48 protein-coding genes and 1 pseudogene (1 of these 49 only partly in view) are annotated in these 57,671 nt (G+C 70.8%); 30 read left to right on the forward strand and 19 right to left on the reverse strand.

Annotated features, from left to right (window positions below; all coding sequences use genetic code 11):
• The first annotated feature begins 200 nt into the window (after positions 1–200).
• The 5 genes from rimO to ACFVH0_RS19130 all read left to right on the forward strand — a co-directional run bounded on the left by rimO (position 201) and on the right by ACFVH0_RS19130 (position 3,818).
• The gene (gene rimO / locus ACFVH0_RS19110) at positions 201–1,676 is read left to right on the forward strand and encodes a 30S ribosomal protein S12 methylthiotransferase RimO (protein WP_124720912.1); all 1,476 of its coding nucleotides are present in this window, start codon (positions 201–203) and stop codon (positions 1,674–1,676) included.
• Positions 1,673–2,398, forward strand: a complete 726-nt coding sequence (gene pgsA / locus ACFVH0_RS19115; protein ID WP_385821588.1) for a CDP-diacylglycerol--glycerol-3-phosphate 3-phosphatidyltransferase — start codon at positions 1,673–1,675, stop codon at positions 2,396–2,398. The genes rimO and pgsA overlap by 4 nt, the downstream gene beginning before the upstream one ends.
• Entirely contained in the window at positions 2,395–2,904 is a 510-nt protein-coding gene (locus ACFVH0_RS19120) for a CinA family protein (protein ID WP_385821590.1), read from the forward strand. Before pgsA ends, ACFVH0_RS19120 begins: the two co-directional genes overlap by 4 nt.
• A gap of 109 nt (positions 2,905–3,013) precedes the next feature.
• Positions 3,014–3,397, forward strand: a complete 384-nt coding sequence (locus ACFVH0_RS19125) for a helix-turn-helix domain-containing protein (RefSeq protein ID WP_018105285.1) — start codon at positions 3,014–3,016, stop codon at positions 3,395–3,397.
• A gap of 229 nt (positions 3,398–3,626) precedes the next feature.
• Positions 3,627–3,818, forward strand: a complete 192-nt coding sequence (locus tag ACFVH0_RS19130) for a CsbD family protein (RefSeq protein WP_385821592.1) — start codon at positions 3,627–3,629, stop codon at positions 3,816–3,818.
• Between the two features lie 705 nt (positions 3,819–4,523).
• Here ACFVH0_RS19130 and ACFVH0_RS19135 read toward each other — a convergent pair.
• From ACFVH0_RS19135 to ACFVH0_RS19145, 3 genes are read right to left on the reverse strand one after another with little or no spacing between them, the layout of a single operon-like run.
• Positions 4,524–5,288, reverse strand: a complete 765-nt coding sequence (locus tag ACFVH0_RS19135) for an SDR family NAD(P)-dependent oxidoreductase (protein ID WP_385821594.1) — start codon at positions 5,286–5,288, stop codon at positions 4,524–4,526.
• A 50-nt stretch (positions 5,289–5,338) separates the two neighbouring features.
• The gene (locus tag ACFVH0_RS19140) at positions 5,339–6,142 is read right to left on the reverse strand and encodes a DNA-formamidopyrimidine glycosylase family protein (RefSeq protein ID WP_385821596.1); all 804 of its coding nucleotides are present in this window, start codon (positions 6,140–6,142) and stop codon (positions 5,339–5,341) included.
• Positions 6,143–6,181: 39 nt separating this feature from the next.
• The gene (locus tag ACFVH0_RS19145) at positions 6,182–10,861 is read right to left on the reverse strand and encodes a DEAD/DEAH box helicase (protein WP_385821598.1); all 4,680 of its coding nucleotides are present in this window, start codon (positions 10,859–10,861) and stop codon (positions 6,182–6,184) included.
• Between the two features lie 149 nt (positions 10,862–11,010).
• Here ACFVH0_RS19145 and ACFVH0_RS19150 point away from each other — a divergent pair, with 149 nt between their 5' ends.
• Genes ACFVH0_RS19150 through ACFVH0_RS19160 form a run of 3 tightly spaced genes read left to right on the forward strand, consistent with a single transcriptional unit; the run spans position 11,011 to position 13,059 of the window.
• Positions 11,011–11,880: an AraC family transcriptional regulator gene (locus tag ACFVH0_RS19150; protein ID WP_385821600.1), complete on the forward strand. Its 870-nt coding sequence runs from the start codon at positions 11,011–11,013 to the stop codon at positions 11,878–11,880.
• A 10-nt stretch (positions 11,881–11,890) separates the two neighbouring features.
• Entirely contained in the window at positions 11,891–12,757 is an 867-nt protein-coding gene (locus ACFVH0_RS19155; RefSeq protein ID WP_385821602.1) for an AzlC family ABC transporter permease, read from the forward strand.
• Positions 12,754–13,059 (forward strand): AzlD domain-containing protein, encoded by a 306-nt coding sequence (locus ACFVH0_RS19160; RefSeq protein ID WP_385821604.1) that lies wholly within the window; start codon positions 12,754–12,756, stop codon positions 13,057–13,059. Before ACFVH0_RS19155 ends, ACFVH0_RS19160 begins: the two co-directional genes overlap by 4 nt.
• 117 nt (positions 13,060–13,176) lie before the next feature.
• Here the strand turns inward: ACFVH0_RS19160 and ACFVH0_RS19165 are convergent, their stop codons facing one another.
• On the reverse strand, positions 13,177–14,091 hold the full coding sequence (locus tag ACFVH0_RS19165) for a hypothetical protein (protein ID WP_385821606.1): 915 nt from the start codon (positions 14,089–14,091) through the stop codon (positions 13,177–13,179).
• A gap of 79 nt (positions 14,092–14,170) precedes the next feature.
• Between ACFVH0_RS19165 and ACFVH0_RS19170 the strand changes: the two genes are divergently transcribed.
• Together ACFVH0_RS19170 and ACFVH0_RS19175 are read left to right on the forward strand one after the other, a co-directional pair.
• Entirely contained in the window at positions 14,171–14,365 is a 195-nt protein-coding gene (locus ACFVH0_RS19170) for a DUF3046 domain-containing protein (RefSeq protein ID WP_114247022.1), read from the forward strand.
• 292 nt (positions 14,366–14,657) lie between these two features.
• Entirely contained in the window at positions 14,658–15,830 is a 1,173-nt protein-coding gene (locus tag ACFVH0_RS19175; RefSeq protein WP_385821775.1) for an AI-2E family transporter, read from the forward strand.
• A 30-nt stretch (positions 15,831–15,860) separates the two neighbouring features.
• Here ACFVH0_RS19175 and ACFVH0_RS19180 read toward each other — a convergent pair whose 3' ends face one another.
• Positions 15,861–16,745 (reverse strand): SDR family oxidoreductase, encoded by an 885-nt coding sequence (locus ACFVH0_RS19180; RefSeq protein WP_385821777.1) that lies wholly within the window; start codon positions 16,743–16,745, stop codon positions 15,861–15,863.
• Between the two features lie 291 nt (positions 16,746–17,036).
• On the opposite strand from ACFVH0_RS19180, the gene recA reads away from it, so the two are divergent.
• Together recA and recX are read left to right on the forward strand one after the other, a co-directional pair.
• Positions 17,037–18,164: a recombinase RecA gene (gene recA, locus ACFVH0_RS19185; protein ID WP_385821608.1), complete on the forward strand. Its 1,128-nt coding sequence runs from the start codon at positions 17,037–17,039 to the stop codon at positions 18,162–18,164.
• A 3-nt stretch (positions 18,165–18,167) separates the two neighbouring features.
• Entirely contained in the window at positions 18,168–18,899 is a 732-nt protein-coding gene (gene recX, locus ACFVH0_RS19190; RefSeq protein WP_385821610.1) for a recombination regulator RecX, read from the forward strand.
• A 116-nt stretch (positions 18,900–19,015) separates the two neighbouring features.
• Here recX and ACFVH0_RS19195 read toward each other — a convergent pair whose 3' ends face one another.
• The 9 genes from ACFVH0_RS19195 to ACFVH0_RS19235 all read right to left on the reverse strand — a co-directional run bounded on the left by ACFVH0_RS19195 (position 19,016) and on the right by ACFVH0_RS19235 (position 26,803).
• Entirely contained in the window at positions 19,016–19,681 is a 666-nt protein-coding gene (locus tag ACFVH0_RS19195; RefSeq protein ID WP_385821612.1) for a hypothetical protein, read from the reverse strand.
• A 680-nt stretch (positions 19,682–20,361) separates the two neighbouring features.
• Positions 20,362–20,727, reverse strand: coding sequence for a rhodanese-like domain-containing protein (locus tag ACFVH0_RS19200; protein WP_385821779.1), 366 nt, complete (start codon positions 20,725–20,727; stop codon positions 20,362–20,364).
• Between the two features lie 140 nt (positions 20,728–20,867).
• Positions 20,868–21,386 carry a cysteine dioxygenase gene (locus tag ACFVH0_RS19205; RefSeq protein ID WP_385821614.1) on the reverse strand — a complete coding sequence of 173 codons (519 nt, stop codon included), beginning with the start codon at positions 21,384–21,386 and terminating at the stop codon, positions 20,868–20,870.
• A gap of 103 nt (positions 21,387–21,489) precedes the next feature.
• Positions 21,490–21,537 carry a hypothetical protein gene (locus ACFVH0_RS19210; RefSeq protein WP_309506048.1) on the reverse strand — a complete coding sequence of 16 codons (48 nt, stop codon included), beginning with the start codon at positions 21,535–21,537 and terminating at the stop codon, positions 21,490–21,492.
• Positions 21,538–21,608: 71 nt separating this feature from the next.
• A complete protein-coding gene (locus ACFVH0_RS19215) occupies positions 21,609–23,222 on the reverse strand; it encodes an FAD-dependent monooxygenase (protein ID WP_385821616.1) in 1,614 nt (537 codons plus the stop codon).
• A gap of 221 nt (positions 23,223–23,443) precedes the next feature.
• Entirely contained in the window at positions 23,444–24,310 is an 867-nt protein-coding gene (locus ACFVH0_RS19220) for an amino acid ABC transporter permease (protein WP_385821618.1), read from the reverse strand.
• Complete coding sequence (locus ACFVH0_RS19225; protein ID WP_385821620.1) at positions 24,307–24,954, reverse strand: amino acid ABC transporter permease; 648 nt, start codon at positions 24,952–24,954, stop codon at positions 24,307–24,309. The genes ACFVH0_RS19220 and ACFVH0_RS19225 overlap by 4 nt, the downstream gene beginning before the upstream one ends.
• Before the next feature lie 107 nt (positions 24,955–25,061).
• The gene (locus tag ACFVH0_RS19230; RefSeq protein ID WP_385821622.1) at positions 25,062–25,985 is read right to left on the reverse strand and encodes a glutamate ABC transporter substrate-binding protein; all 924 of its coding nucleotides are present in this window, start codon (positions 25,983–25,985) and stop codon (positions 25,062–25,064) included.
• Positions 25,986–26,017: 32 nt separating this feature from the next.
• The gene (locus ACFVH0_RS19235) at positions 26,018–26,803 is read right to left on the reverse strand and encodes an amino acid ABC transporter ATP-binding protein (RefSeq protein ID WP_385821624.1); all 786 of its coding nucleotides are present in this window, start codon (positions 26,801–26,803) and stop codon (positions 26,018–26,020) included.
• A gap of 372 nt (positions 26,804–27,175) precedes the next feature.
• On the opposite strand from ACFVH0_RS19235, the gene ACFVH0_RS19240 reads away from it, so the two are divergent.
• The gene (locus ACFVH0_RS19240; protein ID WP_385821626.1) at positions 27,176–27,868 is read left to right on the forward strand and encodes a response regulator transcription factor; all 693 of its coding nucleotides are present in this window, start codon (positions 27,176–27,178) and stop codon (positions 27,866–27,868) included.
• A 15-nt stretch (positions 27,869–27,883) separates the two neighbouring features.
• Positions 27,884–29,278, forward strand: coding sequence for a sensor histidine kinase (locus ACFVH0_RS19245; RefSeq protein ID WP_385821628.1), 1,395 nt, complete (start codon positions 27,884–27,886; stop codon positions 29,276–29,278).
• Between the two features lie 24 nt (positions 29,279–29,302).
• On the opposite strand, the gene ACFVH0_RS19250 is transcribed toward ACFVH0_RS19245, so the two are convergent.
• Positions 29,303–30,301, reverse strand: a complete 999-nt coding sequence (locus ACFVH0_RS19250) for a TAXI family TRAP transporter solute-binding subunit (protein WP_385821630.1) — start codon at positions 30,299–30,301, stop codon at positions 29,303–29,305.
• 145 nt (positions 30,302–30,446) lie between these two features.
• Here ACFVH0_RS19250 and miaB point away from each other — a divergent pair, with 145 nt between their 5' ends.
• The gene (gene miaB, locus ACFVH0_RS19255; protein ID WP_385821632.1) at positions 30,447–31,940 is read left to right on the forward strand and encodes a tRNA (N6-isopentenyl adenosine(37)-C2)-methylthiotransferase MiaB; all 1,494 of its coding nucleotides are present in this window, start codon (positions 30,447–30,449) and stop codon (positions 31,938–31,940) included.
• Between the two features lie 378 nt (positions 31,941–32,318).
• Positions 32,319–33,032, forward strand: a complete 714-nt coding sequence (locus ACFVH0_RS19260; protein ID WP_385821634.1) for a class III extradiol dioxygenase subunit B-like domain-containing protein — start codon at positions 32,319–32,321, stop codon at positions 33,030–33,032.
• Positions 33,033–33,113: 81 nt separating this feature from the next.
• Here ACFVH0_RS19260 and ACFVH0_RS19265 read toward each other — a convergent pair whose 3' ends face one another.
• Positions 33,114–33,350: an antitoxin gene (locus ACFVH0_RS19265; protein ID WP_385821635.1), complete on the reverse strand. Its 237-nt coding sequence runs from the start codon at positions 33,348–33,350 to the stop codon at positions 33,114–33,116.
• Between the two features lie 228 nt (positions 33,351–33,578).
• On the opposite strand from ACFVH0_RS19265, the gene miaA reads away from it, so the two are divergent.
• The 6 genes from miaA (at position 33,579) to hflX (ending at position 41,558) form a co-directional block, all read left to right on the forward strand.
• The gene (gene miaA, locus ACFVH0_RS19270; RefSeq protein ID WP_385821637.1) at positions 33,579–34,517 is read left to right on the forward strand and encodes a tRNA (adenosine(37)-N6)-dimethylallyltransferase MiaA; all 939 of its coding nucleotides are present in this window, start codon (positions 33,579–33,581) and stop codon (positions 34,515–34,517) included.
• A 107-nt stretch (positions 34,518–34,624) separates the two neighbouring features.
• Positions 34,625–35,062, forward strand: coding sequence for a hypothetical protein (locus ACFVH0_RS19275; RefSeq protein WP_124721527.1), 438 nt, complete (start codon positions 34,625–34,627; stop codon positions 35,060–35,062).
• A 99-nt stretch (positions 35,063–35,161) separates the two neighbouring features.
• A complete protein-coding gene (dapF, locus tag ACFVH0_RS19280; RefSeq protein WP_385821639.1) occupies positions 35,162–36,034 on the forward strand; it encodes a diaminopimelate epimerase in 873 nt (290 codons plus the stop codon).
• A 146-nt stretch (positions 36,035–36,180) separates the two neighbouring features.
• Entirely contained in the window at positions 36,181–38,346 is a 2,166-nt protein-coding gene (locus ACFVH0_RS19285; protein ID WP_385821641.1) for a RelA/SpoT family protein, read from the forward strand.
• A 95-nt stretch (positions 38,347–38,441) separates the two neighbouring features.
• On the forward strand, positions 38,442–39,896 hold the full coding sequence (locus ACFVH0_RS19290; protein ID WP_385821643.1) for a M1 family metallopeptidase: 1,455 nt from the start codon (positions 38,442–38,444) through the stop codon (positions 39,894–39,896).
• A 141-nt stretch (positions 39,897–40,037) separates the two neighbouring features.
• Entirely contained in the window at positions 40,038–41,558 is a 1,521-nt protein-coding gene (gene hflX / locus ACFVH0_RS19295) for a GTPase HflX (protein WP_385821645.1), read from the forward strand.
• Positions 41,559–41,643: 85 nt separating this feature from the next.
• Here hflX and ACFVH0_RS19300 read toward each other — a convergent pair whose 3' ends face one another.
• Positions 41,644–42,813 (reverse strand): trypsin-like serine peptidase, encoded by a 1,170-nt coding sequence (locus ACFVH0_RS19300; RefSeq protein WP_385821647.1) that lies wholly within the window; start codon positions 42,811–42,813, stop codon positions 41,644–41,646.
• Between the two features lie 297 nt (positions 42,814–43,110).
• Between ACFVH0_RS19300 and ACFVH0_RS19305 the strand changes: the two are divergent.
• Positions 43,111–44,775 (forward strand): annotated as a pseudogene (locus tag ACFVH0_RS19305) (IS1182 family transposase); the annotation flags it as partial.
• Between the two features lie 103 nt (positions 44,776–44,878).
• Here ACFVH0_RS19305 and ACFVH0_RS19310 read toward each other — a convergent pair.
• Positions 44,879–46,099 (reverse strand): trypsin-like serine peptidase, encoded by a 1,221-nt coding sequence (locus tag ACFVH0_RS19310; protein ID WP_385821649.1) that lies wholly within the window; start codon positions 46,097–46,099, stop codon positions 44,879–44,881.
• Positions 46,100–46,427: 328 nt separating this feature from the next.
• Here ACFVH0_RS19310 and ACFVH0_RS19315 point away from each other — a divergent pair, with 328 nt between their 5' ends.
• The 5 genes from ACFVH0_RS19315 to ACFVH0_RS19335 are packed head-to-tail and all read left to right on the forward strand — an operon-like array spanning position 46,428 to position 54,535.
• On the forward strand, positions 46,428–47,807 hold the full coding sequence (locus ACFVH0_RS19315) for a diaminobutyrate--2-oxoglutarate transaminase family protein (protein WP_385821651.1): 1,380 nt from the start codon (positions 46,428–46,430) through the stop codon (positions 47,805–47,807).
• Between the two features lie 29 nt (positions 47,808–47,836).
• Positions 47,837–49,726, forward strand: coding sequence for an IucA/IucC family protein (locus ACFVH0_RS19320; protein ID WP_385821653.1), 1,890 nt, complete (start codon positions 47,837–47,839; stop codon positions 49,724–49,726).
• Between the two features lie 44 nt (positions 49,727–49,770).
• Positions 49,771–50,577 carry a GNAT family N-acetyltransferase gene (locus ACFVH0_RS19325; RefSeq protein WP_385821655.1) on the forward strand — a complete coding sequence of 269 codons (807 nt, stop codon included), beginning with the start codon at positions 49,771–49,773 and terminating at the stop codon, positions 50,575–50,577.
• Positions 50,578–50,637: 60 nt separating this feature from the next.
• Positions 50,638–52,527, forward strand: a complete 1,890-nt coding sequence (locus tag ACFVH0_RS19330; protein ID WP_385821657.1) for an IucA/IucC family protein — start codon at positions 50,638–50,640, stop codon at positions 52,525–52,527.
• Positions 52,528–52,564: 37 nt separating this feature from the next.
• Positions 52,565–54,535 (forward strand): ATP-dependent DNA helicase, encoded by a 1,971-nt coding sequence (locus tag ACFVH0_RS19335; protein ID WP_385821659.1) that lies wholly within the window; start codon positions 52,565–52,567, stop codon positions 54,533–54,535.
• Between the two features lie 81 nt (positions 54,536–54,616).
• On the opposite strand, the gene lexA is transcribed toward ACFVH0_RS19335, so the two are convergent.
• Positions 54,617–55,411, reverse strand: coding sequence for a transcriptional repressor LexA (gene lexA / locus ACFVH0_RS19340; RefSeq protein WP_072488421.1), 795 nt, complete (start codon positions 55,409–55,411; stop codon positions 54,617–54,619).
• A 519-nt stretch (positions 55,412–55,930) separates the two neighbouring features.
• Here lexA and nrdR point away from each other — a divergent pair.
• Complete coding sequence (gene nrdR, locus ACFVH0_RS19345) at positions 55,931–56,443, forward strand: transcriptional regulator NrdR (RefSeq protein WP_385821662.1); 513 nt, start codon at positions 55,931–55,933, stop codon at positions 56,441–56,443.
• Positions 56,444–56,603: 160 nt separating this feature from the next.
• Positions 56,604–57,671 carry the 5' end (the start) of a vitamin B12-dependent ribonucleotide reductase gene (locus ACFVH0_RS19350; RefSeq protein ID WP_385821665.1) on the forward strand. The gene runs 1,827 nt beyond the window's last position, so 1,068 of the gene's 2,895 nt are visible here — the first part of the coding sequence; it begins with the start codon at positions 56,604–56,606; its stop codon lies off the right edge, out of view.

A 57,671-nucleotide genomic window follows, 5' to 3' on the forward strand; every position in this document is an offset into this window, starting at 1 on the left:
CCCGCCCGCTCTCCCGCCCCCCCCCCCCCCCCGCCCCGGGGGCGGCCCCCCACCCCCTTCCCTAGGTCCCGCGGGGGCGGCCCCCCTACTGGGCGCCCCCCCGGCCCCCCCGGGGGCCCCCTCGCCGCTTTTTGTCACTCGGTGTAACGGTGGAACCCTGCGCGGCAGGGCGAGTGCCGGGACAAAGTAGTCTTGAGCCCATGCCCGAACGCCGTACCGTCGCCCTTGTCACTCTTGGCTGCGCCCGTAACGAGGTGGACTCGGAGGAGCTCGCAGGCCGCTTGGCAGCGGACGGCTGGGAGCTCGTCCAGGACGCCTCCGACGCGGATGTAGCCGTCGTCAACACCTGTGGATTCGTCGAGGCCGCCAAGAAGGACTCCGTCGACGCCCTGCTCGAAGCCAATGATCTGAAGGACCACGGCCGCACCCAGGCCGTGGTCGCCGTCGGCTGCATGGCCGAGCGCTACGGCAAGGACCTCGCCGAGGCCCTGCCCGAGGCGGACGGCGTCCTCGGCTTCGACGACTACGCCGACATCTCCGACCGCCTCCAGACCATCCTCAACGGCGGCATCCACGCCTCGCACACCCCGCGCGACCGCCGCAAGCTGCTGCCGATCAGCCCGGCCGAACGGCAGGACGCGGCGGTGGCGCTTCCCGGGCACGCACAGGAGGCCGCACCGGCCCCCGCCCCGGAGGACCTCCCCGACGGCGTCGCGCCGGTCTCCGGGCCGCGGGCGCCCCTGCGCCGCCGGCTGGGCACCAGCCCCGTCGCCTCGGTGAAGCTCGCCTCCGGCTGCGACCGCCGCTGCTCCTTCTGCGCCATTCCGTCCTTCCGCGGCTCCTTCATCTCGCGGCGCCCCTCGGACGTGCTGCAGGAGACCCGCTGGCTGGCCGAGCAGGGCGTCAAGGAGGTCATGCTGGTCTCCGAGAACAACACCTCGTACGGCAAGGACCTCGGCGACATCCGGCTGCTGGAGACGCTGCTGCCGGAGCTCGCCGACGTCGAGGGCATCGAGCGGATCCGGGTCAGCTACCTCCAGCCGGCCGAGATGCGGCCCGGCCTCATCGATGTGCTGACCTCGACGCCGAAGGTCGCGCCGTACTTCGACCTGTCCTTCCAGCACTCGGCACCCGGTGTGCTGCGGGCGATGCGCCGCTTCGGTGACACCGACCGGTTCCTGGAGCTGCTGGACACCATTCGGAACAAGGCGCCGCAGGCCGGTGCCCGCTCCAACTTCATCGTGGGCTTCCCCGGTGAGACCGAGGCCGACCTGGCGGAGCTGGAACGCTTCCTCACGGGCGCCCGGCTCGACGCCATCGGCGTCTTCGGCTACTCCGACGAGGAGGGCACCGAGGCGGTCGGCTACGAGAACAAGCTGGACGCCGATGTCATCGCCGAGCGGCTCGCACACATCTCGCAGCTGGCCGAGGAGCTCACCTCGCAGCGTGCCGAGGAGCGCCTGGGCGAGTCGCTCCAGGTGCTGGTCGAGTCCGTGGACGACGAGGACGGTGCGGTGGGCCGCGCGGCGCACCAGGCACCCGAAACGGACGGCCAGGTGCTCTTCACCACACGCGACGGCCTCGTACCCGGCCTTATGGTCGAGGCAAAGGTCGTGGGCACCGAAGGAGTGGATCTGGTGGCCGAGTGTTCCGAACTCGTGGAGGCGGCCAGATGACGGGAGCCCCGGCATCCGCGGCAGGCGGCTCCGGCGCGAAGCCGGTCCGCGGCGGCAAGCTGGGCACTGCGGCCGTCAATCAGGCCAGCCTGTGGAACATCGCCAATCTGCTCACCATGCTGCGGCTGGTGCTGGTGCCCGGCTTCGTGCTGCTGCTGCTGCACAACGGCGGGTACGACCCGGCCTGGCGGTCGTTCGCCTGGGCGGCCTTCGCCATCGCCATGATCACGGACCTGTTCGACGGTCATCTGGCGCGTACGTACAACCTGGTCACGGACTTCGGGAAGATCGCCGATCCGATCGCGGACAAGGCGATCATGGGCGCGGCGCTGGTCTGTCTCTCGTATCTCGGTGATCTGCCCTGGTGGGTCACGGGCGTGATCCTCTTCCGCGAGCTGGGCATCACACTGATGCGCTTCTGGGTGATACGGCACGCGGTGATTCCGGCCAGTCGCGGCGGGAAGATGAAGACCCTGGCGCAGGGGACGGCCGTCGGGATGTACGTTCTGGTGCTCACCGGTCCACTCGCCACCCTGCGCTTCTGGGTGATGGCGTTGGCCGTCGTGCTGACGGTCGTCACCGGGCTCGACTATGTCCGCCAGGCCGTCGTGCTGCGCCGCAGGGGACTCGCGGCCGAGCGGGCCGCCGCGGCATCGGCGGAATCGGCGGCATCGGCCCAGGGGGCCTCGGAAAGCCGTGATTCGGCGGAGGCCGAGCGGTGACTGCCGCGGCCAGGGTGCTGGAGCTGCTCGTGGAGCGAGGTGAGACCCTTGCCGTCGCGGAGTCGCTGACCGGCGGTCTGGTCGCGGCGGAGCTGACGTCGGTGCCGGGTGCCTCGCAGTCCTTCCGGGGCTCGGTGACGGCGTACGCGACGCCCCTGAAGCGGGATGTCCTGGGGGTGGACGGCGTACTGCTCGCGGAGTGCGGGGCGGTCGACCCGGAGGTGGCGCGGCAGATGGCGGCCGGTGTGCGCCGCGTGCTCGGAGCGGACTGGGGCATGGCCACCACCGGGGTCGCGGGCCCCGAACCGCAGGACGGCAAGTCCGTGGGGACGGTTTATATCGCGGTGTCCGGGCCGGACGGCGTGGAGAATATGACCGAGCTGAGGTTGAACGGCGGACGGGCGGACATCCGTAAAGAGAGCGTACGGAGCGTGCTCGAGTTGCTCTCCGCCGAACTCGGCAAGAATGCAAGGGCACAGGATACGGAACAGAACGGGGGGAATTGATGTTTGCAGCCCTGAGTGAACACGACATCGCTCCCCGCACGGCCGCGGCGCGAGGCGGTACGGTGGGGCGTGAAGGATGCGGCTACGCGGTCCGAGGAGGGAGCCACCGATGATTCTGCTCCGTCGCCTGCTTGGTGACGTGCTGCGTCGGCAGCGCCAGCGCCAAGGCCGTACTCTGCGCGAAGTCTCCTCGTCCGCCCGAGTCTCGCTCGGCTATCTCTCCGAGGTGGAGCGGGGGCAGAAGGAGGCATCCTCCGAACTGCTCTCCGCCATTTGCGACGCGCTTGACGTACGGATGTCCGAGCTCATGCGTGAAGTGAGCGATGAGCTGTCGCTGGCCGAACTGGCCGAGTCGGCAGCAGCCAGCGATCCGGTGCCTGTGCCGGTGCGGCCAATGCTCAATTCCGTCTCCGTGACGTCGGTGGCGGGTGTGCCGACGGGACGGGTGACCATCAAGGCGCCCGCGGAAGCGGTGGATGTCGTCGCCGCCTGACCCGCGTGGTCCGGTGTGAAGCGGTGTGTGTGGCGGAGCCCCGGTCGTCCCCTTGAGGGGCGGCCGGGGGCTTCTGCGTGCTCGGTGCGGGCCCGGGGCCCGGGCCCGGGGATGGGAGTTCGGGGGCAGACGGGATCAGACGGTTCCCAAATGACCGATTTGTTTCACTTGTGTCATCGTGGGTGATGCCGAACGGCAGAGAGACATCCCCCTTCCCGAAGGAGTCGCAATGGTTGACGAAGGCGCCAAGGACAAGATCAAGGGCAAGGCGAAGGAAGCCATGGGGAAGATGACCGGCGACCGTCGCAAGGAGGCCGAAGGCAAGATGGACCAGGCCAAGGGCCGGGCCAAGGACGCCATGGGCGACGCCGAGGAGCGCGCGGAGGGCATGAAGGACTCCCTGCGCCGCGACGAGCGCTGACCACGTCCACCGGGCCCCCACTCGTCGAAACGGTGGGGGCTCGGTGGTGCCGGGCCGGCCCCCGTTCTGGATGCGGTCCGGGCACTGCCGGGCGAGACTGCGGAGAGCGGAACGCCGGGCGCTGCGATCGCGGAGCGATGTGACCGCGGTGCGGTGTTGTCGTTACGCGGTTCGGTTGCCGGGCGATGTGGTCGCAGTCCGGCGAGGGCGCAGCCCGGCAGGGGCGCGCGCTCCGGTGCTGTGCCGGAGGGCGTCCGGCCGTGGTGGGTCTCGATCCGGCGCGGCACGTCCCGGAGTTCCGGGAAAGAGCGTGCAACGGTCTGCGGCTGCGCGAAGCGCGCTGGTGGTGCGCCGATGCGCTCTCCCGCCGGGTGAGTGCGCCGCACTAGATTCGGCCGGAGGAGGCAGCCATGGTACGGCGATGGGTGCCGGCGCTCGTTCTCGGCGGGGTGTGGTGGTGGGCCGTGCTGCGGCTCGTGCTGGAACCGGCCCATGCGGGGCTTGTCGAGGGTGCGGTGGCGGCGGGTGGATGGGGGCTGAGTCTGCTGCCCGTACATGCGGCCGCGACCGCCGGAACGGTGGGTGCGGGCCGGAGGGGTACGGGGGCGGACGGCGCTTGGTGGTCGGTCCTCGGGGCCCGGTGGACGGGCCGTTGGTTCGCTGCCGGGGAGCAGTGCGCGGAGCGGGTCCGACGTGTCGAGAGGGTCACCAGGGCATGGCTACGCCGCCGTTCGGGCGGAGGATCTGGCCGGTCATGAAGGCCGACGCGTCGGAAGCGAGATGGAGCACGGTGTGGGCGACGTCCTCGGGCTCGCCCACCCGCCCCAGCGGGGAGATCCGGGCCATCGTCGCCTCCACCCGGTGCTGCCTGTCGGAGTCGTGGCGGGCGGTCATGGGTGTACGGATCCAGCCCGGGGCGACGGAGTTGACGCGGATCCCGTGCGGCCCCAGCTCCGTGGCCAGTGTCTTCGTCAACTGGACGACCGCCGCCTTGGCCGCGCTGTAGCAGAGAAGCCCCGGGCCGGCGGAGTCGACCGCTCCCGAGGCCATGGTGATCAGTGAACCGGGGGCGCCGCGCGCGATCATGCCGCGGGCCGCCTCCTGGCAGGCGTACAGCACGCCCTTGAAATTGACCGCGAGGACGCGGTCGAGATCTTCGTCCGAGGTCTCCAGGACGGTGCTCGTATGCATGATTCCGGCGACGGCCGCCAGGATGTCGAGGTTGCCCGCGGCGGCCACCGCGGCGCCGACCCGACTGCGGTCGGTGACATCGAGGACCTGGATGTGGGATGTGCCACCCGCTTCGGTGATCAGGTCCCGGGTTTCCAGCAGGCCCTTCTCGTCGAGGTCCGCGCAGTGCACCGTGGCGCCCGCGGCGGCGAGCAGGACGGCGCAGGCCCGGCCGATGCCGCCTGCGGCGCCGGTGATGAACGCGGAGCGGCCCGTGAGGTCGTACGCGGTGAGGGGCATGACCGGACGGTACGACTGGACCTGACGGGTCGTCAACTACTGGGTGGGCCTCAGCCGGTGGGGCCCGACTGGCAGCGCGGGCACCAGTAGGTGGGGCGGGAGTCCTGGTCCGCGGTACGGATCGGGGTGCCGCAGCGCAGACAGGGGCGGTCGGCCCTGCCGTAGACCCAGAGCCGTTCCTTCGGACCGGGGCCGCGCGGGGTGCGCGTGGTTGTGGTTGTGCGCATCGGGCGGTCGCGGTTGGCTTCGAGGAGCTGCTTGGCCGTGGTGACCAGGCGGGCGGCGGTGGTGGCGGGGAGGTCGCCGATGGCGAGCCAGGGGGTGGCGCGGGCGAGGAAGCAGAGCTCGGCCTTGTAGATGTTTCCGATCCCGGCCAGATTGCGCTGGTCCAGCAGGGCTTCGCCGAGCGGTCGGCCGGGGTCGGTGAGCAGATTGCGCAGAGCGGTGCCGGGATCCCAGTCGGGGCCCAGCAGATCGGGGCCGAGGTGGCCGACCGCCCTGTCCTCGTCGCGGGTGCGGAGCAGCTCCAGGACGGGCAGCCGGTAGCCGACGGCGGTGTGCTCCGCGTTGGCGAGGATCGCGCGGATCTGGTGGGCGGGACCGCCGCGCCAGCGCTCGCCCGCGGCGTAGACGCGCCAGACGCCGTCCATCCGGAGATGGCTGTGAAGGGTGAGGCCGCCCTCGACGCGGGTGAGGAGATGCTTGCCGCGCGAGACGACGTCCAGGACCGTCCGGCCGGTCAGGTCGGCGGTGGCGAAGCGGGGGACGCGCAGGTCGGAGCGGGTGAGGACCTGACCGGCGAGTGCGGTGCGCAGACGTCCGGCGGTCTGCAGGACGGTGTCTCCTTCGGGCATACCTCCATGATGCGGGGTGGGGAGCAGCACGACGGGGGATCAGGCGCGCAGGCGGAGCCCCCTCGGGGTCGCGAGGAAGCCGGCCGCCTCCAGCGTGCGGCCGAGCGGGGAGGTCAGGGACGCTGCGCCGTTGGTGCGCTCCACCGTGACCGTGCCGAGCGCGCCCGCCCGGGCGGCCGCCGCCAGCGCCCCGGCCGCCGCGAGGAGGGCCGGGTCGTCCGGGTCGGCGGGCCAGGCCAGGAGCGTCTTGCCGCCGCGCTCCATGTACATCGCCAGCTCACCGTCGACCAGCACCACCAGGGCACCCGCCTTGCGGCCGGGCTTGTGCCCGGCGCCGTCCGGCGGCTCGGGCCAGGGCAGGGCCGCGCCGTACGCGTTGGCCGGGTCCGCCGCGGCGAGGACCAAGGCGTGCGGCGCGGTGCCCGGCTCCGTACGGTCGCGGGCGGTGGATGTGGCGCGCAGCCGGTCCACCGCGCCGTCCATCGCGAACTGCGCCGCCCCCAGGCCCTCGACGACATACCCCCGCCGGGCCTGCCCGTTGTCCTCGAAGGCGGACAGGACGCGGTACGTCGCGGAGAAGCCGCCTTCGACACCCTCGGCCTGGACGGCGCCACGGGTCACCACCCCATGGCGGTCGAGAAGGGTGCGGGCCAGTGCGTGAGCACGGTGCGTGGGGTCGGGTTCGACGGCGGGCAGCAGGGACCAGCGGCCCGAGACGGTGGGCGGGCCGGTGCGGGACGCGGGCCGGGCGGCGGAGGTGAGCGAGCCGTAACGCCCACGCGGAACACTGCGTCTGGCGCGGTGCGCGGTCGACCCCGCCGTACGGCCGGAGCCCAGCAGCGAGCGCAGCGGGGCGAGCGTGTCATTGGTGAGCCGGCCCGACCAGGCCAGCTCCCATATGGCGTCGGCGAGTTGCGGATCGGTGCAGTCCGGATGGGTGGTGGCGCGGACCTGATCGGCGATCTGCCGGAAGAACAGTCCGTATCCGCCGCTCAGGGCGGTCAGGACGGACTCGTGCAACGCGCTGAGCTCCAGCGGGTGCGGCGGTGGGAGGAGCAGGGGCGCGCTGTCGGCGAGGTAGAGGGACAGCCAGCCGTCCTTGCCGGGGAGGGCACCCGCGCCGGCCCAGACGACCTCGCCGGTGGTGGTCAGCTCGTCGAGCATCGCGGGGGTGTAGCCCGTGACCCGGCCCGGCAGGATCAGCTTCTCCAGCGCCGACGCGGGGACGGGCGCACCCTGCAACTGCTCGATGGCGCGGGCCAGTCCGTCGATTCCGCGCAGACTGTTGCTGCCCAGGTGCTGCCACTGCGGCAGGAAGCCGGCGAGGGCTGCGGGCGGGACCGGTTCCAGCTCGTGGCGGAGCGCGGCGAGCGAACGGCGGCGCAACCTGCGCAACACGGTGGCGTCGCACCACTCCTGGCCGATGCCTGCGGGATGGAATTCGCCCTGGACGATCCGGCCGGACGCGGCGAGCCGCTGCAACGCCCCGTCCGTGACGGCGGTGCCGAGGCCGAAGCGGGTGGCGGCCCCGGTGGAGGTGAACGGGCCGTGCGTACGGGCGTACCGGCCGAGGAGATCGCCGAGGGGGTCCTTCACCGGTTCGGTGAACGCCTCGGGAACGCCGACCGGGAGTGCGGTGCCCAGCGCGTCCCGCAGACGGCCAGCGTCCTCGATCGCGGCCCAGTGAACGGCTCCACCGATCCGGACCCGGATGGCCCGGCGGGCCGCGGACAGCTCCGGAGCCCATGACGGGTGGGCGCCGCGCTCCGCCAACTCCTCGTCGGTGAGCGGACCGAGGACCCGCAGGAGATCGGCGACGCCTTCGACGTCCTTGATCCGGCGGTCCTCGGTCAGCCACTGGAGCTCCTGCTCCAGCTCGGTCAGGACATCCGCGTCGAGCAGCTCGCGCAGCTCCGCCTGGCCGAGGAGCTCCGCCAGGAGGTGGGAGTCGAGGGAGAGGGCGGCAGCCCGCCGTTCGGCCAGGGGGGAGTCGCCCTCGTACAGGAACTGGGCGACATAGCCGAACAGGAGCGAGCGCGCGAAGGGCGAGGGCTCCGGGGTGGTCACCTCGACCAGCCGGACCCGGCGCGCTTCGAGATCACCCATGAGCTCCGTGAGTCCGGGTACGTCGAAGACGTCCTGGAGGCATTCGCGGACCGCTTCCAGGACGATCGGGAAGGAGCCGAACTCGGAGGCCACCTGGAGGAGTTGCGCGGCGCGCTGGCGCTGCTGCCACAGCGGGGTGCGTTTGCCGGGGCTGCGGCGCGGCAGCAGCAGGGCGCGGGCCGCGCACTCGCGGAACCGGGAGGCGAACAGCGCCGAACCGCCGACCTGGTCGGTGACGATCTGTCCGATCTCGCCCTGCTCGAACGTCACGTCCGCCGCGCCGACGGGCGGTTGTTCGCTGTCGTACGAGAGGCCCGGCTGCGGCGCCGGATCCTTGGCCGGGCCGTGGGCAGGGTCCTGTGCCGGATCCTGCGCGGGGTCGAAGTCCAGGAGGTCCAGGCCCATCAGGTCGGCGTCCGGCAGCCGGAGCACGATGCCGTCGTCGGCGTGCATCACCTGGGCATCCATGCCGTACCGCTCGGAGAGACGGGCGCTCAGTGCCAGCGCCCACGGCGCGTGCACCTGCGCGCCGAACGGGGAATGGACCACGACCCGCCAGTCACCCAGCTCGTCACGGAACCGCTCGACGAGGATGGTCCGGTCGTCCGGCACATGGCCGCAGGCGCGGCGCTGTTCATCGATGTACGACAGGGTGTTGTCGGCGGCCCAGGGGTCCAGGCCGGCGGCGAGCAGCCGGCCGCGGGCGTCCTCCTGCGACAGGCCGCCGATCTCGCGGAGGAACGCCCCCAGCGCACGCCCCAGCTCCAGCGGGCGGCCCAGCTGGTCGCCCTTCCAGAACGGCAGCCGGCCGGGAACGCCGGGGGCCGGCGACACCAGGACCCGGTCACGGGTGATGTCCTCGATCCGCCAGGACGTGGTGCCCAGCGTGAAGACATCGCCGACCCGGGACTCGTACACCATCTCCTCGTCCAGCTCACCGACCCGGCCGCCGCCCTTCTTGGGGTCGGCGCCCGCGAGGAAGACCCCGAAGAGCCCCCGGTCGGGAATCGTTCCCCCGGAGGTGACGGCGAGCCGCTGTGCGCCGGGGCGGCCGGTGACCGTGCCGGCCACCCGGTCCCAGACCACGCGGGGGCGCAGCTCGGCGAAGGCGTCGGAGGGGTAGCGGCCGGCGAGCATGTCCAGCACGGCGGTGAACGCGGACTCGGGCAGCGCGGCGAAGGGGGCGGCGCGACGGACGGTCGCCAGCAGGTCATCCACCTGCCAGCTGTCCAGGGCGACCATGGCGACCAGCTGCTGGGCCAGCACGTCCAGCGGGTTGGAAGGAACTCGGAGCGCCTCGATGGAGCCCTCGCGCATCCGCTCGGTGACCACGGCCGCCTGCACCAGATCGCCCCGGTACTTCGGGAAGACCACTCCGGTGGAGACCGCCCCGACCTGGTGCCCGGCGCGGCCGACGCGTTGCAGACCGGAGGCGACCGAAGGCGGCGACTCCACCTGGATGACCAGGTCGACGGCGCCCATGTCGATGCCCAGCTCCAGACTGGAGGTGGCGACGACGGCCGGCAGCCTGCCCGCCTTGAGGTCCTCCTCGACCTGGGCGCGCTGTTCCTTGGAGACCGAACCGTGGTGGGCGCGGGCGAGCAGTGCGGGGGCGCCCTTCGCAGCACCGGACTCGGCCATGATCTCGGCGGGGGAGTGGGACTCGGCGATCGTCTCGCCGGTGAGCCGCTCGTACGCGATCTCGTTGAGCCGGTTGCACAGCCGCTCGGCGAGGCGACGGGAATTGGCGAAGACGATGGTGGAGCGATGCTGCTGGACCAGGTCGACGATCCGTTCCTCGACATGGGGCCAGATCGACGGCTTGTCCGCCTGGCCCGTCTGGTCGGGATCGGTGGCGGGGGAGCCGCCGAGCTCGCCCAGATCCTCGACCGGCACGACCACCGACAGGTCGAAGCGCTTGGTGGACGGCGGCTGGACGATCTCCACCTTGCGCCTGGGCGACAGGAAGCGGGCCACCTCGTCGACCGGACGGACCGTCGCCGACAGGCCGATCCGCCGGGCCGGGCGCGGCAGCAGCTCGTCGAGACGCTCCAGCGACACGGCGAGATGGGCGCCCCGCTTCGTGCCCGCCACGGCGTGCACCTCGTCGAGGATCACCGTCTCGACTCCGGACAGTGCCTCCCGGGCGGACGAGGTCAGCATCAGGAACAGTGATTCGGGGGTGGTGATCAGGATGTCCGGCGGCCGGGTCGCCATCGAGCGGCGCTCGGCGGGCGGGGTGTCGCCGGAACGGATCCCCACCCGGACCTCGGGCTCGGGCAGACCGAGGCGCGCCGACTCCTGACGGATGCCGGTCAGTGGCGAGCGGAGGTTGCGCTCCACGTCGACCGCGAGCGCCTTGAGCGGCGACACGTACAGCACTCGGCAGCGCTTCTTCGCCTCGGCGGGCGGCGGGACGGACGCCAGGGTGTCCAGCGCGGCGAGGAACGCGGCAAGGGTCTTGCCGGAGCCGGTCGGCGCGACGACCAGCACGTCCGAACCCTCTCCGATCGCGCGCCAGGCGCCCTCCTGCGCCGCGGTGGGTGCGCTGAAGGCGCCCGCGAACCAGCCGCGGGTCGCGGGTGAGAACGAATCGAGTGCGGAGCCAGCCATGTCCCCCATCGTGCACCCCACCACTGACAACGGCCCCGACGCCGTGCGCGCCGCCGCTCGCGGCGGCCCGGCGCCACGCACCCCGCCCGCCTGCGACGGCCGCCCCGCCGTCCTCGGCGGCCCTGCCCCGGAGCTGCGAGAATTCACGCATGGCGGCGATACCGGAGTCGGGATCGGGGGAGTGGGCGAGGTACTGGCAGTACGCGGAACTGCCCGACCTCGATCTCCTGCGTGCCCGGTACGTGCGCCACACCTTCCCGCGCCACAGCCACGAGGGCTATGTCTTCGGCACCATCACCCGCGGGGTCGAGGACGTCGGGCTGCCGGGCGGCACCGTCCACGCCGGCCCCGGCACCGTCGTCATGATCAACCCGGAGGTGCCGCACACGGCCCGCGCGGGTGTGCCGGAGGGCTGGGTGTACGCCACGCTCTATCCGTCCTCGCAGGTGATCAACGACATCGCGGCCGACACGACGAGCCTGCGCGGCACGGTCGGATTCACCGAGACCAGCGTCGTGGACCCGTACGCGGCCCGGCTGATCGGCGAGGTCCACCGGGCGGCCGAGGAGGGCAACGCACTCGCCGCCGACACGGTGCTGCGGGTCATGGTCACGCGGCTGCTCAACCGGTGCGGCAGCGCGCTGCCCGTCCGCGCGCCCCGCTCGGCGGGCGCCCGCGACGCGGCACGGGCCCGCGCGGTGCTGGAGGGCAGGATGGCGGCGCCACCCACCCTGGAGGCACTGGCGGCGGAGCTGGACACCAGTCCGTTCGCGCTGCTGAGAGCCTTCAAGAAGCAGTACGGGATGCCGCCGCACGCCTGGCTCACCGACGCCCGGGTGCGGGCGGCGCGGCGGATGCTCGACGCCGGGAGGGCGCCCGCGGAGGCGGCCGCCGAGGTCGGCTTCACCGATCAGCCGCATCTCAACCGTCACTTCACCCGGATCGTGGGGGTGCCACCGGGCGCGTACCAGCGCGAACGTGCAAGAACGTACAAGACCGGTCCTGATCTGCCCACGTAGCGTTCCGGGCGTGGCAGAACAGACAACACTCCCAGAGGGCGTCGGCGAATCGGCCGACGCGCCCCACGGCAACGCGACCGGCCCCGGCCGGCAGCCGGGCGCGGCCGGTGCGAGGCCGGACGGCGCGCAGCCGACCGGTGCGAAGCCGGACGCGGCCGTCGTACGCGATGCGCTCGGCGTCGGGATAGCCGTCGGGCTCTCCGGCTTCGCCTTCGGCGTGACCTCGGCCGGTTCCGGACTGAGCCTGCTGCAGACCTGCGCGCTCAGCCTCGCCGTGTTCACCGGCGCCTCGCAGTTCGCCCTCGTCGGTGCCCTCGCCGCGGGCGGCAACCCGTACACCGCCGCCGCCGGGGCGTTCTTCCTCGGCGTACGCAACTCGTTCTACGGCCTGCGGCTGTCGCAGCTGCTGGCGCTTCCCCGGGCGCTGCGCCCCTTCGCCGCCCAGTGGGTCATCGACGAGACGACCGCCGTGACCCTGCCGCAGCCCACCCGGCGGGCGGCACGGATCGGCTTCGCCGTCACCGGACTGACCCTGTATGTGCTGTGGAACCTGACCACGCTGCTGGGAGCCCTGGGCGCCGAGGCGCTCGGCGACACCGACGCCTGGGGGCTGGACGCGGCATCGCCCGCGGTCTTCCTCGCCCTGCTCGCACCGATGCTGAAGAGCACCACGGAACGCGTCACCGCCGCGCTCGCGGTCCTGCTCGCGCTCGGCCTGCTGCCCGTGCTCCCCGCAGGCGTCCCTGTCCTGCTGTCGGCGCTCGCCGCACCCGCCGTTCTGTTCCTGAGCGGACGCGGGAAGGGCGCGGGCCGGGAAACGGCCACCAAGAAGTGGCGCACGGAGAGCACGCGGAAGAGCGTGGAGGAGGACCGATGAACGTCTGGATCGCCATCGCGCTGACCGCCGTCGGCTGCTATCTCGCCAAGCTCCTCGGACTGCTGGTGCCCGCAGGCGTGCTGGAGCGCCCGCTCGCCCAGCGTCTGGCCGCACTCCTGCCCGTGGCGCTGCTGGCCGCCCTCACCGCACAGCAGACGTTCGGCGACGGGCAGCACCTGGCGCTGGACGCCAGGGGAGCCGGCCTGGCCGCAGCGGCGCTCGCGCTGGTGCTGCGCGCACCCTTCCTCGTGGTCGTGGGCGCCGCCGTGGTGGTCACCGCAGGGGTACGCGCTCTCGGTTAGACCCCCGCGTGGATGTGTGTGGATGTGTAAGGGGCCCGGTCCATGGGACGGGAACCCTTACACACGCCCCGTGGACGACCGGCGCACGCACTCCCGGAACCGGCCGGTGACCGGGGTTCAGTAGAGGTTGCGGCCATGGGCGCGCAGCGTCAGCAGCGCCTTGAGCGTCACGATGGGCCGCCCCTCCAGGGCCGTCCCCGGGGCCCACTGCCGCCAGTTGACCGGCCAGCCGCCGTCCGGCTGCTGCTCGGCCGCGAGATGGTCGAGCGAGCGGGAGAGCTCCTCGTCGGTGAACCAGCGGCGGGCGAGCGAATCGGGCGTACGCGCGTAGTCGTACGGAAAGTGCTGCTCCCCCGGCGCGTATCCGGCCGCGACCGGGTACTCGGCCCGCCGCTCCGGATCGAGTACGGCGAGACGCTGATCCCGCACCAGCCGCCCGAGCCGGTCGGCCGCCGCCTCCGCCCGCGACCGGTCCGGAGCGCCGTCCAGGAAGGCGAGCGCCGCCTCGATCTCGTACGGATGCGACCGGTCCAGCGCGTCCACCGCGGCCCAGCAGAAGTCCGTGGCCCGGAACAGCCAGGCGTGCCACACCGAGTTGCGGTGCAGGAGCCCGACTACGGGTCCGGTGGCCAACAGTTCAGCGGGGGGATCGTCGACGATCGGGATGAACGGCGCGGCGGGATAGCCGCGCTGCGTCGGCAGCAGAGCGGGCAGCGCGCCCTCCTTGGTCGACACCTCGGTGAGGAAGCGGCAGATGCGCTCCACCCGCAGCCCGTCGCAGCGCCCGATGGAGTCCAGCACATTGAGCGCATGCGCGGTGTGCAGTGGCTGACTGACGGGGCCGCGCAGATCGGGTTCGAGCGCGTGCCCGTAGCCGCCGTCCTCGTTCAGATAGGCGGCGAGTGCGGTTTCCACGGCGTCCGCACTTCCTTCCAGGAAGTGATGAGCGAACCGCCGTTGTTCCAGGACACGGGCCGTGAGCCAAATGAACTGCTCGGCACGGTTGAGGGGACTTGTTCCGGTTCCAGCCATGGACCGACCGTAGGGCGGTAAGCGCTCTCGGCAAGACGTAGCGGCCCGGCTGCACTCTCAGGAGCGGGATACTGAGGTCATGCGGTTGACGATTTTCTGGGAACGGATGGCGGACCACTTCGGAGCCGGGTACGCCGACTCCTTCGCACGCGATCATGTGATGGCCGAACTCGGCGGGCAGACGGTGCACCAGGCGCTGGCCGCTGGCTGGGAGACCAAGGACGTCTGGCGCGGCGTCTGCACCGCGGTCGGCATCCCGGCGGACAAGCGCTGACCCGAGGCCCATGGCCGTACCGCTGACGCCGAAGGCGTCGCATCGGTGACGCTTCCGGCCGCGCCGCGGCCCGGTGCCGGCTTCCGGTATCTCTCGGACACACGCCGATTTCCGGTTCGTCAGCGGCCGGACCTGTGCTGTTGTCCGGGGCGGGCGGTTGCTTGTCGCAGCCGTAGGCGAGACTGGAACCGTGGCACCGACAGACGAGACAGCACAGACCCAGCCGCCCTCCACACCGCCCGTCCCGCCGGCCGCGCCACCCGCCGCGCCCGCCGGCAGCGGGCCGGTGCGCATGCCCGCGTGGCTGCCGCGCGCCATGGTGCTCGCCCTGGCGCTCTACGCCTGCTTCCGGCTGGGCAGCTGGGCGTTCGACCAGCTCATCGGGCTGCTGATCAATGTGCTGATCGCGTTCTTCCTGGCGCTCGCCATCGAGCCGGCGGTGAGCCGGATGTCGTCGCGCGGCATGCGCCGGGGCCTGGCCACCTTCCTGGTCTTCCTGGTGGTGCTGATCGCCGGGGTGGGCTTCGTCGTGCTGCTCGGCTCGATGCTGGCGGGCCAGATCGTCGACATGGTCGAGGAGTTCCCGAAGTATCTGGACTCGGTGATCAACTGGGTCAACCAGAGCTTCCACACCGACCTCTCCAGGGTCGAGGTCCAGGACAGCCTGCTCCACTCCGACTGGTTGCAGAAGTACGTCCAGAACAGCGCGACCGGAGTGCTCGACATCTCCACCACCGTGCTGGGCGGTCTGTTCCGTCTTCTGACGATCTTCCTGTTCTCGTTCTACTTCGCGGCCGACGGCCCCAGGCTGCGGCGCGCGCTGTGCTCCGTGCTGCCGCCCGCCAGGCAGGCGGAGGTCCTGCGGGCCTGGGAGATCGCGGTCGACAAGACCGGCGGTTACCTCTACTCGCGCGGTCTGATGGCCCTCATCTCCGGGATCGCGCACTACATCCTGCTGGTGATCCTCGGCGTTCCGTACGCGCCCGCGCTCGCCGTCTGGGTCGGGCTGGTCTCCCAGTTCATCCCCACGATCGGTACGTATCTGGCAGGCGCCCTGCCGATGCTGATCGCGTTCACCGTCGACCCCTGGTACGCGGTGTGGGTGCTCGGCTTCGTCGTGGTCTACCAGCAGTTCGAGAACTACGCGCTGCAGCCCAAACTCACCTCCAAGACCGTCGACATCCATCCTGCGGTCGCCTTCGGATCGGTCATCGCGGGCACGGCCCTGATGGGCGCCGTGGGCGCGCTGATCGCGATCCCGGCCGTCGCCACGCTCCAGGCGTTCCTCGGCGCGTATGTGAAGCGGTACGACGTGACGGACGACCCGCGGATGCACGGCCGGGGCCGCCGACGCGGCGAGCCGGTGCTCACACGGCTGCGCCGTTCCTGGCGCGCCCCCGAGGACGACGGGGGCGCGGCCGGGCAGCGTACCGCCGGGGAGCCGGAGGGGCCGGCGCGCGCCTGATCCCGTCGCGCTCAGGCCCTCTCCCGGCTCTCAGCGATAGCCCGTCACGTCGGCGGGCCGGCCCGGGTCCTGCACTTCGGTGATGTACCTCCAGGCATCGGGCCGGCTGCCGTCGAGATCGGTGAAGCCGTAGACCTCCGCCAGCTGCCCGCTCGACAGGGACCTGCCGTTCCAGCGCGACACCCGGGGGTCCTGCGCGAGCGCGGCCACCGCCCGGCCGACGAACGCCGGACTCTCGGAGATGGCGAAGTGGGGCGAGTGCGCGATCGCGTCGCGCCAGTTCGCCTCGGTGACGCCGTGGGCCTCCAGCATGGCCTCGGACCGCAGCCAGCCGGGTGTGAGGGAAACGGCGGTCGCACCGTGGGGCTCCAGCTCGTGCGCCAGCGCGAACGCCATCCGGTTCACCGACGCCTTGGCCAGGTCGTAGAAGAAGGACACCCGGTAATGGCCGGCGTTGTACTCATCGGTTCCGTCGGTCACCTCGACGACCAGCCCTCCCGGCGTCCCGATCAGGAGCGGAAGCGCGTAATGGCTGGTGATCGCGTGGGTGTCCACCGCCAGACGCAGTGTGTGCAGCCCGGTGTCCAGGGAGGACTCCCAGACGGACTTGTTCCACTCGATCCGCGCGCCCCAGATGTCGTTCACGAGGATGTGCAGACAGCCCCGCTCCCTCCGGATGCGGGCCACGAGCGCTTCGACCTCCTCGGGCACCAGGTGGTCGACCCGGACCGGGATCCCGCGCCCGCCCGCCTCATCGACGAGAGCCGCGGTCTCCTCCACGGTCTCCGGGCGGTCCATCTCCGAGCGCTCCGACCCGCTCGTCCGCCCCGTGACGTAGACGGTCGCCCCGATCGCACCCAGCTGAACGGCGATGCCGCGGCCCGCACCCCGCGTAGCCCCGGCGACCAGGGCCACTGCCCCTGTCCGTTTTCTCACCATGCGGCTGGAATTTAGCATGGTGCCGATCGCTCGATCTTGACTCTCCGGAAGCGGAATGCTAGGGCGCTACCCTGGGTGCAGGTCGGCCCGGCGTGGTGCGCTTGACACCAAAATCGAACATCCATTCTCATGGGATTCCGGCCGGGTTTTCCCGGGCCCGACCGTGGAGTTATCCACAGGCCGGGAGGACGTCGAGGCCCATTGTCAGTGGCAGGGGTTAGCGTCTTTGACGTGAAGCGATCGACTCAAGCAAATCGGGTGGAACCCATGGCAGGAACCGACCGCGAGAAGGCGCTGGACGCCGCACTCGCACAGATTGAACGGCAATTCGGCAAGGGCGCGGTGATGCGCCTCGGTGAGCGGCCGAACGAGCCCATCGAAGTGATCCCCACCGGGTCGACCGCCCTCGACGTGGCCCTCGGCGTCGGCGGCCTGCCGCGCGGCCGTGTGGTGGAGGTGTACGGACCGGAATCCTCCGGTAAGACGACGCTGACGCTGCACGCGGTGGCGAACGCGCAGAAGCTCGGCGGCTCGGTCGCCTTCATCGACGCGGAGCACGCCCTCGACCCCGAGTACGCGAAGAAGCTCGGCGTCGACATCGACAGCCTCATCCTGTCCCAGCCGGACAACGGCGAGCAGGCCCTGGAGATCGTGGACATGCTGGTCCGCTCCGGCGCCCTCGACCTGATCGTCATCGACTCCGTCGCGGCGCTCGTGCCGCGCGCGGAAATCGAGGGCGAGATGGGTGACTCGCACGTGGGTCTCCAGGCCCGTCTGATGAGCCAGGCGCTCCGGAAGATCACCAGCGCGCTCAACCAGTCCAAGACCACCGCGATCTTCATCAACCAGCTCCGCGAGAAGATCGGTGTGATGTTCGGCTCGCCGGAGACCACGACCGGTGGCCGGGCGCTCAAGTTCTACGCCTCGGTGCGTCTCGACATCCGCCGGATCGAGACGCTGAAGGACGGCACCGACGCCGTCGGTAACCGCACCCGCGTCAAGGTCGTCAAGAACAAGGTCGCGCCGCCGTTCAAGCAGGCCGAGTTCGACATCCTCTACGGCCAGGGCATCAGCCGCGAGGGCGGTCTGATCGACATGGGCGTGGAGCACGGCTTCGTCCGCAAGGCGGGCGCCTGGTACACCTACGAGGGCGACCAGCTCGGCCAGGGCAAGGAGAACGCCCGTAACTTCCTCAAGGACAACCCCGATCTCGCCAACGAGATCGAGAAGAAGATCCTTGAGAAGCTGGGCGTCGGAGTCAGGCCCGACGACAGCGCCGCCGAGTCCGGTGCGGACGCGGCAGGCGGTGCCGCGGCTCCGGCCGACAGCGCGAAGTCGGTGCCCGCTCCGGCCGGCAAGTCCAAGCCGGCCAAGACCGCGGCGGCCAAGAGCTAGACCGTGACGCGTCGTACGGAGTGGCCGGTCAGCGCCACTGACCAGCACGCCGGACCCGGCCATGGAAGCGCCGCCGGGTACATGGCCGAGTCCGAGGGTGCGTACGAGCCGGAGGCCGCTCCCGGCCACGACACGGGCTCGGGCGCCGGATTCGGCGAGGGGGCGGGCCGTCGTGCCCGCTCCCGCACCAGGAGCAGCGGCTCCCCTTCCTCGTCGAGGGCCGAGAAAGGGGAGTCGCGAGACCCGGTCGAGCAGGCGCGCAACATCTGCCTGCGGCTGCTCACGGGAACCCCGCGCACGCGCAAGCAGCTTGCGGACGCCCTGCGCAAGCGGGAGATCCCGGACGAGGCGGCCGAAGAAGTGCTCTCGCGCTTCGAGGATGTCGGGCTGATCGACGATGCGGCGTTCGCGGACGCCTGGGTGGAGTCCCGGCACCACGGACGCGGACTGGCCCGCCGTGCTCTCGTCCGTGAGCTGCGCACCAAGGGGGTGGACTCCGCCGTGATCGACGAGGCCGTCGGGCAGCTCGACTCGGAGCGGGAGGAGGTGACCGCCCGCGAGCTGGTCGCGCGGAAACTGCGCTCGACCCGTGGCCTGGACCGGGACAAGCGGCTGCGCCGCCTTGCGGGCATGCTCGCACGCAAGGGGTACGGGGAGGGCATGGCCCTACGGGTCGTGCGGCAGGCGTTGGAGGAAGAGGGGGAGGACACGGAGGGTCTGGACGAGCCCTTCTGACCGGGCGCGTACGGACTCGCACGGGGGGAGGGTTCGGGGAGTGCCGAAAGAGCGCTTGGGGAGTGCTTGGGGGGCAGTCGTCCGTGGTCAGGCCCCCTGCGGGGGATGCGGAGTGATCACTGCCCGGCAAGGGCGGCGCGGGTGATGGTGGCGTCGATGAGGGCGAGCGCATCTGCGGCGGTGCGGCCGGGGCAGCGGTTCCAGGGCCCGATCAGCCCGGTCCAGCCCCGGGAGCGGAGTTCGGCGACGAGCCAGGCGCCGGCCCGGTCCACGGTGTCGAGGGAGCCGTAGCCCAGGCGGTGCGCCGTGAGGAGGGCACCACAGATGCACCGTGCGCCGCGTGCGTTGCGGAGCCGGTACGGGGTGTTCTGCCAGCCCCATTCGGTCAGGATCTGCCTCGCGTAGACGAGGTGCGTGGAGGGCCGTACCTCGGGCTGGCCGATGCGCCGCCAGGAGTGGAGCCGATCGGGGAGGACCGCGCCCAGCCGTCCGGGAAGCGGCCGTTCGCGCGGCGCGGTCGCAGGCAGGGCACGGACGGAGTCGGCGATGAGCTGATCGACCGGCACGGACAACAGCTCGCGCCAGTCGGCCGGCTGACGGTCGGGCGGCAGCTGCTCCGTGACGGCGGGGGAGGAAGGCTGCACGGGGCCGGGAAAGGAAGGCCTTACGGGGGCGGGGGCCGTGGTCTCCCAGCCGGTGATGATCTGCTGCCACGCCTCGGTGTCATGGAGGTGAGCGGCCTGAACGTCCAGTTGATCGGGGGTGAGGGTGGGGGTCGGCATGGGTGCGAGGTCTCCGTCACGTCGGTCCTTGGCGTTGAGCCGAATGTCCGTCGAGTACGGGGATTGCTCCACCGGAGCGTGGCGTTCGGGTGTGTCGGGGCGGATTCGGGGGAACTGTGGGCGGCGTGACGGGGTGTCCCCGGATGAGCTGAGACACGGCAGGCTCCAGCGCGCAGGTGGCACCTGGCAGGTGCCAGGTGCCAGGTGCCAGGTGTCTGTGCGTGGAGTGGCGTGTGGGGTGGGTGAGGCGGAGAGGCGTTGCGGGGGAGACGAAGACATATTGCGGGGTGAAGAGCCTGCGCACGGGTGTGCACGGGGCGGGCGCCCTGGCCGCCGTGGAGTTCGTGGTCCGACTCTCACCCACGCCGCTGTACGAGACGATGGCGGGCACCGCTGCACCGTCGCATCGCCGGCACTGAGGTCCACCGCGCGGCCCGGTCGATTCGCACTCAGGCCCAGGCTTTGCAACCCGGGGCCGGGGCCCTCAACAGGACCCCGGCAACCGGGCACACCGGGCCCCGGGCTCGGCCGTCACTCCGAAACCGGACCCGGCCCTGTACCCCGCCCCCCAGGTCTTCCGTTCGGATCAGGCCGGGTCGGGGAGCGGGGCACGCGAGCCCGGCAGGATCCAAACGAGAGGCCCCAGCCTGCCCGTCACTCCGAGGCCCGGGCTCCGCCCGTCACAACTCGACCGGGAGCCCTGCGGCGCGCCACGCCTGGAAGCCGCCGATCAGGTCGGTTGCCCGGTGCAGGCCCAGCTGTCGCAGGGATGCGACGGCGAGGCTCGATGCGTAACCCTCGTTGCAGATCACCACGATCCGGAGATCGTGGCTCACCGCCTGTGGGGCACGATGGCTTCCTCGTGGGTCGAGCCGCCACTCCAGTTCGTTGCGCTCGACGATCAGAGCGCCCGGAATCAGCCCGTCCCGTTCCCGTAGCTCCGCATAGCGGATGTCCACGAGGAGCGCCCCGTCCGCAGCGGCGGCGGCCTCCTGCGGGCCGACCCGGACGAAGCCTGCCCGAACCCGCTCCAGCAGCTCATCGATCCCGACCCCGGCACCTGCACCAACCCCGAGCCCGGTACCAACCCCGGCCCCAGCCTCGGCCTCACCGGCCCCAGCCTCGGCCTCGGCCCCAACGCCGGCCCCGGCCCCGGCCGACTCCGCGTCGCCCCGGTGGCTGTCGCTCACTGCCAGTCCTCCGGCCGTTCGACCTGCTCAAGGCGGAGCAGCGCACCGTTGCGGCTGTAGCGCCGGATCCGTGGCAGCGGTGGGTAGTACGCGTGGACGGAGACGGCATGCCCGGTCTCGGACTCGTTCAGCACCTCATGGACGTGGTGGCGGCCGAACGCCCTGCCCTGGCCGGTGGCCAACTCGCGGGAACGGTCGATGCCCTCGGTGAGTTCGAGGGTCCTCCAGCCGTCGGTGGGCAGCCGGGCGGCGAGCGACAGCTCCTTGAGCGTGCCGGCCGCGGTGGTGAAGGCACCGACCGAGTCGGCGTGGTCGTGCCAGCCCGTACCGGTGCCCGGCGGCCAGCCGATCAGCCACGCCTCGCTGCCGCCGGGCCCTTCGAGCTGGACCCAGGTACGGCCCTCGGGATCGAGGGGGAGCGAGGCGACGATCTCGGCGTCGGCGGCGACACGGCGGACGAAATCAAGGAGTTCCGCGGCCGTCGGGCCGGAAGCGGCATCAGCGGCGGAAGACATGCGTACAGAAGGCGATGAAGGGGCAGACACGGAGACCGTCCTGAGGGTTCGCGCGGATGCCCGCACGTACGGCGGAGCGCACGGCGGGGCAGGGGAAGGCGATTCAGCAGGACGGCCGACACACGCAGCCCGCATAGCGGACGAGGTCCATATGGACCCTCCGCCACAGGCGCACATCGGTGTCGGTCACGTTCCGGAGTACACCATCTACGTCCGCATCGGTCAATTGATGCCCGCAGTCTGGTCGGAACGAAGAGCCGCTCGTACCGCCCCACCACGTACCGCGTCCGCCGCCGCGAAGAGATCCCGGGGCTGTACCCCGCCGAACGACGCCACGAGATGACCGTCCGGCCTGACCAGCAGCACGGTGTGCGCCGACGCCCCCGGATAGCTTTCCGTCACCAGCAGCTCACCCTTCATCGGCAGGGCGTCGACGGCGGCGACGAGGCGGGGCATGACACCGGCGGTCATCCAGTGACGCCGGTCCCAGACCCCGGTCCCGGGCGCCACCAGAACCACCAGCAGATGCCCCTGCCCCAGCCGTTCCCGGAGCCGCACGGTCGTGCCGTCGGGCGCCGTCACCCGCACATCGGCCACCGGCGCACCGGGGGGCGTACCCACAGAGGTGTGCGCCTCGGCGCGTGGGGGCGCAAGGGGCGAATGCGAGTACGAAGGGGGCGCACCGAGAGGGCCGCAGCCCAGATGTCCGTCGGCGAGCAGCGAATCGTGCTCCCGTGCGCTCCCCGGTACCAGCGTCCGCAGCCCTCCGCCGCCACGCAGTATCGGCAGCGACTGGTCAGCGGCGCGCAGCCGCGCGGCGACCGCGGCCCGGCGCTCGGCCTGGTAACTGTCGAGCAGTACGTCGGGGGCGCCGTGGTGCCAGGCATGGGCCAGCTTCCAGGCCAGGTTCTCGACGTCCCGCAGCCCCTCGTCGAGCCCCTGGGTGCCCAGCGCGCCGAGCAGATGGGCGGCGTCACCGGCCAGGAAGGCCCGGTCGGCCCGCCAGCGCAGTGCGAGCCGGTGGTGCAGCGTGTACACGCCGGTGTCCAGCAGCTCGTACGGCGGTGTCTCCCCGCACCAGGCCGCCAGGGTGTCCCGGACCCGGGTGATCAGTGCGTCCGGGGTGACGAGTTCGCCGCGCGGTGGCAGCAGCCAGTCCAGCCGCCAGACGCCGTCCGGCAGCGGCCGCGCCGTCACCTCGGCGCCGCCGGTGCGCCACGGCGGCAGCCGGTGCAGCACGGCCTGTCCGGGCCAGGGCAGCTCGGTACGCAGCGCCGCGACGGCATGCCGCTCAACCGCCGTACGCCCCGGGAACCGGATGTCGAGCAGCTTGCGCACGGTGGACCTGGCACCGTCGCAGCCCACCAGGTAACTCCCGCGCCACCAGGTCGCGTTCGGTTCCCTGGTGTGCACGGTGACGCCGGTGGCGTCCTGCTCCAGGGTGTCGATCCGGCTGTGCGGGGCCACCCGCACCAGCTCCTGCGCGGCCACCGCGTCCCGAAGCCCCCGCGTCAGGACGTGCTGCGGCAGATGGATGGGGGCAGGCCACGGATCGCCCCCGGAGGAGTCCTCGCCGAGCGGCAGCTCACGCACCAGCTGTTTGCGCCGCATCGACCGCCATCCGGACCACCGCACCCCCTCGTGCCGGAGCGCCTTGCAGCCCAGCCGCTCCACCAGGGCCGCGGTGTCCTCGCGCAGCACCACGGTACGGGCGGGGCGCGTCTCGTCCTTGCCAGGATCCTCGTCGAGCAGGACGGAGGGAACGCCTTGCGCCGCGAGGGCGAGCGACAGCGCCAGGCCGACCGGCCCGGCACCGACGACGATCACCGGGTCCACGGCGCGACTCCTGAGAACCGTTCGAACGACGCGGACGCGAGGACGGAGCGGCTCGAAAGGTGGATGGGGGGTTGAGGAGGTGTGGCGACGGAGAGGACAGGGGGCGCGATCACAGAACGTATGCAACCTACTGCCGGTGCTTGCGTCAAGCGACACCGAAGAGCGGTGAGGGGCGGTGGCTCATCTGCCACCGCCCCTCGGGAACCTCGTACGACGAGTCGTCAGACGGCGCTCGCGCCGTCCACTGCGGGCGCCGGCGTACCAGTGGTTCCCGGTGCGCCCCCGGACCTGGCACGCCGACCGCGCTTCTCGATCCAGGTGGCGAGTGCCGAGAGCAGGAGGCACATGCCGATGTAGATGGCGCCGATGACGATGATGGTCGAGACGTACGGGTACTGCCCGTTCACCTGGGTGTTGGAGGCGATCAGACGGGCGGTCTGAAGCAGCTCCGGGTACAGGATGATGAAGCCCAGAGAGGTGTCCTTGAGCGTGACCACGAGCTGGCTGATGATCGTGGGCAGCATGGCTCGCACCGCCTGCGGGATCAGCACGCTGACCATCACCTGGGTCTTGCCCATACCGAGGGCGTATGCCGCTTCGCCCTGTCCCTTGGGTACGGAGTTGATGCCCGCGCGCAACACCTCGGCCTGGACGCAGCCGTTGTAGACCGACAGGCCGAGCGCCAGCGCCCACATCGAGTAGTCGGTGAGGAAGCCGACCCAGATCGCGTAGATGGTGATCAGCAGCGGGATCGAGCGGAACAGTTCGATGAACGCGGTGGCCAGCCAGCGGACCGGCTTGTGGTCCGAGAGACGGCCCACCGCGAGGATCACACCGAGGATCAGCGAGCCGATCGCGGCCAGGCCGAAGGCCTTCAGGGTCGCGAGTACGGCGTCGGCGATGTTCTGCCGGATGCCGGCGTAGTTGAAGATGTCCCACATCTCGGGGGCCAGATGCCCCTTGTCGGACAGCCGCACGAAGCTGACGACGAGCAGAGCCAGGATGGCCAGGGATCCGACCACGGCGTAGAGCCGGTTGCGTACGGTGGCCTTCGGGCCGGGTGTGTCGTAGAGAACGCTGGCACTCATCGGGCGACCTCCATACGACGTTCGACCAGCCAGAACAGACCGCTGATGGCAAAGGTGACGACCAGATAGCCGAGGGCCACCCAGATGAAGACGGGAGCGATGGCGTAACCCCGGTCACTCATGAGCTTCTGCCAGCCGAACAGCTCCGTGACACTGAATGCGCCGGCGATCGCCGAGTTCTTGGTGAGTGCGATGAAAATGCTGCTCAGCGGCGGAATGACGGTCCGCGTGGCCTGCGGCAGCACCACGATCCGCAGCGTCTGGGAGAACGTCATACCGATGGAGCGGGCGGCCTCGGCCTGCCCCAGCGGAACGGTGTTGATGCCGGAGCGGACTGCTTCGCACACGAACGACGAGGTGTAGAAGCCGAGTGCCAGCGAGCCGAGCAGGAACGGGCTCATGCCGGGGAAGAAGATCTCCGGTACGACGAAGAAGGAGATCAGGAAGAGGAGAGTCAGAGGGGTGTTGCGCAGCAGCGTCACCCACGCGGTGCCGAAGATCCGCAGCGGCGGCACCGGCGAGACCCTGAGCCCGGCGACGAGGACACCGAGGACCAGTGCGATGACCGAGCTGACAGCGGTGATCGACACGGTTCCTATGAAGCCGTCGCGAAACTCTGGAAAATTGTCGAGCAGTACATTCATGAGGTCTCCGCGTCGGCAGGCAGCGGCATCAGGGCAGGGGAGAAGGGGTGCCCCGCACGCGCTCGGAGGCAGAGGCGCGTACGGGACACTTCAGTCAGCCGGTGGCGTCAGTAACGCTCGACGGCCGGCGGAGCGGTGTACTCGGAGCCGGACAGGCCCAGGGTCGCCTCGTAGATCTTCTGGTACGTGCCGTCCGTGACGTGCTTCTCCAGCGAGTCGTCGATGGCGTTGCGCAGCACCTTGTCGTCCTTGTTGAGACCCACGCCGTAGGGCTCCTCCGTGAACGGCTTGCCGACGACGCGGAGCTTGCCGTTGTTCTGCGCCGCGTAACCCTTCAGGATCGAGTCGTCGGTGGTGACCGCGTCGACCTGCTTGGTCAGCAACTGCTGGACACAGTCGGAGTACTTGGCCAGCTCGACGACGTCCGCGCCGTACTCGGGCTTCTTGATCTCCTGGAGCGGCGTGGAGCCGACGATGGAGCAGACCTTCTTGCCCTTCACGGCGTCCTTGCCGGTGATGGACGTGTCGTCCTTGCGGACGAGCAGGTCGGCACCCGCCTTGTAGTACGGGCCGGCGAAGCCGACCTGCTTCTTGCGCTCGTCGTTGATGGTGTAGGTACCGACGAAGTAGTCGACCTGACCCTTGGAGATCGCGGTCTCACGGATGCCCGAGTCCACGGTCTTCCACTCGATCTGGTCCTTCGAGAAGCCCAGATCGGCGGCGATCATCTTGGCGATCTCGATGTCGAAACCGGACCGCTCCTTCGTCGACTGGTCCTCGAAACCGAGGTAGGGCTGGTCGGCCTTGGCACCGATGATCAGCTTGCCGCGCTTCTTCGCCGCCTTGAAGGCCGGCGAGTCCAGGTCGACTCCGGTCGCGACGGTGTACTTCGGCAGCTCGGGAGCGCCCGAGGCGCCGGGCTTGGTGCCGGACGGCTTGTCACCGGCCGAGCCCTCCTTGCCACCACAGGCGGTCGCGGTCAGGGCGAGGACGGCGATGGCCGCGACGGCGGCCGACTTGCGGAGATTCATGTGAACTTTCCTTATGCCGTGGGTCGTTGTCGTCAGTGGTGAAGGATCTTCGACAGGAAGTCCTTGGCCCGGTCGCTGCGCGGGTTGCTGAAGAACTGGTCGGGCGTGGCCTCTTCGACGATCTTTCCGTCCGCCATGAAGACGACCCGGTTCGCGGCCGAGCGCGCGAAGCCCATCTCGTGCGTGACGACGACCATCGTCATGCCGTCCCGGGCGAGCTGCTGCATGACCTCCAGCACCTCGTTGATCATCTCCGGGTCGAGCGCGGAGGTCGGCTCGTCGAAGAGGATCACCTTCGGGTCCATCGCCAACGCCCGTGCGATGGCCACACGTTGCTGCTGACCGCCGGAGAGCTGGGCGGGGTACTTGTCGGCCTGCGTCGCCACACCCACCCGGTCCAGCAGCGAACGGGCCTTGTCCTCGGCGGCCTTCTTGTCCGTCCTGCGGACCTTGACCTGGCCCAGCATCACGTTTTCGAGCACCGTCTTGTGCGCGAAGAGATTGAACGACTGGAAGACCATGCCGACATCGGCACGCAGCCTGGCCAGCTCCCTGCCCTCCTGTGGCAGCGGCTTGCCGTCGATCGAGATGGCGCCCGAGTCGATCGTCTCCAAGCGGTTGATCGTGCGGCACAGCGTGGACTTCCCGGACCCGGAGGGTCCGATGACGACCACGACCTCGCCACGGGCGATCGTCAGGTCGATGTCCTGGAGCACATGCAGCGCGCCGAAGTGCTTGTTGACGTTGCTCAGTACGACAAGGTCGTCCGCCGCAGGCGCGGCGTCCCCGGCACCCTTGGTCACTGAAACTCCGCTCATCGGCTTCTTGCTCCGTCCTCCTCGGTTGGGAAGGACCCTAGTGACGCAGTGCTACCAGCGTCATTACATCTGAGCGGAAATTGAGGATAACGATCCGGCGGCAACCGGACACTCCGCGTGAACGGGACGCCGGGTGCGAAGCCCGGGGCGTACCGGGTGGATAACAGATGGCTGGATGCGACGGGCGGGCCTTGACTGACGTGCCACTCATCGGAGTGGATGCCCTGGTACGCCATGACGTGAAACGCCTCGGTACGGGGAAGTGACGAGGAGCGTACGGGAGACCGCACCGACACCAGTCGACGCCCGCCGGCAGGCGTCGCGTCGAAACCATCGATCGTCGAAACCATCGAAGAACCGGAGAGGGAGGCCATGAGACTGCTGCTCGTCGAGGACGACAACCACGTCGCCGCTGCCCTCTCCGCGATCCTGGCCCGGCACGGCTTCCGGGTCGTGCACGCGCGCAGCGGCGAGGAGGCCCTGCAGGCGTTGCTGCCCGCGGACACGGAGCCGTTCGGTGTGGTGCTCCTCGACCTCGGCCTGCCCGACCAGGACGGCTACGAGGTGTGCGGCAAGATCCGCAAGCGCACCTCCACCCCGGTGATCATGGTGACCGCGCGTGCGGACGTGCGGTCGCGGATCCACGGCCTCAACCTCGGCGCCGACGACTACGTGGTCAAGCCGTACGACACCGGCGAACTCCTCGCCCGTATCCACGCCGTCAGCCGGCGCAACGCACCGGGCGAGGACACCGTGCCTTTGCCCGTCGCCGGTCTGCGTCTCGGACATGTTCACATCGAGCTGCCGACCCGCAAGGTCAGCGTCGACGGGACGGAAGTCCAGCTCACCCGCAAGGAGTTCGACCTGCTGGCGCTGCTCGCCCAGCGCCCCGGCGTGGTGTTCCGCCGGGAGCAGATCATCAGCGAGGTGTGGCGCACGAGCTGGGAGGGCACGGGGCGCACCCTCGAAGTGCACGTCGCGTCCCTGCGGTCCAAGCTGCGGCTGCCCGCACTGATCGAGACGGTGCGCGGAGTCGGCTACCGCCTCGTCGCGCCGTCCGCGTAGAGGCGTACGTCCCAGGTGCGTACCCGGCTGCTTCCCCTGCTCATCGTTCTCATGGCGGGCGTGCTGCTCGCCCTCGGCTTCCCGCTGGCCGTCAGCGTGGCCGCCGCCCAGCAGCAACGCGTCGTCATCGACCGCATCGACGACACGGCACGCTTCGCCGCACTCGCGCAGTTCATGACCGAGCCGGCCGCAGGGTACGACGAGCGCCGGCGCACCCTGCGCAATGAACTCGACACCTACGCATCCGTGTACGGCATCCGCGCCGGTGTCTTCCGCCGCGACGACAGCGCCATGGCCAAGGCCCCCGCCGCCTGGCAGCTTCCGCTGGAGGGGGAGGGGCGCGAGGCGTTCAAGGAGGCCCTGCTCGGGCGGCGCAGCCACGACCCGCCGCAGGTCTGGCCCTGGCAGAACGGCAGGGTCGTCGTCGCCTCACCCGTCGTACGGGACGGCGATGTCGTCGCCGTGGTGGTCCTCGACTCGCCCACCGACGAGATGCGCTCGCGCACGATCCGCGGCTGGCTGCTGATCGCGGCCGGTGAAGCGGTCGCGATGCTGGTGGCCGTCGGCGCCGCGATCCGTCTCACCGGCTGGGTCCTGCTGCCGGTGCGGACGCTGGACGCGGCCACCCACGACATCGCCAGCGGACGCATGCGATCGAGGGTCGCGGCTTCCGGCGGGCCACCGGAACTCAGGCGCCTGGCCCGGTCGTTCAACGAGATGGCCGACAACGTCGAGGATGTGCTGGAGCAGCAGCGCGCCTTCGTCGCCGACGCCTCGCACCAGCTGCGCAACCCCCTCGCCGCGCTGCTGCTGCGGATCGAGCTCCTCGCGCTCGAACTCCCCGAGGGCAACGAGGAGATCGCCTCCGTGCGTACGGAGGGCAAGCGCCTCGCGCAGGTCCTCGACGACCTGCTCGACCTGGCGCTGGCCGAACACGCCGCGGCCGATCTGCAGCTCACGGACATCGGGGCGCTCACCGCGGAGCGCGTCGCGTCCTGGCGGCCGGTCGCCGAGGACAAGGGGGTACGGCTCCGGGCGGACGGCTCGTCCGCGGTGACCGCCTGGGTGGATCCCATCGCGCTGTCGAGCGCGCTCGACGCGATCATCGACAACGCCCTGAAGTTCACCCCCGCCGAGGAAGAGGTCGTCGTCACGGTCGCCTCCGGCCGCGACGACGTCACGGTCGTCATCACCGACCGCGGGCCCGGCCTCACCGCACAGGAGATGGAACGCGTCGGCGACCGCTTCTGGCGCAGCACCCAGCACCAGAACATCCAGGGCTCCGGCCTGGGGCTCTCCATCTCGCAGGCGCTCCTGGCGGCCGGCGGCGGCTCCCTGAGCTACACGGCCCACGAACCGCACGGGCTACGGGTCACGGTCTCGGTGCCGCGCAACGGCCCGCAGGGCTGAGCGCAACACAGGGAACGGGAACGGTCAGGGCTTGACCGAGCGGTAGTAGCGGCTGGCCCCTTCGTGCAGCGGCAGTGGATCGGTGTAGATCGCCGTACGCAGATCCACCAGCTGGGCCGCGTGCACCTCGCGCCCGATCCGGTCCCGGCTGTCGATCACGGTCCGGGTGAACGCCTCCGTCATCGCCGGATCCGAGCGTTCCGTGGTCACGAGCACATTGGCGACCGCGACCGTGGGCACCGCCTGGTCCTGATTCGCGTTGTGGTACGCGTCGGCGGGCATCATCGCCGAACGGTAGTAGCGGGCGGACCCGCCCGCCGCCTGGAGCTCCCTGACCAGCGCGGCCTCCAGCGGCACCAGCCGGATCGCGAACCGGTCCGACAGCTCCTGCACGGCGGACGTGGGCAGTCCGCCGGACCAGAAGAAGGCATCGAGCCGGTCGTGCTCCAACTGCTTCGGCATGGTGTCGATGCCGGAGGAGACCGGTGTCACGTCCTTCGCGGGGTCGAGCCCCGCGGCCGTCAGCAGCCGGTCGGCGACCAGCCGCACGCCCGAACCCCGCTGCCCCACCCCGACCCGCTTGCCGCGCAGGTCCGAGACCTTCCGTACCTTCGAGGCGCGGGGCACGACCAGCTGGATGTAGTCGTCGTACAGGCGCACACAGCCCCGCAGCCGGTCCGCGCCGGGCTTGCCGCTGCGCAGATAGGTGGCGAGGGCATCGGTGGTGGCGATGGTGAAGTCGGCCCTCCCGGTCGCCACCCGGGCGATGTTCTGCTGCGATCCCTCACTGGTCTGCAGCTCTATCGACACCCGGGGCAGATCCCTGGCCAGGTCCCCCTTGAGACGCTCGCCGTAGCGCTGGTAGACCCCGCTGGGCACACCGGTGCTGAAGGTCAGCGTTCCGGTCGGGGCCGGCTGCCCGAGCGGCAGCAGCCACCACAGCAGCAGCCCGAGCACGACGGCAACGGCGGTGCACGCCTGGAGAACGCGTCGCCTGCCGATACGGGAGAGTGCCTGGAGCATGGCGGCGATCCTGCCAGCCCGCTCCGGCGATGACCAGGGCCGCTCCCGGGCGGCGGGTGGTCACCGGGCGGGGTATTCATCATCGGGGCCCGACCGGAGCCCTTACCCTGGACGGGTGAGCGGCAACGACGTGGCTGGTGGAGTAGTGGACGGTTTGAAAACGTACGAGGTGCGCACCTACGGGTGCCAGATGAACGTCCACGACTCCGAGCGGCTCTCGGGGCTGCTGGAGGGCGCGGGTTACGTACGTGCCGCCGAGGGCTCCGACGGTGACGCCGACGTGGTCGTCTTCAACACCTGCGCGGTGCGGGAGAACGCCGACAACAAGCTCTACGGCAACCTCGGCCGGCTCGCCCCGATGAAGACCAAGCGGCCCGGCATGCAGATCGCCGTCGGCGGCTGTCTGGCGCAGAAGGACCGCGACACCATCGTGCAGCGCGCCCCCTGGGTCGACGTCGTCTTCGGTACGCACAACATCGGCAAGCTGCCCGTGCTGCTGGAGCGCGCCCGTATCCAGGAGGAGGCGCAGATCGAGATCGCCGAATCCCTGGAGGCATTCCCCTCCACACTCCCCACCCGCCGCGAGTCCGCCTACGCCGCGTGGGTCTCGATCTCCGTCGGCTGCAACAACACCTGCACCTTCTGTATCGTCCCGGCGCTGCGCGGCAAGGAGAAGGACCGCCGGACCGGCGACATCCTCGCCGAGATCGAGGCCCTGGTCTCCGAGGGCGTCTCCGAGATCACCCTGCTCGGCCAGAACGTGAACGCGTACGGCTCCGACATCGGCGACCGCGAGGCCTTCTCCAAGCTGCTGCGCGCCTGCGGGAAGATCGAGGGCCTGGAGCGGGTCCGGTTCACCTCGCCGCACCCCCGCGACTTCACGGACGACGTGATCGCGGCGATGGCCGAGACGCCCAATGTGATGCCGCAGCTCCACATGCCGATGCAGTCGGGCTCGGACACGATCCTCAAGGCGATGCGGCGCTCGTACCGGCAGGAGCGCTTCCTCGGCATCATCGAGAAGGTGCGCGCCGCGATGCCGGACGCCGCCATCTCCACCGACATCATCGTGGGCTTCCCCGGCGAGACCGAGGAGGACTTCGAGCAGACCATGCACGCGGTCCGCGAGGCGCGCTTCGCCAACGCCTTCACCTTCCAGTACTCCAAGCGCCCCGGTACCCCGGCCGCCGAGATGGAGGGGCAGATCCCCAAGGAGGTCGTCCAGGAGCGGTACATGCGCCTGTCGGTCCTTCAGGAGGAGATCTCCTGGGAGGAGAACAAGAAGCAGGTCGGCCGCACACTGGAGATCATGGTCGCGGAGGGCGAGGGCCGCAAGGACGGCGCCACCCACCGCCTCTCCGGCCGCGCCCCCGACAACCGCCTGGTCCACTTCACCAAGCCGGACGAGGACGTGCGCCCCGGTGACGTGGTCACCGTCGAGATCAGCTACGCGGCCCCGCACCACCTGCTCGCCGAGGGCGCACCGCTCGCCGTGCGGCGAACCAGGGCCGGGGACGCCTGGGAGAAGCGCAACGCCACCGAGGCCGCCAAGCCGGCCGGAGTGATGCTGGGCCTGCCGAGTGTCGGGGCCCCGGCCCCCCTGCCCGCCACTGCGGCCCCGGGCTGCGGCTGCGACTGACATCAGGGAGCCCGACAGCGGCCCGGGCGCGGCGCCCGGGCCGCTGTCCGAGGGCGGTCTGCGGGCTGCGCCCGCCGACGTCCTGGTAGCGGGCCTGCGCGCGGCGCCTGGTTGCTGTCCGAGGGCGGTTTGCGGGCTGCGCCCGCCGACGTCCTGGTAGCGGGCCTGCGCGCGGCGCCTGGTTGCTGTCCGAGGGCGGTCTGCGGGCTGCGCCCACCGTCGGCCCGGTGTCGGGCCTGTGCGCGCTTCCGCCCGGCCGCTGCCCGACGGCGGTCTGCGCGCGCTTGCCCCGGCCGCTGCCCGACGGCGGTCTGCGAGCTGCGCCCGGCCGCGACAACGGCGGTCTGTGCGCGGCGGCCAGGCGTTACGCTGCCGACCATGCTTGTCGCCGCCGCTGTCTGCCCCTGCCCACCCCTGCTGGTACCCGAGGTCGCCGCCGGTGCCGCGCCCGAGCTCGACACGCTGCGGGACGCCTGTGCCGACGCCCTCGGCGTGCTCGCCGCCGCGCGTCCCGACCTGCTGATCGTGGTCGGGCCCGCGGACCGGCCGGGCCGCGGACCGTACCCCGAGGGGACCACCGCCACCTTCCGGGGCTTCGGCGTCGACCTCGGCGTACGGCTCGGCCGCGACCTCGCAACGGCGACGGACCGCCCGCTCCCGCCGTCCCTCGCCGTCGGCGCCTGGCTGCTGGCCCGCGCTGAATGGGCCGGCGCACCGGTCGAGGGGCTGGGCGTGGGGGAGCCGCTGGCGGCCGACCGTTGTACGAGCGCCGGGCGGGACCTGGCCGGCCGGGCGGACCGCGTCGCGCTGCTCGTGATGGGCGACGGCAGCGCCTGCCGCACGCTCAAGGCCCCCGGCTATCTGGACGAACGCGCCGAGGCGTTCGACGCGGCGGCCGCCCGTGCGCTGGGCGCGGCCGACCCGGACGCGCTGATGGCGCTGGACGAGGCACTGGCGTACGAACTGAAGGCGGCGGGCCGGGCGCCCTGGCAGGTGCTCGCGGGCGCCGCGCAGGGGGCGGGCCTGGCAGGGCGGCTGCTGTACGAGGACGCCCCGTACGGCGTGGGCTACCTGGTCGCCGCCTGGTCCTGAGCCGCCGCCCGAGGACCCACGCGTGACGGCCGTGCAGCGGCGTCGCTCCACGGCCGTCACCCGGGCTTGATCAGTTCATGGTCAGGAAGCGGGCGGTGTACCACCCTGGTCCTTGTGGGACAGGCGCTCGACCGCGTCCTTGGCCTTCCGCGCACCGGACTCGATCTTGTCGCTGTACTTGCCCTTGGTCTTTTCGTCGACCGTCCGTGCGGCCTTGTCGAGCCCCTGGTCGATCTTGTCCCCGTGCTGATGCGCGAGTTCGCCGACCTTGTCCTTGGCGGGGCTCAGCTTGGCCTTCAAATTGTCCAGGAAGCCCATCGGGCACCTTCCCTGCTGGGGGACTACGGTCGAGCGCTTCTTCAAACCGTGAAAAAACGCCCATATTCAATGTGAATTCTACTGGTGCGCCAGAAGAACCGCGCCGCCCGGAGCGATGGGGCGGCCGGGCGGCGGACGGGCCCGGGCCGTGACGATGAACGATTCCCGTTCTCGGCCGGTCACCTCACTCATTCGGGAAGAGCGCCGGAGGTTTGCGAGACTGTGGCAGTGAGAAGCTCAGCTCCCGCACCGCGGGTCATCACCGTCGTCGGTCCCACTGCTGCCGGAAAGTCCGATCTGGGGGTATTTCTTGCTCAGCAGCTCGACGGCGAAGTGGTCAACGCCGACTCCATGCAGCTCTACCGGGGGATGGATATCGGCACCGCGAAGCTGACGCTCGCCGAACGCGAATCCGTCCCGCACCATCTGCTGGACATCTGGGACGTCACCGAGACCGCCAGCGTCGCCGAGTACCAGCGGCTGGCCCGCGCCGAGATCGACCGGCTGCTCGCCGCCGGCCGCACCCCCGTCCTGGTCGGCGGCTCAGGGCTCTACGTGAAGGGCGCCATCGACGCCCTGGAGTTCCCCGGCACGGACCCCGACGTACGCGCCAGGCTGGAGGAGGAACTGGTCGAGCGCGGCTCCGGAGCGCTCCACGCCCGGCTCGCCGCCGCCGACCCCGAAGCCGGCCGGGCCATCCTGCCGAGCAACGGCCGCCGGATCGTCAGGGCCCTCGAAGTCATCGAGATCACCGGCAAGCCATTCACCGCCAACCTCCCCGGTAACGATGCGGTGTACGACACCGTCCAGATCGGCGTCGACGTGGCCCGCCCGGAGCTCGACGAACGCATCGCCCTGAGGGTCGACCGGATGTGGGCGGCCGGCCTCGTGGACGAGGTGCGCGCCCTGGAGACCCAGGGCCTGCGCGAAGGGCGGACCGCCTCCCGGGCGCTCGGCTACCAGCAGGTGCTCGCCGCGCTGGCCCGGGAATGCACCGAGGAGGAGGCGCGGGCCGAGACCGTCCGCGCCACCAAGCGATTCGCCCGCCGTCAGGACTCGTGGTTCCGACGCGACCCGCGGGTCCACTGGCTGAGCGGCGCCGCGGAACACCGCGGGGAACTCCCGCGCCAGGCGCTGGCGTTGGTCGAACGAGCGGTTACAGCCTGATCACGTGATGGCATCGGGAAGCCCTGCCCGTCATTTCGGCGACCTGGAGCGTGCCATCATCGAGCATCGATCGACCAGTGGAGTCCGAGTTGGGAGGGCGCGTGGCGATGGAGGCCGGCCCTCGCGACACTGAACAAGACGCACCGGACGCGCTGCACGAGGCGGGAAGTCTGAGCCCCGACGGGCCGGACGAGCTCGAAGCGACCCCCGAGGTCGAGGTCGAGCTGCGCCCCGCGCGCCGGCTGCGGATCTGGCAGCTGGCACCGATCGTCATGCTCGCCGCGGTGGGATCGCTGATGTTCGCCTTCCCGCTGGCCTTCGAGTTCGGCGACGGCGGAGCGGTCGTGGCCATGCTCGGCCTGCTGATCAGCTGCTGTGCCGCGGGCTGGGGCATGATGGCCGCCCGCCGGGTGGGCTACACCTGGCCCGGTCTGCCGCAGCGCGGCTCGGGCGAGCGCTCCGACTGGCGGGTGATCGCCCTGTACGTCGTCGTCGGCGGCGCGCTGGTCGCCCTGGCCGTCTGGCGGGTGGCACGGCTCCAGTGACGGCCGCAGCCGGCCTTTCCGCAGGTCCCGCCGCCACGACGGCGACCGCCGGACGGACCGGGGAGGTCGGTTGTCGGCGCCGTTTCGTACAGTTGCCCTGTGAGCACCTCGCAGATCGCCTTCCTCAAGGGTCACGGCACCGAGAACGACTTCGTGATCGTTCCCGACCCGGACGACGCCATCGACCTGCCCGCGTCCGTCGTCGCCCGGCTCTGCGACCGCCGGGCCGGCATCGGCGGTGACGGGCTGCTGCACGTCGTACGGTCCGCCGCGCACCCCGAGGCGCGGGCCATGGCCGCCGAGGCCGAATGGTTCATGGACTACCGCAACGCGGACGGTTCGATCGCCGAGATGTGCGGCAACGGAGTCCGGGTCTTCGCCGGGTACCTCCAGCGCGCCGGACTCGTCGAGGAGGGCGACCTCGCCGTCGCGACCCGGGGCGGCGTGAAGAAGGTGCACATCGCCAAGGACGGCTCCATCACGGTCTCCATGGGGCGCGCGCTCCTGCCCGAGGACGGCGTCACGGTCAGCCTCGGCGGCCGCAGCTGGAACGCCCGCAACGTGAACATGGGCAACCCCCACGCGGTCGCCTTCGTGGACGACCTGGCCCACGCCGGCGACCTGCTCTCCGTGCCGCCCTTCAGCCCCGCCGCCGTCTACCCCGAGGGCGTCAACATCGAGTTCGTCGTGGACCGCGGACCGCGCCATGTCGCCATGCGGGTTCACGAGCGCGGCTCCGGCGAGACCCGCTCCTGCGGCACGGGAGCCTGTGCCGTGGCCGTCGCCACGGCCCGCAGGGACGGCGCGGACCCCACGGAGACCGGCACCCCGGTCACGTACACGGTCGATCTGCCGGGCGGCACCCTCCTGATCACCGAGCGGCCGGACGGCGAGATCGAGATGACCGGACCCGCCGTGATCGTCGCCGAGGGCATGATCGACGCCACCTGGCTCGAAACGGTGGCCGGTTAGGACTTCGCTCGAATGGGTGATCCCTTTCACGCTGGGCGAGAGCGGGACTCCGCCACGTGGTGGGCTCGGTAGCATCAAGCACCGGCACCCGGAGGCGCGACCGCACCTCCCCACCGCCGGTCGACGTCGCCGGAGGTGCCCCCCCCATGAGCGCAGAGGCCACCAGCTCAGGTGCCCCCATCCGCAGACGGGGCCGTCCGCGGATCGATCTGCGCAGGCTCGGCCGTGTCGCGTTGCTCGGCCCCGTCTCCCGCGACCGGCTGCCCGACGCCATCGGCCACGTCGCCGAGGCCCATCGGGCCCACTACCCGGATGCCGACCTCTCGATCCTGCGCCGGGCCTACGTACTCGCGGAGTCCTCGCACCGGGGCCAGATGCGCAAGAGCGGCGAGCCGTACATCACCCACCCGCTCGCGGTCACCCTGATCCTCGCCCAGCTCGGCGCCGAGACGACGACGCTCACCGCATCGCTGCTCCACGACACCGTCGAGGACACCGATGTGACCCTCGATCAGGTACGGGACCAGTTCGGCAAAGAGGTCTGCTATCTCGTCGACGGCGTGACCAAGCTGGAGAAGGTCGACTACGGCGCAGCCGCCGAACCGGAGACCTTCCGCAAGATGCTCGTCGCCACCGGCGACGACGTCCGGGTCATGTCCATCAAACTCGCCGACCGGCTGCACAACATGCGCACCCTCGGTGTGATGCGGCCCGAGAAACAGGCCAGGATCGCCAAGGTCACCCGCGACGTACTGATCCCGCTGGCCGAACGGCTCGGCGTGCAGGCCCTCAAGACCGAGCTGGAGGACCTCGTCTTCGCGATCCTCCACCCCGAGGAGTACGAACGGACCCGCGCGCTGATCGACGCCGCCGCCGCGCGGCCGGACGGCCCCGGCACCGCCCGGCAGGACCCGCTCGCCGCCATCGCCGAGAACGTCACGACGGTGCTGCGGGAGGCCGGCATCCCCGCCGAAGTCCTCATCAGGCCACGCCACTTCGTGTCCGTGCACCGGGTCGGTATCAAGCGCGGCGAGCTGCGCGGCACCGACTTCGGCCGGCTGCTGGTACTCGTCGGCGAGGACGCCGACTGCTACGCCGTGCTCGGTGAACTGCACACCTGTTTCACCCCGGTGATCTCCGAGTTCAAGGACTTCATCGCCGCCCCCAAGTTCAACCTGTACCAGTCGCTGCACACCGCCGTCGTGGGCGAGGACGGGGCGGTCGCCGAAGTGCTCATCCGCACCCACCGGATGCACAAGGTCGCCGAGGCCGGAGTCATCGCCCTCGGCAATCCGTACGCCGCGGACAGCGCAACCGGCCCCCAGACCGCCGAACCCGCGGACGGGGAGCGCGCCGACCCCACCCGGCCGGGCTGGCTCTCCCGGCTCCTCGAATGGCAGCAGTCCGCCCCGGACCCCGACACCTTCTGGACCACGCTCCGCGCCGACCTGGCCCAGGACCGTGAGATCACGGTCTTCCGGACCGACGGCGGCACGCTCGGGCTGCCCGTCGGGGCCAGCTGCGTCGACGCCGCCTACGCGCAGTACGGGGACGAGGCGCACAACTGCATCGGCGCCCGGGTCAACGGCCGCCTGGCCACCCTCGGCACCGTGCTCAGCGACGGCGACACCGTCCAGCTGCTGCTCGCCGAGGACGCCGCCTCGGGCCCCTCACCCGACTGGCTCGACCACGCCCGTACCCCCGCCGCCCGCATCGCCATCACCGGCTGGCTGGACGCCCACCCCGAGGACGCCCGCGGCCCGCATGCCGGGCGGCCCACCGAGACCGGACCCGAGCAGCAGAGCCACTCCAGGCCCGGACCGCAGCCGCAGCAGATCACCGGCAGCGGGCCCGCCACGGCCGCGACCGCGGTGGTGGACCGGCCGGACGCCCCCGTACGGCTCGCGGGCTGCTGCACCCCCGTACCCCCCGACGCCGTCACCGGATTCGTCGTACGCGGCGGCGCGGTCACCGTGCACCGGCTGGAATGCCCCGCCGTCGCCCGGATGCAATCCATCGGCCGGACATCGGTCGGGGTGAGCTGGGGAGACTCCACCGAGTGCCGGGTCACACTGGTCGCCGAATCCTTCGGACGCCCCCGGCTGCTCGCCGATCTGACCGAGGCGATCGCGACGGCGGACGCGGCGATCATCTCCGCCACCGTCGAGCCGCCCAGCGAACAGCGCGTCAGGCACACCTACACCCTGCAACTCCCCGACGCGGCCGGACTGCCGGCCCTGATGCGCGCCATGCGTGATGTGCCCGGGGTGTACGACGTGAGCCGCGCCAAGCACCGCGCCGCCACCGTCTGATCCCGCCGACGGAGCCATCTGCCACAGCGATCTCGTTCGGGTGGCGCGGCGCGCGCCGCCCCGGTCCGGCGGGAAGTCGCTGGTAGCGGTAGTTCATGCCGTTCATCTCCCGCCGTCTGCGGGCCGCTCTGCTGGCCACCGCATCAGCCACCCTCGTAGCAGCCACCCTCCCCTCGCCCGTGCCGCTCGGCATCGGCGATCCGCTCTTCCCTCACCTCGGCAACCCCGGGTACGACGTCCGCTCCTACGACATCGGACTGACCTACCACGGAGACAACACCAAGCCGCTGGACGCCGTCACCAGGATCGACGCGCGGACCACCGAACCGCTCGACCGGATCAACCTCGACTTCGCCCGGGGCAAGGTCCGCACGGTCGAAGTCAACGGACTGCGCGCCGACTTCGCCGTCGAGGACGAGGACCTGATCATCCAGCCCATGGGCAGGCTTCCCGCCGGGGTGCCGCTGCGCATCACCGTCCGGCACACCAGCGACCCCACCGGCGACCGGGACAGCGGCGGCTGGCTGCCCACCGCCGACGGGCTGGCCATGGCCAATCAGGCCGACGCCGCGCACCGGGTCTTCCCGAGCAACGACCACCCCGCCGACAAGGCGTACTTCACCTTCCGGATCACCGCGCCCAAGGACCTCACCGCGGTGGCCAACGGACTGCCCGCCGGCACGGTCCGGCATGGCGCCGACACCACCTGGACCTACCGGACCGAGCACCCCATGGCCACCGAACTGGCCCAGGTCTCCATCGGCCGGTCCACCGTCGTGCACCGGACCGGCCCGCACCGGCTGCCGATGCGCGACGTGGTGCCCACCGCCGACCGCAAGCGCCTCGAACCCTTGCTCAGCAAGAGCCCCGCCCAGCTGGAGTGGATGGAACAGCAGGTCGGCCGCTACCCCTTCGAGACGTACGGACTGCTCGTCGCCCACACCGAGACCGGCTTCGAGCTGGAGACCCAGACGCTCTCGCTCTTCGAGCGCGCCCTGTTCGTCGGGACCGACTACCCCGAGTGGTACCTCGAATCGATCATGGTGCACGAGCTCGCCCACCAGTGGTTCGGCGACAGCGTCTCCCCGGATCGCTGGTCCGATCTGTGGCTCAACGAGGGACACGCCACCTGGTACGAGGCCCGCTACGCCGAGGAGCACGACGACAAGTCGCTGGAACGCCGGATGCGTGAGGCCTACACCAGGTCCGACGGCTGGCGAGCCGCGGGCGGCCCGCCGGCCCGCCCCGACGCCCCGGCGCCCGGACAGAAGATCAGCCTGTTCCGGCCGGTGGTGTACGACGGCAGCGCACTGATCCTCTACGCGCTGCGCCAGGAGATCGGTGAGAGCGCCTTCGACCGGCTGGAGCGGAGCTGGGTGAAGAAGCACCGGGACTCCAACGCCACCACCGAGGACTTCGTCCGCCTGGCGTCCCGGACCGCGGGCCGCGACCTGACCTCGTTCCTCGACGGCTGGCTGTACGGGAAGAAGACCCCGCCGATGCCGGGGCACCCGGACTGGCACAGCAGCAAGCCCGCCGGACAGCGGTAAACCCGGTGACGGGTGCGACGGACCGTGCCACTATCGACGAGTCGCCGCGGCGGCCGGACCGGGATTCCCGACAGCGGGAATCATCGGGCGGTGTCACGCGTTGTGACTGATGTAACGGACTTCCAACGACGTAAGGATCCAATGACCTCCTCTTCTTCCCTTCCCCAGGACGCGCAGGATGCGCAGAGTGCTACGGAGAATGTCACCGAAAGCCTCACCGAGAGCCTTCGGGCCGACGCCCTGATGGAAGAGGACGTCGCCTGGAGCCACGAGATCGACGGAGAGCGGGACGGCGAGCAGTTCGACCGCTCCGAGCGCGCCGCGCTGCGGCGTGTGGCCGGACTCTCCACCGAGCTCGAAGATGTCACCGAGGTCGAGTACCGACAGCTGCGCCTGGAGCGTGTGGTGCTGGTCGGTGTCTGGACGTCGGGGACCGTGCGCGACGCGGAGAACTCCCTCGCGGAGCTGGCCGCACTGGCGGAGACGGCGGGCGCCCAGGTGCTCGACGCCGTCTTCCAGCGCCGCGACAAGCCGGACCCGGCCACCTACATCGGTTCGGGCAAGGCGCTGGAGCTGCGCGACATCGTCCTCGAATCGGGGGCCGACACGGTCGTCTGCGACGGTGAGCTCAGCCCTGGCCAGCTGATTCACCTGGAAGACGTCGTCAAGGTCAAGGTGGTCGACCGGACCGCCCTGATCCTCGACATCTTCGCCCAGCACGCCAAGTCCCGCGAGGGCAAGGCGCAGGTCTCGCTGGCACAGATGCAGTACATGCTGCCGCGGCTGCGCGGCTGGGGTCAGTCGCTCTCGCGTCAGATGGGCGGCGGCGGTTCCAGCGGCGGTGGCGGCATGGCCACCCGTGGCCCCGGTGAGACCAAGATCGAGACGGACCGGCGCCGGATCCGCGAGAAGATGGCGAAGATGCGCCGGGAGATCGCGGAGATGAAGACGGGCCGCGAGATCAAGCGCCAGGAGCGCAAGCGCAACAAGGTGCCGTCGGTCGCCATCGCCGGCTACACCAACGCGGGCAAGTCCTCGCTGCTCAACCGGCTGACCGGTGCGGGCGTCCTGGTGGAGAACGCCCTGTTCGCCACCCTGGACCCGACCGTGCGCCGGGCCGAGACGCCGAGCGGCCGGCTCTACACCCTGGCCGACACCGTCGGGTTCGTACGGCATCTGCCGCACCACCTCGTCGAGGCGTTCCGCTCCACGATGGAGGAGGTCGGCGAGTCCGACCTGATCCTGCACGTGGTGGACGGCTCCCATCCGGCGCCGGAGGAGCAGCTCGCCGCGGTGCGCGAGGTGATCCGCGAAGTCGGCGCGGTGGACGTGCCCGAGATCGTCGTGGTCAACAAGGCGGACGCGGCCGATCCGCTGGTGCTCCAGCGGCTGCTGCGCATCGAGAAGCACGCGATCGCCGTCTCGGCGCGCACCGGAGCCGGTATCGAGGAGCTGCTCGCACTCATCGACACCGAACTGCCGAGGCCGTCGGTCGAGATCGAGGCGCTCGTCCCGTACATCCAGGGCGCGGTCGTCTCCCGGGTGCACGCCGAGGGCGAGGTGATCTCCGAGGAGCACACGTCGGAGGGCACCCTGCTCAAGGCGCGGGTGCACGAGGAGCTGGCGGCCGAGCTCTCCTCGTTCGTCCCCGTGGCGCACTGACCCGCGGCGCGACAAGGCTCGTAACGCCCGAAGGCCCGCCCCGACCAGGGGCGGGCCTTCGGCCGTCATGGAGTGCCCGCGGCCGTCAGCGGCCGGCGAACTTCTCGCTCATCGTGGTGAAGACGTCCCTGGCACCCGGGCCCAGCTGGGGGCCGGCCAGCCAGCCCGAAGTCACCGGACCGATGGACGTGTTGGAGACCAGCACCGACTTGCCGTCACTGCCCTTGCGGAACCAGCCGCCGCCGGACGACCCACCGGTCATGGTGCAGCCGATGCGGTACATCGCCGGAGTGCTCGGGCTGATGGAGAGCCGCCCGGGGCGGTCCACGCACTTGTGCATGATCAGGCCGTCGTACGGGGGAGCGGCGGGGTATCCCCAGGCGCCCATGGCGTCGATCCGCGAGACCTCGGGAGCGTCGAAGTCGACCGCCAGGGCGTTGCCCACGGTCTCCTCCAGGGACTTGGTGCCCTTCTCCGGCTTCACATGCAGCACCGCGTAGTCGTAGGGGGCACCCTCGCCCCCGGTGGGGCCGCCGTCGGCGAGCCATTCACCCGATGTCGTCGCCCAGTCCGCCCAGTACGCGCCGTACGGGGCGATCTCCTGCGGCTGTGCGTTCTCCAGCGCGGCGGCGGACTTCCCCTTGTCGTTGTACGCGGGCACAAAGACGATGTTGCGGTACCAGCCGCCCTTCGAACCGGCGTGCACACAGTGTCCGGCGGTCCACACCAGGTTGGACCTGCCGGGGTTCTTGGGGTCCTTGACCACCGTGCCCGAGCAGACCATCGAGCCCTCGGGGGAGTCGAAGAACACCTTGCCGACCGGGGCCGCGTAGTCGTGGTACGGCGTCTTCTCGCGCTCGGCACGGACCGGGGCGGGCTCGGGGTCGCTGACGCCCTGACCGCCGGAGACGTCGCCGGCCGCCATGGTCTTGGCCGGGTCCTCGGCCGACTTCATCCGGTCGGGCTTCCACAGCCCGTCGATGACCGGATTGACGAAGTCCTTGGCCTCACGCAGCCACTTGTCCTTGTCCCAGTTCTTCCACTCGCCGTTCTTCCACTTCTCCGGGTCGACACCGTGCTTCTTCAGCGTCTCGGCCAGACCGTCGGGCAGGGAGCCGCCGGCGTCCTGGCCACCCGCGGAGTCGGCGGCGGGCTTGCTGGTCGCGTTGTCCTCGCTCGGGCCACAGGCGGTGGCCGTCAGCGTGAGCGCGGCGACCAGACCGGTCGCGGCGAGCAGCGGACGTATGGATCGCATGGAAAGGGTTCCCCCTGAAACTTCCGAAATTGCCATGAACGTGTCATTCGGTTCGGTGGCCGGACCAGCGGCCACCGAAGATGCAGGGGCCCACCCTATGACGGCCCGGAGCATTCCCCTGCCACGGCGGCACGGCCCGCACGGAGCACGGCCGCCCCGGCGGCGCCGTACGACGGACAGGGGCCCCCGGCGCGCAACTGCCGGACGCTGTTGGTTTATTCGGGGGCTCGCGTGACGTCGGCCTTCGAGACCCGGTTGTGGTCTTGAAGGCCGACGTTGTCGTATGGGGTGGTGCGGGTGTCGATGCAGCCGAGCGGGCCGGGCGAGGTCCCGGCGGAGACGGTGAGGGCGGCGCGGGCCGCGTTCCCCGAGGGAAGCCTGGCGATCCGGGTCCGGGACGAGTTGGGACCGTTGTTCCGCGACGAGGAGTTCGCGGACCTGTTCCCGGCGCGGGGGAAGCCCGCCTGGTCACCGGGCCGGTTGGCGCTCGTGCTGGTGTTGCAGTTCGTGGAGGGGCTCACCGACCGGCAGGCCGCGGAGGCGGTGCGGGCGAGAATCGACTTCAAGTACGCCCTCGGGCTGGAACCGGGCGATCCCGGGTTCGGCTTCTCGGTGCTGTCGGAGTTCCGGGACCGCCTGGTGGAGGCAGATGCCGGGCGGCGTGTCCTGGACGGCATCCTCGCCGCGGCCGGGGAGAAGGTATTGCTGAAGACAGCGGGCCGGGCCAGGACCGATTCCACCCATGTGCTGACGGCGGCCCGGAACGTGGTCTGGCTGGAGCGGGTCGCAGAGACCATGCGGGCGGCGTTGAACGCGCTGGCCCAGGGGGCTCCCGACTGGCTCGTCGAGGCCGCCGAGCCGGACTGGTTCAAGCACTACGCCGCCAGGGCCGAGGACTCCCGGTTCCCCAAGGCCCGCACGGCGCGGGACGAGCTGGGGCCGCGGATCGGCCGGGACGGGATGCGGCTGCTTGAGGCCGTCTTCTCCCGCCAGGCACCGCCGGAGCTGCGGACGCTTGAACAGGTGGAGCACCTGCGGCAGATGTGGGTGCAGAACTTCCACCAGGCCGAGGGCGAGGTGAGGCGGCGGAACCCAAAAGACCGGCCGCCAGGCAGGACGTGCCTGGTTAACCCCTACGACATTGAGGCACGCAACAGCGTCAAGCGGGACACTGCCCGGGCCGGATACAAGGTCCACCTCACCGAGACCTGCGAGGAGGACACCCCGAACCTGATCACGAACGTGACCACCACCGACGCCACGGTGCCCGACGTGTCGATGACCGGGCCCGTGCATGCCCGGCTCGCCGAAGCGGGCCGCTTGCCCGCAGAGCATTTGGTCGACGCCGGATACGTCGACGCGCATGTGCTCGTGTCCGCCCGCCGTGAGTACGGCCTCACGCTGACCGGTCCGGCCGCCCTGCCGGTCAGCCCTCAGACCGCTGCGGGCGGTGGATTCACCGGCGACGATTTCACCATCGACTGGGAGAACAAGCAGGTCGCCTGCCCTGGAGGCAGGACGACGACCCGCTGGAATCCCGACCGTTCGCCGGAGGGCACCCCCGTGATCCGGGTCCGCTTCAACAAGAGCGACTGCCGGCCCCGCCCGGTCCGCGAGCAGTGCACCACCTCCAGCGTCGGCCGGCGGCTGACCCTGCGGCCCCGCGCGGAACACGAAGCCCTGCGCCAGGCTCGCGCCGACCAGGACACCGACACCTGGAAGGAGCGCTACAAGACCCGCGCCGGCGTCGAGGGCACTGTCTCCCAGGCCGTCCAGCGCTGCGGCCTGCGTAGATCCCGCTACCTCGGACTCGCAAAGACCGCCCTGCAACACCAGCTCACCGGCGCCGCCATCAACCTCGCCCGCATCGACGCCCACCTGACCGACACGCCCCGAGCCCGCACCCGCACCAGCCACTTCGCAGCACTTCGCCCCGCCGAGCAACTGCTCGGCGGGGCGAAGCGATCAGCACCCCGAATAAACCAACAGCGTCCGCAACTGCCGCGCCGGGGGCCCCTGCTGTGCCGTCACCGTCCCCGGAACCGGGTCGGGTGGCGGTCCGTCATCACTGTCCCGCGTACTTCTTGCTGACCGACTCGTAGACGCCCTCGGCCTCCTTGCCGAACCGCGGCCCGGCCAGCCAGCCCGCGGTCACCGGCCCGATCGAGGTGTTCGAGACCAGCGCGGGCTTGCCGTCCTGCCCGTCCGCGACCCAGCCGCCACCGGACGACCCGCCGGTCATGGTGCAGCCGATGCGGTACATCGTCGGGTCCTGCGCGGTCAGCGAGAGCCGGCCCGGCTTGTCCGAGCACTGGAACGCCTTCTGGCCGTCGTACGGCGGCGCGGCCGGGAAGCCCGTCGCCGTCATGCTGCCGATCTTGGGTACGGCCGGTGCGTTGAACTCGACGGGCAGCGCGGAACCGATTGTCTCCTCCAGGGACTTGCCCGTCGATCCCTTCTCCGGCGTGACGTGCAGCACCGCGAAGTCGTACGGCGCGCCCAGCCCGCCCATCGAGGACCCCTGCGAGATCCACTGGTCCGACGTCTGCGCCCAAGTGCCCCACCACACGCCGTAGGGGGCGATCTCCTGCTTGGTCGCCTTCTTCAGCTCGGCCAGCGACAGGCCCTGGTTGTTGTACGACGGCACGAAGGCGATGTTGCGGTACCAGCCGCCCTTCTTGCCGGCGTGCACACAGTGCCCGGCGGTCCACACCAGGTTGGACTTCCCGGGGTGCGCCGGGTCCTTCACCACGGTCGCGGAACAGACCATGGAGCCCTCGGGGCCGTCGAAGAGCAGCTTCCCGGACTCGGCGGCGTTGGCGTGGTACGGCGTCCGGAGGCCTGCGGCCCGGACCGGCGCGGGCGTCGGGTCCGTCACGCCGACGTCACCCGAGATGTCGTTGTCGACCGGCTTCTCCGGCGACTTGTCCGCGTCCCGCATCCGGTCCGGATCCCACAGGTCCTCGATGATCGGATTGACGAAGTCCTTGGCCTCACGCAGCCATTTGTCCTTGTCCCAGTTCTTCCAGTCGCCGTTCTTCCACTGGTCGAGATCGATCCCGTGTTCCTTCAGCCGGTCCTTCAGATCGTCCGGGATGGCGATCTTTCCGTCCGAGGACTGGCCGGCGGGAACGCTCGGCTTGTCACTCGCGTTGTCCTCTTCGGGACCGCAGGCGGTGGCGGTCAACGCGAGGACCGCGGTGACCGCGGCCACGGCGAGCACCGACGAAGGCCGGCGGCGTGCCCTCCCCTCACGTGCGGCGAGAGCCGGTCGAATGAGTCGCATGTGGTGATCCCCCTGGGACTTCGTAACTCAACACTTCTGTACTGCACTGCGGTACTGCTCCGAGCCACCTGCTCCGAACACCCTGCGGACCCTCGGACGAACTTCCGAGGTCCTGTGCGGCCCCCACTATGCCGGTGCCGATGGGGACGGCGAGCGGCAGGGCCGCGGTTCCGCCTCCGCAAGGATCTTCCGATTTACCCGTGATCCGCCGCGCCCGGCGTCGTTGGTATGTGCGTGGGACTCGGGAAAAGCGTTCATCCCCGCAGTCCGCCCATGCGCCGACGTACCGATGTGCAACGCAACCGTTACAGCAGGAGGACCAACAGCCGTGGCCGTGACCGAACCAGCCCCGGTGGCAGCACCGGCGGTGCACGAGGGGATCCTGCGCCGCCAGTCGCTGCGCGAATCCGCCGCCCGTACCTACGCGCGCTCACTTCCGATCGTGCCGGTGCGGGCCCGTGGGCTGACCATCGAGGGCGCCGACGGGCGGCGTTACCTCGACTGTCTCTCCGGAGCCGGCACCCTGGCGCTCGGACACAACCACCCGGTCGTCCTGGAGGCCATCAAGAAGGTCATCGACTCGGGTGCGCCGCTGCACGTGCTCGACCTCGCCACCCCGGTCAAGGACGCCTTCACCACGGAGCTGTTCGCCACCCTGCCGCGGCAGTTCGCCGACAACGCCCGGATCCAGTTCTGCGGGCCGGCGGGCACGGACGCGGTCGAGGCGGCGTTCAAGCTGGTCCGCGGCGCGACCGGCCGCAGCGGCCTCCTCGCCTTCACCGGCGCCTACCACGGGATGACGGAAGGAGCCCTCGCCGCCTCGGGCGGCGCCGAGGACGTACGGGTGACCAGGCTGCCCTTCCCGCGTGACTACCGCTGCCCCTTCGGCATCGGCGGTGAGCGCGGCGCGGAGATCGCCGCCCGGTGGACCGAGAACCTCCTGGACGACCCCAAGGGCGGCACCCCGGCACCGGCCGGGATGATCCTCGAACCGGTGCAGGGGGAGGGCGGAGTGAACCCTGCCCCCGACGGCTGGATGCGCCGGATGCGTGAGATCTCCGAGGCCCGGAACATCCCTCTGATCGCCGACGAGGTCCAGACCGGCGTCGGCCGCACCGGCGCCTTCTGGGCGGTCGAGCACAGCGGGGTCGTGCCCGACGTGATGGTGCTCTCCAAAGCGATCGGCGGTTCCCTCCCGCTCGCCGTGATCGTCTACCGCTCCGAACTCGACACCTGGCAGCCGGGCGCCCACGCCGGTACCTTCCGGGGCAACCAGCTCGCGATGGCGGCGGGCACGGCCACCCTCGCCTTCGTACGCGAGAACTGCCTCGCCGAGCGCGCCGCGATCCTCGGCGCCCGCATGCTCGCCCGCCTCCAAACGCTCGCCACCGACCACCCCACCATCGGTGACGTACGCGGACGCGGCCTGATGATCGGCGTCGAGCTGGTCGACCCGGAGGCCGCCCTGCCCGGCGACAGCCCCGAGCCCCCGCCCGCCCCCGCCCTGGCCCTCGCCGTCCAGCAGGAATGCCTGCGCCGCGGGCTCATCGTCGAACTCGGCGGACGCCACTCCACCGTCGTCCGCCTCCTCCCTCCCCTCACGCTCACCGACGAACAGGCGACAGCGGTCGTGGACCGCCTCGCCGACGCCCTGGCAGCCGCCGAGCGTCTGCCGCACCACCGCACCACGACCGGGTCGATCCGCTGACCCCGGACACCTTCACAAGAAAGACCGCCGTGAACCCCACCCCCGCGCCCCAGGCCGACGGCTCGCCCCCCACCCACCAGCGAGGACAGGCCGGGCACACCGGCCCGCTCCTCCTGGAGCAGTCCACCGTGCCGCGCCAGATGACGGCACCGCACGACGAGCGCTGCACCCCGAAGTCCACGGCCACCGGCGGGGCACCGTCCGACCCGCTCGACCACCCGGACCCGCTACGGGCCGCCGACACGGCGGGCACGGAGAATCTGCTGCGCTGCTGGGTCCGGGAGACCGGCCTGGCCCGGCCGGAGGGGACCACACTCCGCATCCCCCTCCCCGCCAGCGGCACGGCCTTGATCGTCCCCGTCCTCTACTGGTCGGTCACGGGCTGGCACCGCTTCGGCCCGCCCGTCCTGGAAGCGGCACCCGAGGGAGCACCGCCCGCCGACGCCGTCACCATCGCCGCCCTGCTGGGCCGCGAGGCCGGCCGCGACGAGGGGGCCGACATGGTGGCCCGGGTCGCCGACTCGGTACGCCGTACCGCCGGATTCATCGCCGAGCGGCGCCGCGCCCCCCACGCCCCGGCCGAAGCGGACCTCTTCCTCACCGCGGAGCAGTCGCTGCTGCTCGGCCATCCGCAACACCCCACCCCCAAGAGCCGCGAAGGGCTCTCCGACGCCGAATCGCGCCTCTACTCGCCCGAGTCGCACGGCTCCTTCGCGCTGAACTGGATGGCTGTCGACCGGTCCGTACTGGCCACCGACTCCGCCTGGACCGACGGAGGCCGTCCGGTGCCGGCCGCGGAGCTGGTCACCGCGCACGCCGGGGGGCTGCGTCTCCCCGACAACACCGCACCGATTCCGCTCCACCCCTGGCAGGCCCGCGAACTCGGACACCGTCCCGAAGTCGCCGCCCTGCTCGACGCCGGACTCCTCCACGACCTGGGACGGCACGGCGAACGCTGGCACCCCACCTCTTCCGTACGCACGGTGCACCGGCCCGGTGCCCAGGTCATGCTCAAGCTCTCCCTCGGCGTTCGCATCACCAACTCCCGCCGGGAGAACCTCCGCAAGGAACTCCACCGCGGGGTGGAGGTCCACCGGCTGCTCCGCAGCGGGCTCGCCACCCAGTGGCACGCGGCCCATCCGGGCTTCGACATCGTCCGCGACCCCGCCTGGCTGGCCGTAGACGCCCCGGACGGCCGACCCGTCCAGGGCCTCGATGTGATGCTCCGTCACAACCCGTTCGGGCCGCACGACGACGCGGTCTGCATCGCGGCGCTGACCGCCCCCCGCCCCTTGCCGGGCAGGACGGGCATGCACTCGCGCCTCGCCGAGATCGTTCTCTCCCTGGCCGCCGCCACCGGGCGGACCGTGGGCGCGGTCGCAGCCGAGTGGTTCCTGCGCTACCTGGACCGCGTCGTGGGCCCCGTGCTCTGGCTCGACGCCCACGCGGGCGTGGCCCTCGAAGCACATCAGCAGAACACCCTGGTGCTGCTCGGCCCGGAGGGCTGGCCCATCGGCGGCCGGTACCGCGACAACCAGGGCTACTACTTCCGCGAGTCCCACCGCACGGCGCTGGAGCAGCGGCTCACCGGCATCGGATCGGTCAGCGACACCTTCGTCTCCGACGAGGTCACCGACGAGCGCTTCGCCTACTACCTCGGAATCAACAATGTGCTCGGACTGATCGGAGCGTTCGGCGCCCAGCACCTCGCCGACGAACGCGTGCTCATCGCGGCCTTCCGCCGGTTCCTCGGCTCGGTCGCCGCGCTGGGTTCCCCGCTCCCCACGCACCTGCTGGAGAAGACCCACCTGCGGTGCAAGGCCAATCTGCTGACCAGGATGCACGGCCTGGACGAACTGGTCGGTCCAGTCGACACCCAGTCCGTCTACGTCACCATCGCCAACCCGCTCTGTGCCTGAAGGAACATGACTACCGCCTGAACCGCCGAGAGGAGAGCAACACCGTGACTCCCGCCGATGCGCACACCGACGCCGGGACCGGCCCTGCCCCGCAGGCCGACACAGGTGCCGAGGACACCCTGGACCTGGAGCTCTCCGAGGAAATCCTCGCGCTGTTCGGGGAGGACCCCCCGGCCACCGAGGCAATGCGCCCGCTGCCCGGCGCGCCCGCGTCGCCCGTTCCGGGCGGCGCGGGCCCGGCGGCGGTGGCCCGGCCGGCCATGAGCAGGGCGGCCGCCTCCGATCTCCTCGACCACCCGGCCGACTGGCGACCGGTCACCACCCCGGCCGGAGTCTTCCAGCTCGTCCCCGTACGGCTCGAACGCGATCTCGCCGTACTGACCCGCTGGATGAACGACCCCGCCGTCGCGGCCTTCTGGGAACTCGCCGGCCCCGAAGCCGTCACGGCCGCCCATCTGCGCCCCCAGTTGGAGGGCGACGGACGCAGCGTCCCCTGCCTCGGCGTACTGGCGGGCATCCCCATGAGCTACTGGGAGATCTACCGCGCGGATCTCGACCCGCTGGCACGCCACTACCCGGCCCGTCCGCAGGACACCGGGATCCACCTGCTCATCGGCGGTGTGCACAACCGCGGACAAGGCGTCGGCACCACCCTGCTGCGCGCCGTCGCCGACCTCGTGCTCGACAACCGCCCCCGGTGCGCACGTGTGGTCGCGGAGCCCGATCTGCGTAACACCCCGTCCGTCTCAGCCTTTCTGAGTGCCGGTTTCCGCTTTTCCGCGGAACTCGAACTCCCGGACAAACGAGCCGCCCTGATGGTCCGCGACCGAATCCACCGTGCCCGACTGTGAACGAACTGCTGCCCAATTCATCCCGCTCGAACCCCATCGGTTCCACCCCGAGGAGTCCCCGTGCCGAAATATCCCGCGAGCCATGATTCAGCGGAGTCCCCCGAGCTGCTCAGCACGCCAGAACTGAACCGGACGGTCTGGGACGGGGCCGCCGCCCGGCTGCTCGCGAAGATGCTCGGTGAATTCGCCTACGAGGAAGTCATCGAGCCGGTCGCCCAGGCCGGCCCGGGCGATACGTACACCCTCGGGCTCGACGACGGGAAGACCCTCGTCTTCAGTGCCCGGCGGGGCGTGTACGGGAGTTGGCGCATCGCCCCCGACTCGATCCTGGAGATGCCCGGGAAAACCTCCGGGACGCCGGACGACGATGAGGGTCCGATCTGCGAGCCGGGCGCCGGAGCCGTGCCCTTCCGCGATCCGCTCCAGTTCCTCGTCCGCGCCCGCCGTCTCCTCGACATCGACGGCGCCACGCTCGGGCACCTGATCCGCGAGATCACCACCACCCTCACCGCCGACGCCCGGCTCGACCACACCGCGCTCCCCGCGGCCCGGCTGGCCGGTCTCGACTACGCCGAGCTGGAGGGCCACCAGACCGGCCACCCCTGGCTCGTCGCCAACAAGGGCCGCCTGGGTTTCTCCGCCGCCGACGCCGCCCGCCACACCCCCGAGGCCCGCAAACCCCTCACACTGCCGTGGATCGCGGTCTCCACGAGGATCGCCGCCTACCGCGGAGTGGCCACGCTGGCCGGCCCGGAGCGGCTGTACGCGCAGGAGCTCGACCCGTCGGTCCGTGACTCCTTCGCCACCGTGCTCCGTACCCGCGGCCTCGACCCCGACGGCTATCTCTTTCTTCCCGTGCATCCCTGGCAGTGGGACGAATGGATCGTTCCCGTCTTCGCCCCCGCCATCGCAGCCGGTGACATCGTTCCGCTCCACCCCGACGCGGACCTCAGGCTCGCCCAGCAGTCCATCCGCACCTTCAGCAATGTGGCCCGCCCCGACCGGCACACCGTCAAGCTGCCGCTGTCGATCCTCAACACGCTGGTCTGGCGCGGACTGCCCACCGAACGCACCCTCGCGGCCCCCGCCGTCACCGCCTGGGTGCACGGCCTGCGCGACCAGGACGCGTTTCTGCGCGACACCTGCGGGGTCATCCTGCTCGGCGAGGTGGCCTCGGTGACCGTCGAGCACCCGCTCTACGACCACCTTCCCGAGGCCCCGTACCAGTTCAAGGAGATCCTCGGCGCGATCTGGCGCGAACCCCTCCAGCCCCGGCTCGCACCCGGCGAGCGGGCCCGGACGCTCGCCTCGCTGCTCCACACCGACCCTCAGGGCCGCGCCTTCACGGCCGAGCTCGTCGCCCGCTCCGGGCTGACACCCACCGCCTGGCTCACCCGTCTCTTCGCCGCGATGCTGCCGCCGCTGCTGCACTTCCTCTACCGGTACGGCACGGTCTTCTCCCCGCACGGCGAGAACGCCATCGTGGTCTTCGACGAGCACGACGTGCCGACGCGCCTGGCGATCAAGGACTTCGTCGACGACGTGAACGTGAGCGCCCGGTCGCTGCCGGAGCACGAGTCGATGCCCGAGGACGTACGCCGGACGCTGCTCACCGAGGAACCCTCCTTTCTCATCCAGTTCATCCACTCCGGACTCTTCGTCGGGGTGTTCCGCTTCCTCTCCCCGCTCTGCGAGGAACAGCTGGGGGTTCCGGAGGCCGAATTCTGGTCACTCGTCCGGGCCGAGATCCTGCGCCACCACGCCCGCTTCCCCGAGCTGAAGGAGCGGTTCGAGATGTTCGATCTGCTGACACCCCGCATCGAACGCCTCTGTCTGAACCGCAACCGCCTGCACGTCGACGGCTACCGGGACCGCCCCCAGCGCCCGCACGCGGCCATCCACGGGAGCGTTCCCAACCCGCTCCACCCCGAAGCCGGTGTCCGGGAGTGACCCTGTTGTCAGTGGCGCCCCGTACGCTGGTCGGGCTATGACGAAGCCATCCCTCCCCGAGCTCCTGCACGCCGCCGTGACCGCCGTCGGCGGTACGGAACGACCTGGTCAGGCCGCCATGGCCGAGGCCGTCGCAGCGGCCGTCGACGACAATTCCCATCTGCTCGTCCAGGCCGGCACCGGCACGGGCAAGTCCCTCGGCTATCTGGTGCCCGCGCTGGCGCACGGGGAGCGGGTCGTGGTGGCCACGGCGACGCTGGCGCTCCAGCGCCAGCTCGTGGAGCGCGACCTTCCGCGCACGGTCGACGCGCTCCATCCGCTGCTGCGCCGGCGTCCCGATTTCGCCATGCTCAAGGGCCGGTCCAACTACCTCTGTCTGCACCGGCTCCACGAAGGGGTGCCGCAGGACGAGGAGGAGGGGCTCTTCGACCAGTTCGAGGCCGCCGCCCCGTCGAGCAAGCTCGGCCAGGACCTGCTGCGGCTGCGGGACTGGTCGGACGACACCGAGTCCGGCGATCGCGACGACCTCACTCCCGGGGTCTCCGACCGCGCCTGGGCACAGGTCTCCGTCTCCTCCCGCGAATGCCTGGGCGCCAGCAAGTGCGCCTACGGTGCGGAGTGCTTCGCCGAGCTCGCCCGGGAGCGCGCCAAGCTCGCCGATGTCGTCGTCACCAATCACGCCCTCCTGGCCATCGACGCCATCGAGGGCGCGCCGGTGCTCCCGCAGCACGAGGTGCTGATCGTCGACGAGGCCCATGAGCTGGTCTCCAGGGTCACCGGGGTGGCCACCGGCGAGCTCACCCCCGGCCAGGTCAACCGCGCGGTGCGCCGAGCGGCGAAGCTGGTGAACGAGAAGGCCGCCGACGCCCTGCAGACCGCGTCGGAAGGGTTCGAGCGGGTCATGGAGCTGGCGCTCCCGGGCCGCCTGGAAGAGGTCCCCGAGGACCTCGGCTACGCACTGCTGGCGCTGCGCGACGCCGCGCGTACCGTGATCTCGGCCCTGGGCACCACCCGGGACAAGTCCGTCCAGGACGAGGACGCCGTCCGCAAGCAGGCCCTGGCGGCGGTGGAAACGATCCATGGTGTCGCCGAGCGCATCACCCAGGGCTCGGAGTACGACGTCGTCTGGTACGAGCGCCACGACCGCTTCGGCGCCTCCCTGCGGGTCGCACCGCTCTCCGTCTCGGGGCTGCTGCGCGAGAAGCTGTTCACCGAGCGGTCCGTCGTCCTGACCTCGGCCACGCTCAAGCTCGGCGGGGATTTCAACGGCGTGGGGGCCTCGCTCGGCCTGGCGCCCGAAGGCACCGCGGGCGACGATCTTCCGCAGTGGAAGGGACTCGACGTCGGGTCGCCGTTCGACTACCCGAAGCAGGGCATCCTGTATGTCGCCAGGCATCTGGCCACGCCGGGGCGGGAGAGTTCCCGCACCGACATGCTGGACGAGCTCGCCGAACTGGTGGAGGCCGCCGGCGGGCGCACGCTCGGGCTGTTCTCCTCCATGCGGGCGGCCCAGGCCGCCGCGGAGGAGCTGCGGGGCAGGCTGGACAAGCCGATCCTGCTCCAGGGCGAGGAGACGCTGGGCGAGCTGATCAAGAATTTCGCCGCCGACCCCGGGACCTGCCTCTTCGGCACGCTGTCGCTCTGGCAGGGCGTCGATGTGCCAGGTGCCAGCTGCCAACTGGTGATCATGGACCGGATCCCGTTCCCGCGCCCCGACGATCCGCTGATGAGCGCGCGCCAGAAGGCCGTCGAGGAGGCGGGCGGCAATGGGTTCATGGCCGTCGCGGCTACGCATGCCGCGCTGCTGATGGCCCAGGGGGCCGGCCGGCTGGTCCGGGCCACCGGCGACAAGGGCGTGGTCGCCGTGCTCGATCCGCGCCTGGCCAATGCCCGGTACGGCAGCTATCTGCGCGCCTCGCTGCCCGACTTCTGGTACACCACCGACCGGAATCAGGCGCGCCGCTCACTCGCGGCGATCGACGCGGCGGCCAAGGCCGACGGCAAGTAGTCCGCCACGGGTCTCCGGAGACATGGGCGGGCCCCGGGATCGGCGCAGTGGATCCCGGGGCCCGGTCAGAAGCGGCGAGCTTCACACCCGCCGCAGTACCGCCACCACCTTGCCGAGGATCGTCGCCTCGTCGCCCGGGATCGGCTGGTACGCGGAGTTGTGCGGGAGGAGCCAGACATGGCCGTCCTCCCGCTTGAAGCGCTTGACCGTGGCCTCGCCGTCCAGCATGGCCGCCACGATGTCGCCGTTCTCCGCGACGGGCTGGCGGCGCACGGTGACCCAGTCCCCGTCACAGATCGCCGCCTCGATCATCGAGTCACCGACGACCTTGAGCACGAACAGCTCGCCGTCACCGACGAGCTGGCGGGGGAGCGGGAAGACGTCCTCGACCGACTCCTCGGCGAGGATCGGGCCACCGGCGGCGATCCGGCCGACCAGCGGGACGTACGAAGCGGCGGGCTTGCCGGTCGTGTCGGTGGGCTGCGAACTGGGCTGGTCCGAACCGCGGACCTCGTACGCCCGCGGGCGGTGCGGGTCGCGGCGCAGGAACCCCTTGCGCTCCAGGGCCATCAGCTGATGGGCGACGGAGGACGTGCTGGACAGGCCGACCGCCTGACCGATCTCCCGCATCGAGGGCGGATAGCCACGCCGCTGCACGGAATCCCGGATCACCTCGATCACTCGCCGCTGCCGGTCCGTGAGCCCCGAGCTGTCCGCCCGGATTCCAGGAGGTCGACCGGGCAATGAGCGCGCTGGGCGCGCGGGCTCTGGCCCCTCCATGTTCGTGACTGAGTCATTCATGGCATGCACCGGCTCGAATCGGCTCTGGGAGCGGTCCTGGGCAGTGATGGTGGCACTGTCTGCGGTGGTGGTCACGTCGGCCCCTCTCGAATGGTCTCCCTAGCTGGACAACGGTAGTAGCTTTCGAAAGGTTGCGCCAAACACACGTTCGAGTGAAAAACGAATAAAAGTCTGCCGTGTGTTCTCTGCCGGGTGTATGTGCGATGACCGAGAGCGTTTGGGCGCGCCGGGACCGGCCCGCAATTCGGGCTTTTACGGTAGCGGCCGTCGATGCGCCGCTGCCATGCGGGGTGGCCGTCGGGCCGTTGTTCGAGTCCGACAGTCGGGGCCCCGTAATCCTGGCGGCCGGACCGTTCCCGTAACCTCGTACGCGGCCGTACGCTGCCTGCCGGTCGCTCGTCATGCGCGACACGCGGTAGGGCCGGATGCGCACCCAAACCCAAGATCTAGTGGTTGGATTGCTCCTGCCACCCAGAAGTTGTGGTCCCCGGTCCGTCGGGGTGTGGCCATCGCATATGCTTGTGACAGCTTCGAGGGGCCCCGGCGGGCCCTGAAGAGGCTATTCAGTCGTGCTGTGAAGGAGGGTTGGGAGCCATGCACTGCCCCTTCTGCAGGCACCCCGACAGCCGGGTCGTCGACAGTCGCACCACCGACGACGGCACGTCGATCCGACGCCGCCGCCAGTGCCCCGACTGCTCCCGCCGTTTCACGACGGTGGAGACCTGCTCGCTGATGGTGGTGAAGCGCAGCGGCGTGACGGAACCCTTCAGCCGCACCAAGGTCATCTCCGGCGTGCGCAAGGCGTGTCAGGGGCGGCCGGTCACCGAGGACGCCCTCGCCAAGCTCGGCCAGCGGGTCGAGGAGGCGGTGCGCGCCACCGGCAGTGCCGAGCTGACCACTCATGACGTGGGCCTGGCGATCCTCGGCCCCCTGCAGGAACTCGACCTCGTCGCGTACCTGCGCTTCGCGTCCGTGTACCGGGCGTTCGACACACTCGAAGACTTCGAGGCGGCCATCGCGGAACTCCGTGAGCGGCAGCCTCGCGTGGAAGAACGCGGGAGGGGCGAGATCCTTGAGGTCCCCGTTCCCGCCGTCGCCGCCGACTGATCGGCACCGGCCGACCGACACGGTTCCGTGGATCGGCGGCAGGGCGGCTTCATAGACCTGCTCCGGGCGCTCTGCGTGGCGTCCGAGGCATCAGAGACAGACTGTGCCCCGGGAAGTTCTGGGCACTTCAGGGTGTTTTTGCCCACATATGGGAGGCGGCATGACAGAGACGGCGAGCGGCCCGGCACGTGGTTCCCGAGCCAAGGGAGCCAAGTCGAGCAAGGGTCTGCGCATCGAGCGCATCCACACCACCCCCGGCGTACATCCGTACGACGAGGTGGAGTGGGAGCGCCGTGACGTCGTCATGACCAACTGGCGCGACGGCTCGATCAACTTCGAGCAGCGTGGCGTCGAGTTCCCCGGCTTCTGGTCGGTGAACGCGGTCAACATCGTCACCAGCAAGTACTTCCGCGGGGCCGTCGGCACCCCGCAGCGCGAGACCGGTCTGCGACAGCTGATCGACCGGATCGTGAAGACGTACCGCAAGGCCGGTGAGGACCACGGCTACTTCGCCTCTCCCGCGGACGCCGAGATCTTCGAGCACGAGCTGGCGTACGCCCTCCTGCACCAGATCTTCAGCTTCAACTCGCCGGTCTGGTTCAACGTCGGCACGCCCCAGCCGCAGCAGGTCTCCGCCTGCTTCATCCTGGCCGTCGACGACTCCATGGAGTCGATCCTCGACTGGTACAAGGAAGAGGGCATGATCTTCAAGGGCGGCTCCGGCGCCGGCCTGAACCTCTCCCGCATCCGCTCCTCCAAGGAGCTGCTCTCCTCCGGCGGCAACGCCTCCGGTCCGGTCTCCTTCATGCGTGGTGCCGACGCCTCCGCCGGAACGATCAAGTCCGGTGGCGCCACCCGCCGCGCGGCCAAGATGGTCATCCTCGACGTCGACCACCCCGACATCGAGAACTTCATCGAGACCAAGGTGAAGGAGGAGGAGAAGATCCGCGCCCTGCGCGACGCGGGCTTCGACATGGACCTGGGCGGCGACGACATCACGTCGGTCCAGTACCAGAACGCCAACAACTCGGTCCGCGTGAACGACGAGTTCATGAAGGCCGTCGAGTCCGGCGGCAAGTTCGGGCTGCGCGCCCGGATGACCGGTGACGTCATCGAAGAGGTCGAGGCCAAGTCCCTCTTCCGCAAGATGGCCGAGGCGGCCTGGGCCTGCGCCGACCCGGGCATCCAGTACGACGACACCATCAACGCCTGGCACACCTGCCCGGAG

It is taken from the genome of Streptomyces sp. NPDC127117 (assembly GCF_042677325.1).
GTDB lineage: Bacteria > Actinomycetota > Actinomycetes > Streptomycetales > Streptomycetaceae > Streptomyces.

Bases quoted from the DNA above. Each gene is read 5' to 3' on its own strand.
- rimO (WP_124720912.1), top strand. From the start codon at position 201: ATGCCCGAACGCCGTACCGTCGCCCTTGTCACTCTTGGCTGCGCCCGT.
- pgsA (WP_385821588.1), top strand. From the start codon at position 1,673: ATGACGGGAGCCCCGGCATCCGCGGCAGGCGGCTCCGGCGCGAAGCCG.
- ACFVH0_RS19125 (WP_018105285.1), top strand. From the start codon at position 3,014: ATGATTCTGCTCCGTCGCCTGCTTGGTGACGTGCTGCGTCGGCAGCGC.
- ACFVH0_RS19130 (WP_385821592.1), top strand. From the start codon at position 3,627: ATGGTTGACGAAGGCGCCAAGGACAAGATCAAGGGCAAGGCGAAGGAA.
- ACFVH0_RS19135 (WP_385821594.1), bottom strand. From the start codon at position 5,288: ATGCCCCTCACCGCGTACGACCTCACGGGCCGCTCCGCGTTCATCACC.
- ACFVH0_RS19140 (WP_385821596.1), bottom strand. From the start codon at position 6,142: ATGCCCGAAGGAGACACCGTCCTGCAGACCGCCGGACGTCTGCGCACC.
- ACFVH0_RS19145 (WP_385821598.1), bottom strand. From the start codon at position 10,861: ATGGCTGGCTCCGCACTCGATTCGTTCTCACCCGCGACCCGCGGCTGG.
- ACFVH0_RS19150 (WP_385821600.1), top strand. From the start codon at position 11,011: ATGGCGGCGATACCGGAGTCGGGATCGGGGGAGTGGGCGAGGTACTGG.
- ACFVH0_RS19160 (WP_385821604.1), top strand. From the start codon at position 12,754: ATGAACGTCTGGATCGCCATCGCGCTGACCGCCGTCGGCTGCTATCTC.
- ACFVH0_RS19165 (WP_385821606.1), bottom strand. From the start codon at position 14,091: ATGGCTGGAACCGGAACAAGTCCCCTCAACCGTGCCGAGCAGTTCATT.
- ACFVH0_RS19170 (WP_114247022.1), top strand. From the start codon at position 14,171: ATGCGGTTGACGATTTTCTGGGAACGGATGGCGGACCACTTCGGAGCC.
- ACFVH0_RS19175 (WP_385821775.1), top strand. From the start codon at position 14,658: ATGCCCGCGTGGCTGCCGCGCGCCATGGTGCTCGCCCTGGCGCTCTAC.
- recA (WP_385821608.1), top strand. From the start codon at position 17,037: ATGGCAGGAACCGACCGCGAGAAGGCGCTGGACGCCGCACTCGCACAG.
- ACFVH0_RS19195 (WP_385821612.1), bottom strand. From the start codon at position 19,681: ATGCCGACCCCCACCCTCACCCCCGATCAACTGGACGTTCAGGCCGCT.
- ACFVH0_RS19205 (WP_385821614.1), bottom strand. From the start codon at position 21,386: ATGTCTTCCGCCGCTGATGCCGCTTCCGGCCCGACGGCCGCGGAACTC.
- ACFVH0_RS19220 (WP_385821618.1), bottom strand. From the start codon at position 24,310: ATGAGTGCCAGCGTTCTCTACGACACACCCGGCCCGAAGGCCACCGTA.
- ACFVH0_RS19225 (WP_385821620.1), bottom strand. From the start codon at position 24,954: ATGAATGTACTGCTCGACAATTTTCCAGAGTTTCGCGACGGCTTCATA.
- ACFVH0_RS19230 (WP_385821622.1), bottom strand. From the start codon at position 25,985: ATGAATCTCCGCAAGTCGGCCGCCGTCGCGGCCATCGCCGTCCTCGCC.
- ACFVH0_RS19235 (WP_385821624.1), bottom strand. From the start codon at position 26,803: ATGAGCGGAGTTTCAGTGACCAAGGGTGCCGGGGACGCCGCGCCTGCG.
- ACFVH0_RS19240 (WP_385821626.1), top strand. From the start codon at position 27,176: ATGAGACTGCTGCTCGTCGAGGACGACAACCACGTCGCCGCTGCCCTC.
- ACFVH0_RS19250 (WP_385821630.1), bottom strand. From the start codon at position 30,301: ATGCTCCAGGCACTCTCCCGTATCGGCAGGCGACGCGTTCTCCAGGCG.
- ACFVH0_RS19260 (WP_385821634.1), top strand. From the start codon at position 32,319: ATGCTTGTCGCCGCCGCTGTCTGCCCCTGCCCACCCCTGCTGGTACCC.
- ACFVH0_RS19265 (WP_385821635.1), bottom strand. From the start codon at position 33,350: ATGGGCTTCCTGGACAATTTGAAGGCCAAGCTGAGCCCCGCCAAGGAC.
- ACFVH0_RS19275 (WP_124721527.1), top strand. From the start codon at position 34,625: ATGGAGGCCGGCCCTCGCGACACTGAACAAGACGCACCGGACGCGCTG.
- ACFVH0_RS19285 (WP_385821641.1), top strand. From the start codon at position 36,181: ATGAGCGCAGAGGCCACCAGCTCAGGTGCCCCCATCCGCAGACGGGGC.
- ACFVH0_RS19290 (WP_385821643.1), top strand. From the start codon at position 38,442: ATGCCGTTCATCTCCCGCCGTCTGCGGGCCGCTCTGCTGGCCACCGCA.
- hflX (WP_385821645.1), top strand. From the start codon at position 40,038: ATGACCTCCTCTTCTTCCCTTCCCCAGGACGCGCAGGATGCGCAGAGT.
- ACFVH0_RS19300 (WP_385821647.1), bottom strand. From the start codon at position 42,813: ATGCGATCCATACGTCCGCTGCTCGCCGCGACCGGTCTGGTCGCCGCG.
- ACFVH0_RS19310 (WP_385821649.1), bottom strand. From the start codon at position 46,099: ATGCGACTCATTCGACCGGCTCTCGCCGCACGTGAGGGGAGGGCACGC.
- ACFVH0_RS19335 (WP_385821659.1), top strand. From the start codon at position 52,565: ATGACGAAGCCATCCCTCCCCGAGCTCCTGCACGCCGCCGTGACCGCC.
- nrdR (WP_385821662.1), top strand. From the start codon at position 55,931: ATGCACTGCCCCTTCTGCAGGCACCCCGACAGCCGGGTCGTCGACAGT.